This is a genomic window from Thioclava sp. UBA3469 (genome assembly GCF_002378135.1).
Lineage (GTDB): Bacteria > Pseudomonadota > Alphaproteobacteria > Rhodobacterales > Rhodobacteraceae > Thioclava > Thioclava sediminum.
Window position 1 is genome coordinate 1 of record NZ_DFRG01000065.1, and the last position, 51505, is coordinate 51505.

A 51505-nucleotide genomic window follows, 5' to 3' on the forward strand; every position below is an offset into this window, starting at 1 on the left:
GCCTATTACCTGAAGGCGCAGAAGGTGCGCACGCTCATCGCGCGCGATTTCGCCGAAGCCTTCTCGGAAGCCGACGTGCTGCTGACGCCGACGGCGCCCTCGGCGGCATTCGGCCTCGGGGAAAAGACGGACGATCCGCTTTCCATGTATCTGAACGACGTGTTCACGGTGACGGTGAATCTGGCAGGACTGCCCGGCATTTCGGTGCCTGCCGGTCTTTCCTCGGAGGGGCTGCCGCTCGGGCTGCAGCTCATCGGACGGACCTTCGACGAGGAGACGCTGCTTCGCGCGGCGTTCGCCATCGAAGAGGCAGCGGGTTTCACGGCGGAAGCCGAAGCGTGGTGGAGGGCGTGACCATGGCCGAGACGATGGTGAGCGATTTCGAGCGCACGATGAAGGTGCGTGAGGCACGTAAGGAAGACCTGATCCAGGGGCAGACCGGCGACTGGGAGATCATTCTCGGGCTCGAGGTTCATGCGCAGGTTTCCTCGAATGCCAAGCTTTTCTCTGCTTCCTCGACGAAGTTCGGCGCGGAACAGAACACGCAGGTGAGTTTCGTCGATGCTGCGATGCCGGGCATGCTGCCCGTCATCAACCGGTTTTGCGTGGAACAGGCGGTGCGCACCGGGCTTGGCCTGAAGGCGAAGATCAACCTTCGCTCCGTCTTCGACCGCAAGAACTACTTCTATCCGGATCTGCCGCAGGGCTATCAGATTTCGCAGTTCAAGCATCCGGTCGTCGGCGAGGGCGAAGTCATTCTCGACATGCCGGACGGACGGGTGGTGCATGTCGGCATCGAGCGGCTGCATCTCGAGCAGGATGCGGGCAAGAGCCTTCACGACCAGCATCCCGCCATGAGCTTCGTCGATCTCAACCGGTCGGGCGTTGCGCTGATGGAAATCGTGTCGAAGCCGGACATGCGCTCCGCCGACGAGGCCAAGGCCTATGTGACGAAGCTGCGCACCATCCTGCGCTATCTCGGCACTTGCGATGGGAACATGGAAGAGGGCAGCCTTCGCGCCGACGTTAATGTTTCGGTGCGGAAAGTCGGCGAAAAGCTCGGTACGCGCTGCGAAATCAAGAATGTGAACTCGATCCGCTTCATCGGGCAGGCGATCGAGCACGAAGCGCGCCGCCAGATCGAAATTCTGGAAGAAGGCGGAAAGATCGACCAGGAGACGCGCCTTTTCGATCCGAAGACGGGCGAAACGCGCTCCATGCGTTCCAAGGAAGAGGCGCATGACTATCGCTACTTCCCCGATCCCGACCTTCTGCCGCTCGAATTCACGCAGGACTGGGTGGACGAGATCGCCGCGTCGCTGCCGGAACTTCCGGACGACAAGAAGGCGCGGCTGATTTCCGAATATGGACTTTCACCCTATGACGCGACCGTCCTGATCGGCGAAGGCGCGCGCGCGGACTACTTCGAAGCGGTTGCGAAGGGGCGCGACGCAAAGCTCGCCGCGAACTGGGTGACGGGCGAATTGTTCGGTGCCCTGAACCGCGAAGGGCACTCGATCGAGGACACTCCGGTGTCCTCGAAACAGCTCGGAGAGCTCATCGACCTCATCTCGGACGGGACGATCTCGGGACGAATCGCGAAGCAGGTTTTTGATTCGATGTACAAAACGGGTCGTGACCCGGCCAAAATCGTCGAGGAAGAAGGTCTGCAGCAGGTAACGGATTTTGGGGCTATCGAAGCGGCAATCGACGCCGTGATCGCGGCCAACCCCGATAAAGTCGAGCAAACGAAAGTCAAGCCTCAACTTGCGGGCTGGTTTGTCGGCCAAGTCATGAAATCCACGTCTGGCAAGGCAAATCCGAGCGTCGTCAACGAAATTCTCGCGAAGAAACTCGGCCTTTCGTCCGACGACTGACGAAAAATTCCGGCCTCCCGGTGAACCGTTTGGTAACCACTTTCCCCGGAGAGTGGCGCGACCACGCGTGCACAAATCTGTTGCATTGTGTTGCCGAGCGCTTTTTACGCGCTCATATTGTTGATGCGCGCCTGAGGGGTACGAGGGCGCTAGCAGTGTGTGCGTTGCGAGTACATGGATTGTCGCCAAACGAAACGGCACATCAGGAGCTAGAGAAACATGGCTACCACCACGAAGACGAAAGCTAAGCCGAAGGCCGCTGCGGCCAAGAAGCCTGCGGCCAAGAAGCCTGCTGCGAAGAAGAAGCCGGCTGCGAAGAAGACGGTGAAGAAGCTTGCCGCGAAGACGACCGCGGCGAAGAAGGCTCCGGCGAAGCGCAAGCCCGCCGCGAAGAAGACCACGGCGAAGAAGCCGGCCGCCAAGAAGACGGCGGTGAAGAAGGCTACCGCGAAGAAGACCGTCGCGAAGAAGGCGCCCGCCAAGCGGAAGCCCGCGGCGAAGAAGCCCGCAGCCAAGAAGACGGCTGCGAAGAAGCCTGCGGCGAAGAAGGCCGCTGCCAAGAAGCCGGCAGCCAAGAAGACCGCCGCAAAGAAGGCGCCTGCCAAGCGGAAGCCTGCGGCCAAGAAGACGACCGCTCGCAAGACCACGGCTCGCAAGACGACTGCTCGCAAGACGGTCGCCCGCAAGCCCGCCGCGAAGAAGGCGCCCGCGAAGCGGAAGCCTGCTGCGAAGCGTAAGCCCGCAGCGCGCAAGAAGGCGGCATAAGCAGCCGACATGAGCGATACGCGCCGGTCAAAACCCGCTAAGGCGGCGGCGAAACGCTCCTCAGCTAGGCGACGTCCCGCTTCCGAGCGGGGCAACGCCAAGCCGATCGAACTCTATTACTGGCCAACGCCAAATGGCTGGAAGGTTTCGATCATGCTGGAGGAGTGTGGGCTGCCCTATACGGTGAAGCCGGTGAATATCGGTATTGGTGACCAGTTCAAGCGGTCCTTTCTGAAGATCGCGCCGAACAACCGGATGCCAGCCATCGTGGACCCGAAGGGTCCAGGGGGGAAACCGATCTCTATCTTCGAGTCGGGGGCTATCCTTCAATATCTCGGACGCAAGTCGGGCAAGTTCTATCCGGCAAGCGAGCGCTCGAGAGTTGAGGTCGACCAATGGCTGTTCTGGCAGATGGCTGGGCTTGGCCCGATGGCGGGTCAAGCCCATCACTTCCGCCAGTACGCTCAGGAAAAGATCCCTTATGCAATCAAGCGGTATACCGACGAGGTGAACCGGCTCTATGGCGTGATGAACAAGCGCCTGAAGGACCGGGACTATCTCGCCGGCCGGTACTCGATTGCCGATATTGCCTGCTGGGGCTGGATCGTACCCTACAAGAACCAGGGCCAGCGGCTAGACGATTTCCCATTCCTGAAAGACTGGTTTGAGCGGGTCGGCGCCCGTCCGGCCGTCCAGAGGGGATTTGCTCTCGGTCGCGAGTGGCGACGGGGCACCATCGGGGACAAATCCAAAGAGGCCGAACGCGCACGAAAAGTGCTGTTCGGGCAACGCGCACAAAAATAGGGGCGGGGCTGATCGTCCCGTTCCCTTATGTTAAGCTTGCAGCGCTTCCGGGAAACCGGGGGCGCTGTTTGCCTTTGGCGCCTCTCATGCGCCCAACCCGGGGGTAATCTGCATGCGTCCCGTTTCGATTTCCATCCTGGCTGCCGTGGCGGTTACGTTTCTTGCTGCAACTGCGAGCGCCGAAACGACGACAGCGACAGGCAGCCGCATCATGAAGGACGCTTACGGCACGCAAACGAAGTGGGGCCGCTCGCTCAAGCTGCCGGAAGACGGCAAGGTGGTTCGGGTCATGTACGGCACCTACGGCTTCTCGATCGTCGATCAGAGCGGCAATACGGTCGGCGATTTTCTTCTACCCGAAATGGCGGTCGGTACGGAGCTTGCGGCGGGTGAATACCAAATTGTCCCTTATGTCTGCGCGAAGCATCGGCACCATCATGTCGAAGTGACGGTCGAATACTGACATTACATGGCGCCAGACGTCCGCACAGGACTCGTTTGCGCCGCTTCTCCTCCCCATATGCGCTCGACCAATAATCGCGGGGCGCGGGATGGAAGTCCGCATTCCGCAAATGCGAAGGGCGGAATGCGATGATCGATCTCTATACATGGACGACGCCGAACGGCCGCAAGGTATCCATCATGCTGGAGGAGACGGGGCTGCCCTATGAGGTGCATCCGGTGAATCTCGGCAAGGAAGAGCAGTTTGCGCCGGACTTCCTGAAGCTCAGCCCGAACAATCGCATTCCGGCTATCGTGGACAGGGACGCTGATAGCGGTCCGGTTTCCATTTTCGAGAGCGGCGCGATCCTGATCTATCTCGCGGAGAAGACCGGAAAGTTCCTTGCGCCGAAGGGCGAGCAGAGGGCGAAGACGCTCGAATGGCTGATGTGGCAGATGGCCGGTGTGGGGCCGATGCTCGGGCAGGCGAACCACTTCATCAATACCGCGCCGGAGCAAATTCCCTATGCGATCGACCGCTATGTCGGTGAAGCGGCGCGGCTCATCAAGGTGCTCGACAAGCGGCTGGGCGAGTCGCAGTTCATGGGCGGCGATTATTCGATCGCCGACATGGCGACCTATCCCTGGCTGAAAGTTGCCTTCGATCTCATTGCCCAGGCGAAGCCCGACGTGGTGGGCGAGGGAGCGAATGTAAGACGCTGGCTCGAAGAGGTCGGTGCGCGGCCTGCCGTGCAAAGAGGCATGGACGTTCCGAAGGTGTGACCTTCGGGACATCGTTTCGGGTTTTTGTCACGACCGCTCACCGGGATCGGCATGGTGAGCGCGTCGTTAACCAATTTTTCAGCGCAGCTATGGAGAGTTGAGGTCAGGGACGGAGGGGGGCTCCGTCCAAGGGCAACAACAGGCTTGAAGCCTCGAAGACGAGGAGACAGCACATGGCTCGCATGCAACTCGATAATGTCGAGAAGAGCGAGCTTGCCGCGGAAGGCGGCAAGTGCGACGCGCTTTACAATCTGGGGCTGATGTATTCCACAGGACGCGGCGTGGACGTCGATCTGGTGACGGCGCACAAGTGGTTCAATCTTGCGGCCATGAAGGGCAGCGATGCGGCGCGAAGCTGCCGGGCCGAACTGGCGGCGGAGATGTCGCCGGCCGAGATCGCGGAAGCGCAGCGGCAGGCGCGCGAGTGGCTGGCACATCAGTAAGTCGCTGATTTCAAAAGAAAAATTATCGAGGGCTGAGCTCCGTTAAACGGAGATTCCGCTCTCTTCGCGGGTGCGAAAAGGCGGTGACACGCCACGCCACTCCGCTTATCTTCCGGCCACCCGGAAACCTGTCCTCATCCGCCGGTGCCCCGGCGTCAACGGGACATTTTCCTCCCGCTTTCCCCAGGAGTGGCCATGACCGACGCTTCGCAGCAAGCCGACAAGAATCCAGTCGAGGACCTGATCGACCTGCTCGATCTCGAGCAGATCGAGATGAACCTGTTTCGCGGTCACAGCCCGGATGTGAGCTGGCAGCGCGTGTTCGGCGGACAGGTGATCGGACAGGCCTTGGTCGCCGCCTATCGCACGGTGGAGGAGCGCGTGTGTCACTCCCTCCATGCCTATTTCATCCGGCCGGGCGACCCCAAGATCCCGATCGTTTACGAGGTGGACCGGGCGCGCGACGGCAAGAGCTTCACGACGCGGCGCGTCGTTGCGATCCAGCATGGAAAGCAGATATTCAACCTCGCGGCGTCTTTTCAGGTGCAGGAAGAAGGCTTCGAGCACCAGTCGACGATGCCGGATGTGCCGCAGCCCGAAGATCTGCCCAATGAACGGGAACTGCGCAAGGCCATCGAAGACAAGCTGCCGGAAGCCATCCGCGTGCATTTTTCGAGGCCGCGGCCCATCGAAATCCGTCCAGTCAATCCGCAGGATTATATCGATCCCGCGCCGATGGAGCCGGTGCAGCATGTCTGGTTTCGCGCGCGCAAGGGCGTTGGGGACAACATACCGCTCAACCAGTGCATTCTTGCCTATGCCTCGGACATGACGCTGCTCGATACCTGCATCCGGCCGCACGGCGTAAGCTGGGTGTCGGGCAAGCTGCAGTCGGCGAGCCTCGACCATGCGATGTGGTTCCATGCGCCCTTCCACACCGATGACTGGCTGCTCTATACCCAGGACAGCCCCAGCGCTTCGGGCGCGCGCGGCTTCAACCGGGGCAGCATATATACGCGTGACGGGAAGCTCGTCGCATCGGTGGCACAGGAAGGACTTATCCGCTACCGGGGCGGCCCGAAGGGCTGAGCCGGTAAGCAAATCCCCTTTTATCCAAAGACATTGGCCTTGATGCGGCCGGTAATCTTGGGCATACACGGGGAGCCGGAGAGGTGGCCGAGTGGCTGAAGGCGGCGGTTTGCTAAACCGTTGTACAGTGTAAAGCTGTACCGTGGGTTCGAATCCCATCCTCTCCGCCATTATCTTGTAGCAAACCTGAGATGAGGCCCCGCCCGCGGGCCTTTTTCTTTTTGTTTCAAAGGGGTTTGCGTACGCCATCCGAACCTCGGAGACTGACGCCGGGTCCAATTTCCGTCTCTGAACGGCCATCCGTCTCTAACCGAGCGAACCTCGTCCGGCCCGGTTCGGTTTCGCGCACACCAACGTTTTCAGCAAGTTCCGCGCTCTGCGTGGGCGCACATTTTGCAGCCGTTCTCGCGGTTGGCGTCGGCGTCCAGAGAACGCGAGGTAGGCGTTCTATGGCGAAGCGCGCCGCAGCCCCAAGTGATCGATGAGGTTGTCATGCGTCGTGAAGCATCGGGATCGGTCGGCGGTTCACAGAGCAGCAATTGCTTGGGTGATGATGCCGACGTCCTCCCCTCGTGCGCTTCCATTGCTCATTTCGGTGAGAACGCCCGAAAGAACGACGGCGCCCTTGAGCAGGGCCAAGCTGTCTACCATAGGGCCACCGGAAAGTCCTCTGGGGGTCGGCGATACCGCTGAAACGCCCGTAGACGTATTGACGTTTCGGCGCTTGGGGTGCCGCAATCCTATCATGCCTGGCGCGGCGGGAGCGGCCACGTTCGTGTACACGCGTGGAGCGGGGCGCAGCGTGTTCCCAGATCTCTTGAAATCTCGGCAGAGATAACCTCCCATCGTGATTATCGCGGAGCCAAGTGATACTGAAGTCGGGGCATCCAAACACCGGTCCAGCGAGAACTCATCCATGAACATAACGGATAGATCCCGGCCCATTGGTTCAACGAGTGTTCGAGCACCGTCACCCACGTAAACCCAACGGCCATTTATGTGCACGGCTTTCTCGGCCGGATCGTCGTTGAACGCATGACCTCGTAAAACGTGCTTTGCGGTGATCAAGACCGGCCTTGATTGATGCTTTATCAGAAACCCCGTACCGACCTGAACTGGCGTATCTGGCCTCGACCCATGGGACGCATAAATTGCGATGGTGCTGGGCTGAACGAGTCTTTGAAAATTTGCTGCAATCTCAGCAGTCAGTATACGCGCGACGCTACTCATTTGCGATCCGCTGGCCCCCAATTTCATCATGAAAGCCGAGCAGATGTCGGCGCTTAAACGAGTCTACGTTTCGGACAACTCGAACACCATATCCATCTGCTCCGCCCACGGCTGGTCGGCGACAGCGACAAGGTCGTTCAGCGACAGCGCCGGTGGCACGCGCCTGATGACGAGGTGTTCGAGCACCTCCGGCGACAGATAGGCGAGCCGCATCATTCGGCTCACGAACCGGTCGGAGACCTTCTCGGCCGCAGCGATATCCTGAATGGTGGAAGCGGCACCGGATTCCAGCTGCCGCCGCCAGTTCCAAGCGCGGGCGATGGCGCGCAGCACATGAGGGTCTTGCGACCGGCCGTCCCGGATCGTCACCTCGTCGGGCGGGAGGATCTTCGGCCGCCCATTGCGTTTGCGGATCGTCAGGGGGATGACGACCCGGATGGTCTTCGTCGAGGCGGTCATGCACAGGCCTCCGTCTGGTGGGCGGCCATCATGTCCCGCAGGACCGAGCCCAGCCCCTCATGGCGCAGATCGACGGCGATGCCGTCTTCGCCGACGGTCACCCGCTCGACCAGAAGCTGGACGATGCGGGTCTGCTCCGCCGGATAGAGCGCCGCCCAGATCTGGTCGAACTCGCCGAAGGCCTGGACAACCGCCTTCTCATCGACGGCCGAGCTCTCTTCGCGAAGGGCCTTTATTGTCCGCGCCGCGATCTCGGGCGCGCGGATCATGCGGCGGATTTCGCCGACCACGGCGTCCTCGACCATGCCTGCGGGCAAGCGCAGCGGGCCCGAGGCGTCGCCGGTCGGGCGGTTTCGGATCAGGTCCATCGACGCATAGTAGCGGTAGAGGCGCGTGCCCTTCTTCGTCGCCGTCGGCGTCATCGCCGTGCCCGTCTCGGTGAAGATGATCCCCTTCAGCAGGGCTGGCGTCTGGCGGCGGGTGTTCTTCGCCCGCAGGCGCGGGCTCTCCTGCAGGATGCTGTGAACCTTGTCCCAGAGGGCCTGATCGATGATGGCTTCGTGCTCGCCGGGATAGGCCGTGCCCTTGTGCACGGCTTCCCCGAGGTAGACCCGGTTGTTGATTAGTTTGTAGAGGAAGCCCTTGTCGATCGGCTTGCCGCGCTTGTTCAGAACGCCCTCGGCCGCGAGCGCTTTCGCCAGCGTCGTGGCGGAGCCGATGGCGACGAAGCGCTCGAAGATCATCCGGACCGTCGCGGCCTCGGCCTCGTTGACCACGAGCTTGCGGTCGCGTACGTCGTAGCCCAGCGGGACGTGACCGCCCATCCACATGCCGCGCTTGCGGGATGCCGCGACCTTGTCGCGGATGCGCTCGCCGATCACCTCCCGCTCGAACTGCGCGAAGCTGAGGAGGATGTTCAGGGTCAGGCGGCCCATCGAGGTCGTGGTGTTGAACGACTGCGTGACCGAAACGAAGGTCACCTGATTGCGGTCGAAGATCTCGACCAGCTTGGCGAAGTCCATCAGCGAGCGCGATAGCCGGTCGATCTTGTAGACCACGATCACATCGATCAGACCGGCTTCGACGTCCTGAATGAGACGCTTCAGGCCGGGCCGTTCCAGCGTGCCACCTGAGAAGCCGCCATCGTCGTAGCGTTCGCGAATGGTGGCCCAGCCTTCCGCCTTCTGGCTCGTCACGAAGGCCTCGCAAGCCTCGCGCTGGGCGTCGAGGCTGTTGAACTCCATGTCGAGCCCTTCCTCGCTCGACTTGCGGGTATAGATGGCGCAGCGCTGGCGGCGCGCAACGACCGCGACGGCTTCATGATGACGGCTCATCGGTCGTCCCCCCGTGCCTCGCGCAAGCCGAAGAAGCGATAGCCGTTCCACTGCGTGCCGGTGATCGCCCGCGCCACCGCCGACAGCGACTTGAACTTACGCCCCTGCCAGTCGAAGCCGTCCTTCATCACTGTGACGGTGTGCTCCACCCCGTCCCATTCACGCACGAGGCGGGTGCCGACCACCGGGTTGCGGGAATCCGCGATGATCGTCTTGCGCCCGACCCGGCCCTCGATCTCGTCGGCCAGCAGGTCCAGCGTCCGCCGCGTTTCGCGGGACAGGCCGCCGAGGGTCAGTTCCTGGACCCGGTAGCTGAGCCTCAGCTCGAGGTAACTGCGGCTGTTGTTCGGAGCGGGCGTGCCGAAGAGGCTTTCCCACTTCGCCTTCAGTTCGACCACCGTCATTCGCTTCAGCGCTGCAAGCTGTGTGACCACGCTCGCGTCCGCCGCGTCGCGTTCGCCCGCCCGCCATGGCGCGGCGTCAGTCTTTCTCTTTGTTCCTGGCATCATTGCCCTCCAACTCGGTTGCTCGGTTTGCGACGACCAACACGGCGTTTGAGGGCGAGAATGTCGAATGAACTGTCTTCGCCAGCTGCAGATAAAGAACTGGACTGTTCTGGCAGGATACGCCTCAGCCCCGCAGCAAGAATATGCGCGAGTTCATCGAGGCGTTCGTCCGCCAACAGACGGGCGGGCAAAAGAGGGTTTGGACCGGATCGGGCGTCTTGCATGAGACCGTTCGCAACAGAAGATGGCTGGCGAAACGGTAGTCACAACGCGACAAAAAACAAGTATATTCAATTGGTTATCGAGATTCTGCGCAATCATTCAAAAACAATCGTAAGTATCCGTTGCGCCAAACCCCTTCCCGCATGACATCATCCCCAAAGGTCGTGTGGTGACATCGAAAAAGCGCGCATGCGCTCGATGTCTTGGACAAATTCGCTCCAGATCGCGGCGTCCAGCCGACGAGAACAGAATACCCCCGCGGCGGCAACGAATGCTTCAAGAACTATTGAAAGGTCATCGATGTATCCAGACAGCCTGGACTCGATGGTAGTGCCATACCCTAGAAAAAGCGCCTCTCGATAATTTGCCTTGCCACGATACCTAGATGCTTGATGGAGAAATCCGACGCTACGTGTAGCAAGACGTTTGTCTCGAAGCTCGCGGGCCGCCTTCGAACGGAAATCGGAAACGCCAAGCGCGCGATAATCTCGCGACGTCCTGACGTCTTCCTCTACTTTCCAGCGCCACCAGCCTGCGCTACCAGACAGATATGCATGGGCAGCACCGCGAGCTTGGTCGACTGTTGTTGGGGCTGACCCGGCTAGATCGAAACGCGGGACCGTGAGCAAAGCTGATAGCTCATTGTCACAGTCCTTTTTGACGAGCGTCGACACGCGCAGGTCGAATGGCGGCATCATCAAGCCGCGCGCTGCAATCTGGCGATCCCAGACCCCTGCGGTCCCAGTATGGTCATCTTGAAATGATCCGTCTTGGGCTGCGACCATAGCCGATGCGGCAGCATAAACGCCGTAGTACCATGAAACGATGCCGACCCGGGCTACATCAGATTTTCGCGGGATAAGCCGCAGCGCCTGCAAGGCCGAACACTGATGGAGTGCAAAGAGCAGTTGCTCCAGAATTGTGTTTTCTTCGTGGGCGCTCGCCTTTCGGCGGCCCATGCCTGAGTAAAACGAAGCCACCACGCTCGGTTTGAAGTCCTGCTTTTCCACAAGTATGCGCAGGGCACGCATCCAGTTTATTGTAGACGGCAAAGCGTAGATCGGGTTCGGGACGCCGTTTGGCTCGGATAAGGTGCCGGTCTCAGTTATGCGCTTGTAAAGAGACATTCATAGCTCCGCTACCGTCCGAGCGGCTCCGTGCCGCGGCTGAGGATTGCCAGATAATCGCTATACACGAACATTCGCCCGCGCTGCTTTCCTGTGATCTCGCGGATGATCCCAAGCCTTTCTAGGTGCTGTATAGACTTGGCGATCGTCGGGGCTGAAATTCCTAGCTTCTGCGCGGCGTCGGGGATCCCGACAATCGGCTTCTGCTGGAGAAGCTGGTGGACACGCAGCGCTGACGCGGCTGGGCGGCCTAGGCTCTCGATCCGCTGCCGGTCAGCTTCGAACAAGCTCAAGATCTCGCGCGCAGCTTCGGCAGCCTGCAGTGACGTTTCGGTGATGCCATCCAGAAAGAACTCGAGCCAGGTTTCCCAATCGCCGCGCTCTCGCACGCCCTGAAGTAGATCGTAGTACTGCCGACGATGCGTTTTGAAATAGAGGCTGAGGTAAAGGATCGGCTCCTTGAGGATGCCCTGGGTGCAGAGAAGAAAAGTTATCAGGAGCCGCCCCAATCGCCCATTGCCATCGAGGAATGGGTGAATGGTTTCAAACTGGACGTGGACCAGTCCCGCTTTGATGAGGGACGGGATCTCGACCGTCTCGGCATGGATGAACGCCTCAAGATCGGACATCAGGTCCAAGACGTTTTCGGGGGGCGGCGGCACGAAGAGCGCATTTCCGGGGCGGGTCCCTCCGATCCAGTTCTGGGATCGCCGGAACTCGCCGGGCTGCTTGGTGCTGCCCCGGCCCTTCGACAACAGGATATCGTGGATTTCACGAATGAGCCGGAGCGAGATCGGAAAGCCCTCTCGGATCCGTGCGAGACCATGGTTCATCGCGGCGACGTAGTTCGACACCTCCTGCACGTCGTCGAGCGGCACGCCGGGCGCCTCCTCGCTCTCGAAGAGCAGGAGATCGGAGAGCGACGATTGCGTGCCCTCGATCTGCGACGAGAGTAGAGCCTCTTTTCGCACGTACATATAGAGGAACAGCGGGGTGTCGGGCAGGATCGATGTGACCCCGTCGAGCCGCCCGAGCGCGCGGTTCGCGCTCTCAAGTCGCCGGTAGAGCGCGTCCATTTGCACCGCCGGAGCCGGCGGCAAGCGCGGGGGCACAAACGCTTCCGCCTTCTCTCCGGCCGTCGAGATGGTCACCTTCTGCCCAAGCCTCGAGGGCTCCTGTTCTGCAGCCATGGTTGAGAAAGGATCCTTTCCTTGGCATTATCGGAAAGAAAGGATACCATGAAATCCTTTCTTTGTCCCGATCCTTACGAAAGGTTCTGCATGGTGTCGAGGATTCATGGGGCCCACGCCCGACCTAGGGCGCAACAGCCTGGCGGCCTATAGGCAAACGCTATGGGTCATCAGCGCCTCGGAAAATTGCCCGCGCACCGCCTGCTACCTGAGATCGTCAGGTACCTGGTGGCTGGCGGCACGCCTACCGAGGATCTGGTTGACCAAGTCACCGAGGTTGGCCGGGACGCGCTAAAGCGTGCCCTGAAAGATGCTGTATTCATTGAAGCCCTTTGGCTTCTTATCAGGACGCCCCAGGCGGCCGCTTCGAAAGATTTCCCGGCCAACCTCAATGATCTGGGCATGGCGGATATGGCGCCAGCTTCCCTATCAGATGTGCTCGTCAGCTATGATCGCGCTATTGAGAAGGTTCAGAGGCGATTGCACGCCGGGGCGACAGACCTTGGCGAGATAGCGCGCCGTGCCGGCATCTCGGCTTTGGGCGAAGCAGTTCGAGGCGCGTTGCCGACCCTATGGGCTCCAACAGCAACCGATGTGCAGGCGTCGGTCGCAGCTCTCAAGGGAACGGAGCAATTTGCGGCTCTTGCTCATCGTTTTTATGCAAACTTCGTCGAACGCGTGATCCACTACTATGTGGATCGAAACATCCACAACATGGTGGGTTCCGGCAGGGTCGCGCGATCTGTTCACGATCTCCGTGCATTCAATGATTCCATCCGACGCCACTGTGACGAGTCGGCCCTCATCATGCGCGCTTTCGCCAAAGATTGGTTGGGCAAGAACCACTACAGAGATGGCAAACAGATATCGCGAGACGACGTTCGTCGATTCTCCGCCCATGCAGCTGAGAAAATGCGGATCGAACTCGACATCAGAAAGGGGGCACCGTGAAACGGTACTTGATCGAATGCGGTGCTTCTCAACCCTCGGCGGCAGACGCGATCGCTATGGATGTCCAAGGCGCAGCCAAGAACGTCAATCTGCGCATCGACTATATCAGCCGGACGATGCTTGGAAACGTCCCAGACTTGTTGATCGACCTGCTCGAAGTGGCAGCTTACGTCTACTGCGCAGATCAGCGGCTTGTTCGGGGCTCTGACAAACTGACGAACTTCGGCGAGAGTTGGCGGCGCAGCCTTCGCCTCTCTATCCCCGTGCGCCAGTTAGAAGCATGGCAGGATCCTGACGTACAGGAAATTTTGGCTGACACTCTCGGCTTCTTGTCGGACGACAGCTACGAGTTTGATTTTCGAATAGCCGAGGCTCCAGTCCAGCCACGGGAGCTGTACTTTCCAGAGCTCCTTGATGCGTCAGCGGAGCATGACGAGGTCGCCTTGTTCTCCGGGGGCGTGGATTCGTTCGCAGGGGCGGTCAACGACATTGTTACCCTCGGGAAATCGGTCACGCTTGTCGGGCATTACTCTTCCACCAAGGTCCGCGCGGTCCAGGAGAACCTGATTCAAGGTCTGAGGCAGCGGGGTTTAGATCGACGGGTTTCCTACATTCCGGTTTGGGTCAGTAATGAAAATGAGCGGGCTCGGGAATTCACACAGCGAACGCGGTCCTTCCTTTTTGCCTGCCTTGGGCTCGTGGTCGCGAGGATGTCCGGAAAGGACAAGTTCAGCTTCTATGAGAACGGCGTCGTCAGCATCAATCCACCATTGGCGGGCGATGTCGTCGGCGGCCGTGCTACGCGCACTACGCACCCGAAGGTGCTGCGCGGATTGGAGGCATTGTTCTCACTGCTCTTGGACCGCCAGATCGAGATCCAAACACCGCTGCAGTGGCTGACCAAGAAGGAGGTGACTCAGAAAATCAAAGAAGCGGGCATGGCCGACATGCTCGGCGAGACTGTCAGTTGCACCCGTCCACGAAAATGGACCGAAAAGCAGAAACATTGTGGCGTCTGTTCGCAGTGCATAGACCGGCGCTTCGCCGTGCTCGCTGCAGGCATGGGAGACCACGAGCCGGCCGAGAACTACATGCGTGACCTTCTCCTCGCCGATCGCAGTGCCGATGACGATCTGCGCATGGCCCTGAGCTACGTTTCGTTCTTCCAAAGGGTTGCGGCAACCCCCAAGGAGCGGTTTCTCGTGGACTTCCCCGAGGTGGTATCGGCGCTCGACCGTTTCGCCGGCCTGTCCACCCAAGACGCGGGCGACCACGTCTACGACCTCTTTCAGCGTCATGCGAAATCGGTCGAGGAGGTCATCACCACAGCGGTTTCCGAGCATATAGGTCCGTTGTACCGGAGCGAGTTGCCGTCCGGCTCGTTGCTGGCAACCTGTTTCAGCCGGGGCCACATCGAAGCGCCGCCGCCTTCCGATTACGACGTACAGGCCAAGGCATTCATGGATCGCCTTGGCGCCCCTGTCCTCGAATTCGCTTTCGACCAGGACGCCAAGCGCGTTCTGTTTCAGGGAAGCCATTACCTTGAAGGTGCGAATTTCCGCGTGATCGAAGCGCTGATCGAGAACTTTCGGGAAGCCAAGAGGCAAAGAGCAGACGTCCCCTTCTTACCCGCCACCGACTTGGCGGACCGACTTGGCGTCAGCGACCAGTCGATGCGTCAGCAACTTGGGCGATTGCGAAAGGCCATCGAACCGCTGACCGTGACGCTCGGCATCCCACTGGACCAAGATTCGTTTGTCCAAACGAAGGAGCGCGCTGGCTATCGCCTGAACCCCGAATGGCGGGAGGTCTCGGTCGGGGACATCCGGGTCGATACCGCAGTCACATCACAAGCTTGAGCCGATTACGTCACGGCCCGATCTACCCGACGTCACAACTCGCCCGCTGAAAGCCCCGGATTCCGGGGCTTTTTCGTGCGCCGACGTCACAAGAAAGACGAGGCCTGATTATATATCATCGCCCGTAACACGTTGAAAATGCTCGCATATCCAGGCGCTCCAAAGCGGCTGGATGAAGCGGAAGGCACATCAACGGAGTTACACCCATGTCACTCAGGCATTTGAACCAGATCGAGCTCGCCGCTCGCTGGAACATCAGCCACCGAACGCTTGAGCGGTGGCGCTGGACGGGCGAAGGCCCGCGCTTCGTCAAGCTCGGCGGTCGCGTCGTGTATCGCCTCGAAGACGTCGAGGAGTACGAGCGCGACCAGATCCGGGCGAGCACCGCCGACCACCCCAGCAAGCCTGCAGCATGAGGGGGTGGTGATGACGATCTCCAACCGCATCTCCCTCGATGAGCTCCGGCGCATGGCCGTCGGCGACATCGCCGCTCTGCCCGCCGAGCAGCTCGCCCTCCTGCAGGACGAGGCCGCCGACGCCCTGCGCCGCGCCAAGACCGTCTGCGACTGGCTCGATGGGGCCGTCGCGCTCAAGTACGGCGATCGTGCCCACGCAACGCGCCAAGCGGCCGGCAAGGACACCGGGACCATCCGCTTCGATGACGGTGCGGTCACCGTGATCGCCGACCTGCCGAAGCGCGTCGACTGGGACCAGGACAAGCTCGCCGCTCTCGTCGAACGCATCCGGGCCGAGGGCGACGACCCCACCGAATACGTCGATGTCGCGATCAAGGTGCCCGAGCGCAAATTCGCGGCCTGGCCGAGCCACATCCGCTCCGCCTTCGAGGACGCGCGCACCGTCCGCACCGGCAAGCCCAGCTTCCGTCTGTCCCTGAACACCGAGGTGACGTCATGAGCATCACAAAGAAGCTCGCGATGCTCCGCGAGCAACATTTCGGGCTGGACAAGCTGCCCGAGACCATCCGGGTGCCGGCCCTTGGCGAGCGTCGCGACGAGACCGTCAAGCCGGTCGGGGCGGCCTCGATCGACGACCTGGCCTTCGCCCTCATCGGGCTGAACGAGCAGGCATCGGCTCTCTACCGCGAGATCGACGCGGTGCGCACCCTCCACGACGAGGCCCGCAAGGCCGGCGCGCTGGGAGCGGACATCGCGGTCGACGCCTTGATCGCGGCGAAGGGAGGCAAGTGATGGCCCTTCCGATCATCTCCGCCGATCAGCGGCTCGCCGAGCCGCGCGGCATCAAGGGCACGATCTTCGGCAAGTCCGGGATCGGCAAGACCTCGCTTCTCTGGACGCTCGACTCCGCCACCACGCTGTTCATCGATCTGGAGGCGGGCGACCTCGCCATCGAGGGATGGTCCGGCGACAGCGTCCGCCCGCGCACATGGGCCGAATGCCGCGACTTCGCGGTCTTCATCGGCGGCCCCAATCCGGCGCTGCGGGACGACCAGGTCTACAGCGAGGCCCACTTCGCGGCGGTGTGCGAGCGCTTCGGCGATCCGGCTTCGCTCGACCGCTACCACACGGTCTTCATCGACTCGATCACCGTCGCCGGCCGGCTCTGCTTCCAATGGTGCAAGGGGCAGCCCGAGGCGTTCTCGGAGAAGACCGGCAAGCCCGATGTGCGCGGCGCCTACGGCCTGCACGGCCGCGAGATGATCGCGTGGCTCACGCATCTCCAGCACACGCGGGCGAAGAACGTCTGGTTCGTCGGGATCCTCGACGAGAAGCTCGACGACTTCAATCGGCGCATCTTCCAGCCGCAGATCGACGGCTCGAAGACCGGCCTCGAGCTGCCGGGCATCGTCGATGAAGTCCTGACGATGGCGGAGATCAAGGACGAGTCCGGCGCGCCGTACCGTGCCTTCGTCTGCCAGACGATCAACCCCTGGAACTTCCCGGCGAAGGATCGATCCGGCCGTCTCGACCTGATCGAGGAGCCGCATCTCGGCCGCCTGATGGCCAAGATCCGCGGCCCCTTGAAGCCCGCCTCCGAGCGGCTGGCCTATCGCAGCCCGCCCCCGGCCGCGACGGCGCCGACCTCCGACGCCCCCACCCATTCCGAAAACGCCTGAACGAGGAGACCCCAGCCATGACTGGATCCTGGAACGATTTCAACGACGCCAAGCAGAACAGCAACATCATCCCCAAGGGCACGCTGGCCAAGGTGCGCCTGACGATCCGTCCGGGCGGTTTCGACGATCCGGCGCAGGGCTGGACCGGCGGATACGCTACGCGGGGGACCACCGGCTCGGTCTATCTCTCGGGCGAGTTCACGGTTCTCGAAGGGCCCTACGCACGGCGCAAGATCTTCACCCTGATCGGGCTGTACAGCCCCAAGGGGCCGGACTGGGCGAACATGGGCCGCAGCCTGATCCGCGGCATGCTCAACTCCGCGCGCGGCATTGCGGACAAGGACACGTCCGCCCAGGCCCAGGCCGCGCGTCGCATCAGCGGCTTTGCCGATCTCGACGGGCTCGAGTTCGTGGCGCGGATCGACATCGGCACCGACACCAACGGCGAGGAGAAGAACGAGATCCGCGCGGCGGTGACGCCGGATCACAAGGATTATGCCGCCCTCATGGGCGTGCCCGGTGCGGCACCGCAGCCGCAGGCTCAGCCTTCCCAGCCCTCCATGCCGCAGCCGGGCACGCGCCCGTCCTGGGCGCAGTGAGGCGGCCATGCTGCTGCGTCCCCGCCAGAAGCAGTTCGTCGAGCGCAGCGTCCGCGCGCTCGACGAACACGGAAACACCCTCGGCGTCGCCCCGACCGGAGCCGGCAAGACGATCATGCTCTCGGGAGTCGTCGGTCGCATGGTCGGCGAAACCCCGAAGAGCACGGGCGCAAAGGCCTGCGTGCTCGCCCACCGCGACGAGCTGACCGCTCAGAACCGCAGCAAGTTCGGCCGGGTGAATCCCCGGATCGCGACCTCGGTCGTCGACGCGAAGGACAAGTCCTGGGCTGGCCAGGTCACCTTCGCCATGGTGCCGACACTGGCGCGCGCCTGTAATCTCGGCCAGCTGCCCGCGCTCGACCTCCTGGTGATCGACGAGGCGCACCACGCGGCGGCCGACAGCTATCGCCGCATCATCGACGCTGCGCTGCAGCGCAATCCCGAGTGCCGGGTCTACGGCGTCACGGCGACGCCCAATCGGGGCGACAAGCGCGGTCTGCGCCCGGTGTTCTCCAACGTCGCCGATCAGATCCGGATCGGTGAGCTGATCGCGTCCGGCCATCTCGTGCCGCCGCGCACCTTCGTGATCGATGTCGGCGTCCAGGACCAGCTCACCAAGGTGCGCCGCACGGCCGACGATTTCGACATGGCCGAGGTCGACGCGATCATGAACCGGTCGCCGGTCACGGACGCCGTCATCCGCCACTGGCGGGAAAAGGCAGGCGAGCGCCAGACGGTGGTGTTCTGCTCGACCGTGGACCACGCGCGCAACGTGACCACCGCCTTCAACGCGGCCGGTGTCGCCGCCGGGCTAATCCACGGCGACATGGCGGATACCGACCGCAAGACGACGCTCGCCGCCTATGCCGCAGGTGATCTGCGGGTCGTCGTCAATGTCGCGGTGCTGACCGAGGGGTGGGATCACCCGCCGACGAGCTGCGTCCTGCTGCTGCGGCCGAGTTCCTACAAGTCGACCATGATCCAGATGGTCGGTCGCGGCCTGCGCACGGTCTCGCCCGAGGAGCATCCCGGCATCATCAAGACCGACTGCATCGTGCTCGATTTCGGCACCTCGACCCTGCTGCACGGTTCGCTGGAGCAGGACGTCGACCTGGACGGTCGTGAGCCCTCCGGCGAAGCGCCCACTAAGGATTGCCCGGACTGCGGCGCCATCGTGCCGCTCGCCACTATCGAATGCCCGCTGTGCGGTCATGTCTGGGAGCGTCCCGAAGGCGGCGAAGCAGCGCCGCTCGGCGACTTCGTGATGTCCGAGATCGACCTGCTGAAGCGGTCGAGTTTCCGTTGGTGCGATCTCTTCGGCGACGATGCCGCGCTCATCGCCAACGGCTTCAATGCCTGGGGCGGTGTCTTCTTCCTGAACGGCCGGTGGTACGGCATCGGAGGCCTCCAGAAGCAGCGCCCTCATCTGTTGGCCGTGGGCGAACGCACCGTTTGCCTCGCGGCGGCCGACGATTGGCTCAACGAGCATGAGAGCGACGAGAGCGCCCACAAGACGCGCCGCTGGTTGAACCAGCCGCCCACCGACCGGCAGCTTGCTTTCCTGCCGCCGGAGTACCGGCAGGATTTCGGGCTCACCCGCTATCAGGCATCAGCGCTGCTGGCCTTTCGCTTCAACCGCGACGCCATCCGCTCCCTCGTCTTCAGCGCGGCCGATGCCGCGCCCGAAGCAGCCATCGGGAGGGCGGCATGAGCCATGGCCTGTCCTCCCCCCACCACGGCCGAGGACCGGCGGCGGCTCTGGCATCCGCGTGGAACGCTCTGTGCTGTCTGCCGGCGACCCACCCGTGGCTTTGGCTGGTTCGACCCGGTGCGGTCGAAGCAACCGCGCCCCTCGGTCTGGTTCTGCTCGATGGCCTGCCAAGGCTTCTGGACGCGCTTGGCGCGGGAGCGCTGGGCCATGGTTGATCTCACCGAACAGGAGAAGGCGGCGATCCGCACCGCCATGAAGCCGGTCGCCGAGATCATGGAGGAGATCGGCTGGCAGGCGCGCTTCTCCGACCTCACGGAGGCGCAGGTGCTCACGCTCATCAAGGTCGCCGTCGGCGGCTTCCAGGACGCCATGCACGCCATGGCTGCCGACGCCGACGCGGAGGTGCCGTTCTGATGCTCGACTACAACCACCGCCCCACCTGCGCCGAACGCATCAATGCGGTGATCGACGAGGCGATCGCCGCTGAACGCGCGGCGGTTGCGCCCAGGACCTACCTAGGCGGCTCCCGCCTTGGACACGGCTGTGAGCGCGCTCTGCAATTCGAGTTCGCGGGTGCGCCGAAGGATGAGGGCCAGGAGTTCTCCGGCCAGACGCTGCGGATCTTCGAGATCGGACACGCGCTCGAAGATCTTGCCATCCGCTGGCTGCGCGGTGCCGGGTTCGATCTCTATACCCGCAAGGGCAACCGTCCGGACGGCGAGCAATTCGGCTTCTCGGTCGCTGGTGGCCGCATCCGTGGTCATGTCGACGGGATCATCGCCGCCGCACCCCAGCTGCTGGGCATCGGCGTTCCCGCGCTCTGGGAATGCAAGACGATGAACGCCAGGAACTGGCGCGAGACCGTGGCCAAGGGCGTGGTCGTGGCGAAGCCCGTCTACGCGTCCCAGATCGCCCTCTACCAAGCCTATATGGAAGCGCAGGTCCCCGGCATCTCCGACAATCCCGCGCTCTTCACCGCCATCAACAAGGACACCGCCGAACTGCACCACGAACTCGTGCCGTTCGATGCGGGGCTCGCCCAACGCATGAGCGATCGCGCCGTGCGGATCCTTCAGGCGACGGATGCAGGGGATCTGCTGCCGCGCATCGCCACGACGCGTGACTTCCACGAGTGCCGGATGTGCCCGTGGGCGGAACGCTGCTGGGGGCTGCCGGCATGAGCGAGAACAATGTCGTCTCCCTCGATGCCTGGCGCGACTTCAACGACGCCGCGCCGCAGGCCGATCCGTTCGACATAGAGCCGGATCACGAGCAGATCGCCGTCTTTCTCGATGTGGTCTTCGGTTACTGCGAGGGCTGGGTGCCGCTGCGCGGGTTCGTGGACAAGGGTCAAGGCATCGACGGCCGACCCCACAACGCCTGGATCGAGATCGACGACAGTATGCTGGAGAAGGCGGTTTCCTTCGCCGGGTGGGCAGCACGCGAAGGGGCGGCCTTCTATGTGGTGCCAGGGACGGTCGCCGAGACCGGCAAGGCCAAGGCCGCCGACGTCCTGCAGATGCAGACGGTTCTCGTTGATCTAGATGCGGGCGACATCGCCGCCAAGCTCGACCACCTTATCCGGCATCTCGGCGAACCGACACTGCTCGTCGAAAGTGGCGGCCGGACGCCGGACGGTCTCGACAAGCTGCATGTCTGGTGGCGCTTGAGCGAACCGGCCGAGGGCGAGGATATCGCGCTTCTCTGTCGGCTGCGCGGCGACATCGCGGTCAAGGTCGGCGGCGACACGCATTTCCGATCGGCCCACCAGCCGATCCGCCTGGCTGGTTCGGTCTATCACAAGGGCGGGTTCAAGCGCCTGGTCAACATCCGCCGCCACAGCCCGCGGGTCGAGGTCCATCTGCGCGACTTCGCCGAGCTAGTCGCCGACATGCCGCCGCTTGCCGGGGTCGGATCCGAGCCAGGCCCCTCTACGGACAAACCGTCGATCACCGATGTCCTGACGACGCCGGTCCGCGAAGGCGGATCAGACGATTGGACCCGCTTCCAGGGGGCGAGCGCCGCCATCGGCCACTACGTCCGCATGGCGCATGAGGGCCGCATGAGCCGCGACGACGCTTGGGAGGCGATCTGCCAGTACAACGCCGCCCAGCTCCGTCCCAGCTGGCCGCTCGAACGTCTCGCCTCGGAAGCACAGCGCCTCTGGCGGCTGCATGAAGAGCGCCATGGGCCGGCCCTCGAACGGATCGCCGTGCCGCCGATGTCCGCGCTGCCGCTCTTCACGCTCGGCGCGCTGCTCGACGACGTGAGCCCGATGCCCGACGACATCATCGCGCCGCGATTGCTGACGCCCGGCGGGATGCTGGTGCTCGGCGGCGCGCCCAAGGTCGGCAAGAGCGACTTCCTGATCAGTCTGCTTGTCCACATGGCGGCGGGCGTGCCCTTCCTCGGCTTTGCGCCGAGTCGGCCCTTGCGGATCTTCTATCTGCAGGCGGAGATCCAGTACCATTACCTCCGGGAGCGCCTCCAGGCCATCCGGATCGAGCCGGCGCTCCTGGCCGCGGCGCGCGATAATCTCGTCGCTACGCCGAAGGTCCGCATGCTGCTCGACGCCGGCGGCGCGGGCCTGACCATCGCCGCCGTTCGCGCCCACTACGGCCATGGCGCGCCCGACATCCTCTGCATCGACCCGATCCGCAATCTCTTCGATGGCGGCCCGGACGGCGGCGGGGAGAACGACAACACCGCAATGCTCTTCTTCCTGCAGGAGCGGGTCGAAGCGCTGCGGGACGCCGTAGCCCCGGATGCCGGCCTGATCCTCTGCCACCACACCCGCAAGATCACCAAGAAGCAGCTCGTCGAGGACCCGTTCATGGCGCTCTCGGGCGCAGGCAGCCTCCGCAGCTTCTACACCTCCGGCGTTATCATGCACCGGCCCGACGAGGACCGACCGGAGCGGATGCTGCATTTCGAACTCCGCAACGGCCCCGGCATCGAGCCGATGATCGTCGACAAGGCGGGCGGACGCTGGGTCGCGGTCGACCGCTCGGAGACAAGGCTCGTGCGTCGCGAGTTCGGCGAGAAGCTCGACGCCGAGCGCGCACGCAAACACGACGTGATCCTTCAATTGCTCTTCGATGAGGCCGAGGCTGGCCGGCTCTACACCGCGCTGCAATTCGCCGAGAGCTTCGAGAACCAGGCCGGGCTCGGCGGCAAGGACACGATCCGTGAACGGATCAGCGTGCTGGCCACAAAGGGTTTCATCAAGTTCGTTCGCGATGGCGCGCCGTTCGGTCTGCCAACCTCGCGCTCCAAGTTCGGCTATCTCTGCGTCGAGGGCATGACGTTCCCGACCGGTGAAGAGACCGCAGACCCCGACACCGGCGAGGTCGTGCCCGTCCGGATCCCGGTCCTTCCCAGCACCTACAAATGCCCGCAGAGCGGCGCGGCGCTGCCGGTCGAGAACCCCCTGGTCTGGGTCTATCAGCCGGAGGAGACCTCGTGATGCGCCAGCTCAACACGACTACGCGGACTTACGCAGGATCAAGTTGTGGCAAGTTGCGGCGAGCTGGGCGGCCAGCTTCCCAACTACTTTCGTTGCTTTTCGCGCCGCCGCGCTCCGCCCAGCCATCCCGCGCAGATTCAAGTTGGGAAATCTCGTCCCAACTACCTTGGCTCCCGCGCGCTCCGCTGCGCGGCCTTTCGCAGATTCAAGTTGGGAACGCGACCCACGCCATGGGCCGTCCCAACTTCGATTTCTCCAAAAGATTCAATGCGTTGATGCGCTCTCGAAGTTGTGGGGGTGAAAGCCACCCCCTTCGGGGGTGGGGGAGAACCGCGCCGAGCGGGTTCTCCCACTCCCACCCCCAGGGGCTTCGCGCGCGCGGTCGCCGTGCCGTCCATCCCCTCACCGACATCAGACGAGAAGGACCCACCACCATGAGCCAGTGCCCGTCACCCCTCCCAAAGAGCGCGCCCCATCCGGCCCCGGTCATCTCGACATCCGCGGGCGGCGCCATTCTCGCCCTGGATCTCGGCACCACCACGGGCTGGGCGAGCCTGGCGGGCGGGATCGTGCACAGCGGAACCGCCAGCTTCCGCTCCGGCCGCTACGATGGCGGCGGCATGCGCTACCTGCGCTTCCAGCACTGGCTCGAACAACTGGCCGACGACAGCGGTGGATTGGCCGCGATCTATTTCGAGGAGGTCCGGCGCCATATCGGCACTGACGCCGCCCACCTCTACGGCGGTTTCCTGGCGACGTTGACCGCTTGGTGCGAGCGTGAGGGCGTCGCCTATCAGGGCGTTCCTGTCGGCACCATCAAACGCTTCGCCACGGGCAAGGGCAACGCCGGCAAGGATGCCGTGCTCGCCGCGATGCGCCAGCGCGGGTTCCAACCCGCCGACGACAACGAGGCCGACGCGATCGCGATCCTGCTCTGGGCGATGGAGACCCGGGGAGGTGTGCTGTGAGGTGGACGCCACGCGGATATGGCGGCCAGCGCCGCACCCCCGATGAAGTCAAGCGCGATGGCTGGCGCGAGCAGCGCGTCCTCGCGGTCTCTCTCGATGACGACCGGCTGACCTGGCCCGAGCGTGAGCTCGTCCGGCAACTCGGCGAGACGCTCTATGGCGACCGCGATCAGGCGAAGGAGGCGCGTCGATGACCCAGTGGACACCGAGCCTCGTCGAGGAACGTCTCGCGGAAGCGGCCTACGTGCTCAAGCGCCTGCCCGAACCCCGGCGGCAGGGATATTTCAGCGTCTGGCCGGAGGTCATCCATAGCTTCGCCGACAAGGTCGGACAGGAGCCGAAGCCGATGCGCGTCATCCCGTCACCCGCCGCGATCAGCCGGATGGAGGAGACGCTCAGCTGGACGGTGGGGCTCGATCCGATCGACGGCAAGATCGTCTGGCTGCGCGCCTACGGCGAGCGCTGGAAAACCATTTGCTGGACCGTGGGATTGCAGCGGTCGGCGGCGCACGAGCACTGGCTCTATGCGCTCTGCGTGATCGCATTCCGGCTTAACGGTCGGCGGCTCAACCGCAGCTATTCGAAGCGCAAAGTAATCGAGCTGGCTGGGGTGGCGCAGCGCTGAGCGATGGCGAGGAAGGTGTCCGCCGGACAGTTTTCGAACGGACATAAACTGCGGATCGGGCTAGGTTTTTGACTATCCTCGGGAGAGGCGCGCGCGTCGCGGCCTTGGTTCCGCTTCCAGACGAGTTCACGGGTCCTTCCTGGCGGAAATCGTATGCTGGCGGGCGAGGCGCGATGGATCGCCAGCGACAGGGCCGGATTTTTGGGAAGCCACCCGGCATCCGGATCCATGCAGATCCCGAGAAACCACCAACGAACACGCGCCTGATGGCCGGACGCCCGTCGCGCCCGCTGGACCCCGCACGGAGTCCAGCGCGGCCTCCGGAGTCCAGGATCACAGGTGTCCACTCCGATCCACGGACCCATCCGACCCATGACGCTGAGCTTTGCCCCCGAGCGGATCGAGACCTGGCCGCTTTCGCGCCTCCAGCCCTACGCCAACAATGCGAAGGCGCACGGTGCGGACCAGGTCGCCAAGATCGCCGCCAGCATGGCCGAGTTCGGCTGGACCGTGCCCTGCCTCGTGGCCGAGGACGGGGAGCTGATCGCGGGCCACGGCCGCGTTCTGGCTGCCACGCAGCTCGGGCTGAAGGAGGCACCGGTGATCGTGCTCGGTCATCTGACCGAGGCGCAGCGCCGGGCCTACCGCATCGCGGACAACAAGCTGACAGAACTCGGAAGCTGGGACGAGGCGTTGCTGTCCGCCGAGCTGCAGGGACTGCTGGCCGAGGACTTCGATCTGTCGCTGGTCGGATTCTCCGACGGCGAACTCGACAAGCTCCTCGCGCTCGATCCGGACGGAGACGATGAAGACGGCGGGGCTGGCGGCTCGGTTCCGCCCGTGACCATCCCCGAGCCGCCGCGCAATCCGGCCTCGCGCAAGGGCGATCTATGGATCCTCGGCGATCACCGGCTGCTCTGCGGCGACAGCACGAACCATCAGGATGTACGCCGTCTGATGAACGGCGAGCGCGCGGTCCTGTTCGCCACCGACCCGCCCTATCTGGTCGACTACGACGGCTCCAACCACCCGACGCGGAACAAGGACTGGAGCCAATCCTACGGCGTCACCTGGGACGACAGCTCGCAGGGCGCGGAGCTTTACGACGGCTTCATCGCCGCGGCCGTGGCCGAAGCGATCACCGAGGACGCCGCCTGGTACTGCTGGCATGCCTCCCGCCGCCAGGCGATGCTTGAAGCATGCTGGGAGAAGGCCGGGGCCTTCGTCCATCAGCAGATCATCTGGGTGAAGGACCGCGGGGTTCTGACCCGGTCCCACTACCTCTGGAAGCACGAGCCCTGTTTCATGGGCTGGCGCCGTCCGAACCGCCCGCCGAAGGTCTCGGATGAGACACTGCCCTCGACCTGGGAGATGCCCAGCTTCGCGAAAGATGAGCGCCCCGACCACCCGACGCCGAAACCGCTCGACGCGTTCGGGATCCCGATGCGCCAACACGTGGCGCGTGGCGGCCTCTGCTACGAGCCGTTCTCCGGCTCCGGCTCGCAGATCATGGCGGGCGAAGCCAACGGGCGCCGCGTCTTCGCGATGGAAATCAGCCCGGCCTATGTCGATGTCGCCGTGGAGCGCTGGCAGGCGGAGACTGGGCGCAATGCGATCTTCGACGGCGACGGTCGAACCTTCGCCGAGGTGAAGGCCGAGCGGCTCAGCCCTGCTCCAGCCGAAACGGATGCAGCATGAAGCAGAGCCGTGCAATGTCACTCGTGGAGTCCCTTGCCAACGTCGCCGTTGGCTACGGCGTGGCGGTGGTGACCCAGATCCTGATCTTCCCGATCTTCGGGCTGCACACCACACTGGCGCAGAATCTCATGATGGGTGCGATTTTCACGGTGGTCAGCATTGGACGTTCCTACGCGCTGCGGCGGCTGTTCGAGGAGATCCGGTTGCGCCATGCCAAATGAAAACCGCCGCCCGGATCGGGCGGCGGCATCGAGATTGGAAAACGCTTCGTCTTCAGATTGGGGGCAGACTGTACACCCGCCCGCGGCCATCGATCTTCTCGGAGGTCACTTCAAGACCGAGCTTTTTCTTGAGAGCGCCCGCCATCGCGCCGCGCACCGTGTGCGGCTGCCAGTCAGTTGCCGCGACGATCTCGGCGATGGTCGCACCTCCCGGCGCGCGAAGCATGGCGATCAGCGTGGCCTGCTTGGTGCCTTCGCGCGGTGTTCGCGTCGTGGGCGCGGCCTGCTGCTCGGCGGGGGTGTCTGGCGCGCTCGCAGGCGCGGTGCTAGTGCCCTCGGGCTCGATGCCGATGGCGGCGAGGCCTGCGTCGGTCGCCACCAGCGTGGTACCGTGACCGTCCCCGGTCTCGCGCCAGACAAGCTCGCCCTTGCGGAGGTCGGCATCGACTTCTTCGATGAAACCTTTGGCGATCATCGTCTCCACCACCTTGGTGGCGGCGCCTCCGCGCAGGGAACAGGGAAGCGGCAGGACATTGTGGCTGTCGCGTTGAGCGGCGGCGCTGAGAATTACGGCTTGCGTGTCGGTGAGCTTGGTCATGGGGTCGTCTCCTTGGATTGAACCGCGACCGTCGCGGTCCTTCTACGACCCCAAGCCGCGCGGCGCGGCGCGGCCGGAGTTCAGTTCAGGGCAGGATTTCACCCGGCGTGCTCGCCCTCGCGGAACGCCATGTCGGTAATCTCGCGCAGCTTGTCGCGGTAGTGGCTCAGGGTGCCGACATGGCCCCAGTTGATCTCGTCGGGATCGGTTTCGAAATGGTCGTCGCTGAGCGCCTTGAGGCGTTCCAGCATGGTGTCGATCTCCAGCTTGGCGGCGATGAAGGCGTCGAGTGCCTTCGAGTTGTCGGTGGCGCGGCGGGTCATCTCTGTAGCTCCTAATGCCGAGTTGCAGCGTGCTCTTGAAAGCCACGTTCGCTCCGGCCGAACCGCTTATCAACTCGATAAGCACATGAATCTGAACAATAATCGGAGAACGCCATGCAGGGGCTGAGCGAGCGCCAGTACGCCGCGCGCGTCGGTCTCTCGCGGGGCGCGATCCAGAAGGCGAAGGCGGCGGGACGGCTGGTCCTCCATGAAGACGGCAGCATCGACGCAGAGGCGAGTGATGCACACCGGGCGGCGATGACGGACCCGTCTAAGTCCCGGCGCACCACGGCGCCCAAGCTCAAGCCGGTACCCGACGCGGCCGTGTCCGCCGTTGGCGACACTCTGCGGGAACAAGGGCTTGCCGCGCCGCCCGTCGGCAGCGGCACGACCTTCCTGCAAGCCAAGACCGCGAATGAGGTGCTGAAGGCCCAGGAGCGGCGCATCCGGCTTCAGAAGCTCAAGGGAGAACTCGTCGACCGCGCCCGGGCGGTTGCGGTCGTGTTCCGGCTGGCACGCGAGGAGCGCGATGCCTGGGTGAACTGGCCGGCGCGCGCGGCGGCGCTGATGGCGGCCGAACTCGGCGTGGAGGCGGCCACCATGCAGAAGGCCTTGGAGAAACATGTACGCGCCCACCTCGACGAACTCGCCGAGGTCCGGCCCGAATTCCGGTGACGAAGATGGCCTGAGGGACTTCGAAGGCGCGGCAGACATCCTGCGCGCCTGGGGCAACGGGATCCGACCGGATCCCGACCTCACCGTCTCGGAATGGGCGGACCGGCACCGGATGTTGGCGTCCCGCGCTTCGGCCGAACCGGGGCGCTACCGCACGATGCGAACGCCCTACATGCGGGAGATCATGGACCGGCTGTCACCCGGCGACGCGGCGCAACGGGTCGTGTTCATGAAGGCTGCGCAGGTCGGCGCGACGGAAGCCGGCAACAACTGGATCGGCTTCGCCATCCATCAGGCCCCGGGCCCGATGCTGGCGGTCCAGCCGACCGTGGAACTTGCCAAGCGCAACTCGCGCCAGCGGATCGACCCGCTTATAGACGAGAGCCCCGAGCTCCGGGAGCGGGTCAAACCGGCCAGATCCCGCGACGCCGGGAACACGATGCTGTCCAAGGAATTCGCGGGCGGCATCCTGATCATGACGGGCGCGAACTCGGCGGTCGGGCTGCGCTCGACCCCGGCGCGCTACATCTTCCTCGACGAGGTCGATGCCTATCCGGCTTCGGCCGACGAGGAAGGCGACCCGGTCACGCTGGCCGAGGCGCGGTCTTTGACCTTCGCCCATCGGCGCAAGGTGTTCCTGGTCTCGACGCCGACGATCCGGGGGCTCAGCCGCATCGAGCGCGAGTTCGAGGCGTCCGACCAGCGGCGCTACTTCGTCCCGTGCCCGCATTGCGGGGCGATGCAGTGGATGAAGTTCGACCGGTTGCGCTGGCAGAAAGGCTGCCCCGAGACGGCGGAGTATCACTGCGAGGGCTGTGATCAGCCCATCGCGGAACACCACAAGACGGCGATGCTGGAGGGCGGCGAATGGCGGGCGACCGCCGTCGCTGCTGATCCCACCACGGTCGGCTACCACCTCTCGGCGCTCTATTCGCCTGTCGGCTGGCTCAGCTGGTCACGGATCGCGCGCAGCTGGGAGGCGGCTCAAGGCTCCGACGAGGCGATCAAGGCGTTCCGCAACACCATCCTCGGCGAGACATGGGTCGAAACTGGAGAGGCGCCGGACTGGCAGCGGCTCTACGACCGACGAGAAGCGTGGCGGCCAGGCACGGTCCCAGCGGGCGGGCTGTTCATGACGGCGGGTGCGGATGTCCAGAAGGACCGCATCGAGGTCGATGTCTGGGCCTGGGGCCGAGGGCTTGAGAGTTGGCTCGTCGATCACGTCGTGATCGAGGGCGGGCCGGACCGGCATGACGCTTGGGACCAATTGACGGCACTCCTCGACCGGTCGTGGCCGCATGAAAACGGAGCGCACCTTCGGATCGCGCGGCTCGCCATCGACACGGGCTACGAAGCCCCGGCCGTCTACGCCTGGTCGCGCAAAGTCGGCTTTGCGCAGGTCGCACCAGTCAAGGGTCTCGAAGGCTTCAATCGCTCCAGTCCGGTCTCCGGCCCCACCTTCGTCGATGCGACCGAGGGCGGCAAACGCCTGCGCCGCGGCGCCCGGCTCTGGACCGTGGCCGTCTCGACCTTCAAGGCCGAAACCTACCGCTTCTTGCGACAGGAGCGCCCGACGGCCGAGGAACGTGCTGAGGGCGCGGCGTTCCCGCCCGGCACGATCCACCTGCCGACATGGGTCGAGAGCGAATGGCTGAAACAGGTTGTGGCCGAGCAGCTGGTCACGGTGCGCACGAAGCGCGGCTTCGCGAAGCTCGAATGGCAGAAGCTGCGCGAGCGCAACGAGGCGCTCGATTGCCGGGTCTACGCCCGCGCGGCCGCCTGGATCGCAGGCGCCGACCGCTGGCCCGAAGAGAAATGGCGCGACCTCGAAGACCAGCTCGGGGCGGCCCCTACCGACAGCGATCCCGCCGGGCAGATCCACTGGCCGGGACAGGTACCCCAAGGCAAGCGCCGTTCCGACTGGATCGGGCGGCGGGAAGGATGGTTCTGAGATGACCGACTGGACCGAAGCCGAGCTCTCGGCACTGCGCCGGGCCTATGCCAGTGGCACGACCCGCGTCAGCTATGACGGCAAGTCCGTGGACTACGGCTCGGCGGAGGATCTGCTCGCCCGCATCCGCACCATCGAGCGCGCGATTGCCAGTGTGGGGCGGCCGCTTCCGGTCGCCGGGCTCGCGGGCTTCTCGCGCGGGGATCGCTGATGGCGGCGAATTGGTTCGACCGCGCCATCGCTTCGGTCGCCCCTCGGGCCGCCGCGCGGCGTGTCCTGGCGCGACAGGCGTTCGAGACGCTCGCGCGCGGCTACGAAGGCGCCGCGCGAGGACGCCGCACGGAGGGCTGGCGTGCACCGGGATCCTCGGCTGATACCGAGATCGGCGTGGCCGGGGCGCTCTTGCGCGACAGGATGCGCGATCTCGTCCGCAACAACCCGCACGCAGCCAAGGCCGTGGCGGTGCTGGTGAACAACATCATTGGCGCGGGCATCATGCCGCGTGCCGCCAGTGGGGACGAGGCGCTGGACCGCCGCGTCGACGCGCTGTTCGAGCGCTGGACGGCGGAGTGCGACGCCGACGGCCAACTCGACTTCTACGGGCTTCAGACGCTGATCTGCCGTGAGATGGTCGAGGCCGGCGAAGTGCTGGTGCGCCGTCGCCTGCGCCGCGCCGCAGACAGCCTTGCCGTCCCGCTGCAGTTGCAGGTGCTGGAGGCCGACTTCCTCGACGCCACCAAATCCGGTGCGCTTGGCGCCGGACGGCTGGTGCAGGGGGTCGAGTTCGATCCGCTCGGCAAGCGTAGAGCCTACTGGCTCCATGCCGAGCATCCGGGCGACGCCTATGGCGCCCTGCAAAACGGCCTGCAGAGCCGGCCGGTCCCGGCGAGCGAAATCGCCCATGTCTACGAGAAGCAGCGCACGCAGGCGCGCGGCGTTCCCTGGGGCGCGCCGGTCATCCGCGCCCTTCGTGATCTCGACGATTACGAGGTGGCCGAGATAGTCCGCAAGAAGACCGAGGCTTGCGTCACCGCCATAGTCTTCGGCGACGACGAGGCGCAGCAGGGCATCGCTCCGGCGGTGGTCGACGCCGACGGCAACCGGGTCGAGCAGTTCGAACCAGGACTGATCGCCTATGCCCGCGGCGGCAAGGACATCCGCTTCAACCAGCCGGCCGCAACCGGCGGCTACGGCGAGTACAAGCGCGCCAGCCTGCATACGATTTCGGCCGGGTTCCGGGTGCCCTACGAGCTACTCACCGGCGATCTCAGCCAAGTAAACTACTCCTCCATCCGGGCGGGGCTCGTCGAGTTCCGCCGGATGATCGACGCTGTCCAGTGGCAGCTCTTCATTCCGATGCTCTGCACCCCGGTCTGGCGCTGGTTCACCGAGGCCGCATGGGCCGCGGGGCAGATCCCGAAGCCGGACGTGCCGGTCGAATGGTCACCGCCCAAGTTCGAGGCAGTCGATCCGCAGAAGGACGCGATGGCGAACCTTCTGGCGATCCGTTCGGGAACGATGACACTGGCCGAGGTGATTGCTCGGCAGGGCCGCAATCCCGACGCCGTGCTGGCGGAGATCGCCGCGACCAACGCCAAGATCGACGCCCTCGGGCTTGTGCTCGACAGCGACCCCCGCCGCGTCACGAAGACCGGCAGCGCGCAATCGAGCGACCCGGCAACCGATCCGGAACCCGACCCGGGGCAGCCGGACACCGCCCAACAGGACTGACTTCATGGACACGATGATTGAACTGCCGGCGCTTCGCCGGTCGGCGGAGCTTGCGCCGAACACCGTCGATGCCGACGCACGCACCGTCGAGGTGATCTGGTCGGCGGGCGCGCGCGTCCGGCGGGCGAGCTTCTTCGGCGAGCCCTACGACGAGGAACTCAGCCTCGACCCTGCCCATGTGCGCCTCGACCGGCTGAACGCGGGTGCGCCGTTCCTGAAGGTGCATGAGATCGACACACTCGACGCTGTCATCGGCTCGGTGGTGCCCGGCTCGGCGCGGATCGACAACGGCCGCGGCATCGCGCAGGTCCGCATCAGCGAGCGCGCCGATGTCGAGCCGATCTGGCGCGACATCCAGGCCGGGCACATCCGCGCGGTCTCCATCGGCTACCAGGTCCATCGCTTCGACATCTCCAAGCCCGACGGCGGGCGGGAGCTCTGGCGGGCGGTGGACTGGACCCCCTTCGAGATTTCAGCGGTCCCGGTCGGGGCCGACCCCGCCGCGGGCTTCCGCAGCCAGAGCCCTCTTGAAACCTGCGTCCTTCACCGCCGGGACGCGCCCCCTAACCCGCAAGGAGCATCCCCGATGACGGAGAAGACCCAGACCCCGGCCCCGACTGAAGAGGTCGTGGCCGACCCGACGAGCGAAACGGCAGCGACCGAGGAGACCACCATGACCGACACGCCCCCGAGCGCGGCCGACACGCAGACCCGCGCGCGTCCGAAGACTGCCAACCCCGATACCCCGGATCCCGATGCCGCAGCGAACCGCGCCCGCGAAGCCGAACGTGAGCGTGTCTCGACCATCTACGATCTGGCTAGTCGCCTGAACCTCGAGCGCGGCTTCGCCGAGGATCTGGTCAAGCGCGGCACCGGTCTCGACGAGGCGCGTCGCCTGATCCTCGATCGAGTCGCAGCGAAGTCGGAGGAGACGCGGACCTTCGGCCAAGTCTCCGTCCCGCTCGGTGGCCGGGATGAGCGCATCACCCGCCGCGATGCCGTGGCCAATGCGCTGCTGCACCGGTACAGCCCGACGCTGTTCCCGCTTGAGGACGCTGCCCGTCAGTATCGCGGCATGACGCTGCTGGAACTCGCACGCGAAAGCCTCGGCAATGCCGGGGTGAACACGCGGGGGCTCTCGCGTGACGAGGTGGCGACGCGCGCCCTGCATTCGACCTCGGACTTCCCCGAGATCCTGTCGGCGGTCACCAACAAGACCCTGCGGCAGGCCTACGAGGCCTATCCGCGGACCTTCGCACTCTTCTGCCGTCAGGTGCTGGCGACCGACTTCAAGGCGATGCACCGGGTGCAGCTCGGCGAGGCGCCGCAGCTCCTGGAAGTGGGCGAGAGCGGCGAATTCAAGCGCGGAACGCTCGGCGAGAGCAAGGAAAGCTACCGCGTAAAGACCTACGGCCGGGTCGTCGCCATCACCCGGCAGGTGTTGATCAACGACGATCTGGACGCCTTCACCCGGATCCCGGCGATGTACGGCAACTCCATCGCCCAGCTGGAGTCGGACGTGGTCTGGGGCATCATCACCTCGAACCCGGCCATGGCCGATGGCAATGCGCTGTTCCACACCACCCACAAGAACCTCGCGGGCACCGGCGCGGCGCTCGACGTCACCAGCGTGGGTGCAGCCCGCGCCGCCATGGCCAAGCAGACGGGTCTCGACAAGAAGACGGTGCTCAACATCCGCCCCGCCTTTCTGATCGTGCCGGCATCTCTGGAGCTGAAGGCCGAGCAGCTGGTCGCGCAGAACCTCGTGCCTGCGTCGAGCGGCAATGTGGTGCCACAGTCGATCCGCACGCTCGCGCCGATCAGCGAGCCCCGGCTCGATGCCGCCAGCGAAACCGCCTGGTATCTGGCCGCCAGCCCGAACCAGATCGACACCATTGAGTACGCCTATCTCGAAGGCCAGCAGGGCGCTTACATCGAGACGCGCAACGGCTTCGACGTCGACGGGGTCGAGATCAAGTGCCGCCTCGACTTCGGCGCCAAGGCCATCGACTGGCGCGGCCTCTACAAGAACCCGGGCGCCTGATCCGGCCCCGTCCCTGATACCTGACACCTGAACCCTAACGAGATGGACGGTCCTGACGGGCCGCCCTTCGTCTTTCCAAGAGGATCAAGCCCATGAAGAACTACGTCCAGCCCGGCAACACCATCACCCTGACCGCGCCCTATGCCGTCGTTTCCGGCGACGGCCTGCTCGTCGGCTCCATCTTTGGCGTGGCCGCGGGCAGCGCGGCCCTCGGCGAGACCGTCGAGGCGTCGCTCGTCGGCGTCTTCGACCTGAAGAAGGTGGCCTCCCAGGCATGGGCCGCGGGCGACAAGGTCTACTGGGACAACACCAACAAGGAGGCGACGAAGACCGCCACCGCCAACACGCTCATCGGCGTTGCGACCGAAGCCGTCGCCGGTGGCGCCGGTGACGTCATCGGGCGGGTTCGCCTGAATGGCAGCTTCTGATGTCGGCCATCGCCGCTGCGTTCCAGTCACTGTTCGCCGACCCGAACATGGCGCGGGACGCGAGCTACACGCCAAAGGGCGGCAGTGCCGTCTCCGTCCGGGTCGTCTTGCGCCGGCCCGACCGTGTCTTCGAATTCGGCGAGACACGGTTGCATGCCGCTACGACGCTGCTCGACATTCGCGTCGCCGATGCGCCCAGTCTCGCCGAAGGCGACGGGTTCCAGTTCGACGGTGTCTCCTATGTCGTCCAGGGGGAACCGCACCGGGACGCGGAGCGACTGATCTGGACGGCGGAGCTGCGCGAGGCATGAGGTTCTCGGTCAGCACGATCGGCGACCTCGGCAAGCTGATGAGCGACGAGATCAAGGCCGCCGAGAAGGCCGTCACGGCCGGGATCTTACAGGCCACCGAAGGCCTGAAGACGGAGCTCCGGACGCAGGTCACCTCGGCGGGGCTGGGTCCGAGACTGGCGCGCACCTGGCGCGGACAAGTCTACCCCAAGGGCGAAGACAGCATCCGGGCGGCGGGTCTCGTCTGGTCCAAGGCGCCGGGCATCATCCGCATCTACGAGGACGGCGCGACCATTCGCTCGAAGAACGGCTTCTTCCTCGCGATCCCGACGGCGGCCGCTGGCCGGTACGGGGATGGCGGCCGGAAGATCACGCCGGGTGGATGGGAGCGACGGACCGGGCAACGGCTGCGCTTCGTCTACCGACGCCGCGGTCCCTCTCTCCTCGTGGCCGACGGGATGCGTGCCCGGACAGGCAAGCGTGGTGGCTTCTCTCGCGCGAGCGCTTCCGCACTCCGGACGGGCCGAGGACTGGTGACCGTGCCCATGTTCATCCTGGTTCCGCAGGTCACCCTCGCCAAGCGCCTCGAGGTGGCCGGCGCCGCCGAGCGCTGGGTGAGCCGGCTACCCAGCCTGGTCGTGCGCAACTGGATTTCTGATGGGGACGGGAGCCGCTGATGTCTCGACGTGAACAGATCCTCGCCGCGCTTTCGGTTGTTCTCGCGGGGCAGTTGGCGGCGCCGGTGCGGCGCAACGAGGTGCTGCCCGAGAAGGTGCCCGCCGTCGGTCTCGTCATCCTGCGCGATGGCGAGCCCGGCGAACCCGACATCACCCTCAATCCCCGCACCGAATTCTATGCGCACCGGGTCGAGCTCGAAGTCTATGTGCCGCGAGACCCAAGCGGCGGCGGCGAAGCGGCGCTCGATCAGCTGCTGGGTGCAATCGGGGCCGCCCTGCGTGTCGATGAGACGCTCGGCGGCTTTGCGGAGAACCTGACGCCGTCAGCCCCGGAGACAGGCGCGCTCGCTCTCGAAGGAGCGCCGCCGATGCTGACCGCGCGGATCATCGTCACGATCGAATACCTGGTGAGCGATCCACTCACCGCCTGACCCAACCACGACCCAATCACGGACAAGACGGGAGTCATCCATGCCCAAGGCGCGCGCATATGGCGCGGACGCCACCCTCAAGGCGTGCCGGGAGGCAAGCTACGGGGTCGCGCCGCTCACCGGCTATCAGAGCCTCGATTTCAAATCGACCGATCTCTCCTCGGCCCAGCCGCTCGGGGACGACCCGCTGCTGGGACGCGGGCGCAATGCGCAGGATCCTTATCGCGGCCTCATCACCGACGAGGGCCAGTTGGACATCCCGCTCGACCTGCGTGGAACGGGCTTCTGGCTGACGGGCCTGTTCGGAGACCCGGTGACTACGCCCACGAACGCCAGCGGCTCGATCGTCTTCGCCGTCAATCCCACGGCGGGCGACACGATCACCTTGAACGATACGGTCTGGACGTTCGTCTCCGGTACTGCCGGCGCAGAGGAGACGCAGATCCAGGGAACGGTCACGCAGACCGTCGATCAGCTGGTCAGCGACCTCAACGCATCGGGCGATCCCGAAATCGCCAAATGCACGTATTCCCGGCCGACGAGCACGCAGACCCTCGTCATCGCATTCGATGTCGTCGGGCCGACCGGGAACGCCTTCACGATCTCTGCCTCTGCCGCGGCAGCTTCGGCGGGGACACTGACCGGCGGCGGCTACGCCCATGTCTGGGAGAGCGGCGCCGACGACATCCCGAGCTACACGATCGAGGTCGGCCATCCGAAGCTCACGACGCCGGTGTTCTTCCGTCACCTCGGCACGGTGATGGAGAGCCTGAACTTCGAGATGGGTCAGGAGGGACCGGCAAATGCCCGTCTCCAGCTCGTGGCCCAAGGCGAGGAACGGTTCTCGGCGACGGTCGACGCCAATCCGACGGCCTACGCGCTCCGCCGCTTCAGCCAGGGGCGCGGCTTCATCCGACGCGGCGGTGCGGCGCTCGCGGGCGTCACGGGCGGCAGTCTGACCTTCTCCAACAATCTCGAACGCGTCCGAGTCATCCGCGAGGACGGCAAGATCGAGGCGGCCGATCCCACGTTCGCCTCAGCGGAAGGATCGATGTCGGTACGCTTCGATGGTGCAACGCTCGTGGCCGAGGCCGCCAATGGCGATCCCGTGGCGCTCGAATACGGGTTCACCTTCCCGGAAGGCTACGCGCTGCGCTTCGAGCTGCCGCGCGTCTTCCTGCCCAAGCCCAAATACGCCGTCTCCGGCCCCGGCGGGGTCGAGGCGAGCTTCGACTGGCGCGCCGCTTACGATGACAGCGAAGGCACGATGCTGCGCGCTCACCTCCTGAACGACGTCACAAGCTACACCTGAGGCCATTCCCATGATCCGCCTGAACCTGTCGCGCGAGCCGATCTGGCTCGACCTCGGACATGACGTGCGCGTGCGCGTCGCTCCCCTGACCACCTCGCTCATGGCCGCCGCCCGCAGTGATCCGGCGGTAGCTGCCTTGCCCGAAGGCGCGTCGAACGAGACCATCGCGGTCACCATGGCCAAGGCCCTGGCACGGCTGGTCGTGCTGGAATGGGAGGGGGTGGGCGACGCAGAAGGCAATCCTGTGCCCGTCACACCGGAAGGCATCGACGCGCTGCTGGACATCCTGCCGATCTTCGAGGCCTTCCAGCTCCGCTACGTGTCGAAGGGCCTGTTGCTGGAAGCGGAAAAAAACGGCTCCGCGCCCTCGCCGAATGGCACTTCAGCGGGGGCGACCAGTATTGCCGGTCCTGCCGCGGCATTTGCGGCGAATGTCCTGCCGTCCTGAACCGTCCGCAGACGGTCGAAGGCTGGCAGGTCTGGGATCTCGCCAAAAAGCTCACAGGGCAGCTGCGCGCCGTCCCCGGTGCGATCCTCGGCCTCGACATGACGGCCGCTCTCGCCTGTGCGCAGGCGCTTGGAGTGGACACCCTCGTCTGCGCAGAACTGCTTCCCGAGGTGGAGGGCATGATGGTGCGCGGACTGAACGCGCAAATCAGGACTGATCAAGATGGCTGAGAAACGCGTCTCCGTTCGCCTCGCCGTGGTCGGGGGGCGTGAAGTCAGGGCCGAGCTGCAGGGCATCGGCGATGCGGGCGAGCAAGGCTTCCGTCGGCTATCGCGGGAGATGGACGCCGCGAACAGCCGTGTCGCGGCCTTTTATCGGCGCGCGCAGATCGCAGCCGCCGCCGCGGCGACCGCCTTCGCCGCGGGCGCTGCGGCAATGATCCGCTCCGGCCTTCAGGTCGTGGACGCACAGGCCAAGCTCGCCCAGTCGCTCGGGACCACAGTCGAGAGCATTCAGGTTCTGGAACGCGCCGGCGAACTGGCCGGCGTCTCGATGTCCGGCATCGAACAGGCGACCAAGGACCTCACCCGCCGCCTCAGCCAGGCGGCCGCCGGGACCGGTCCTGCCGTCGCGGCGCTCGAACGGCTCGGGCTCTCGGCCTCGGCCTTGCTTGCCCTGCCGCTAGATGAGCGTGTCGGTCGTATCAATCAGGCGATCGAAGACTTCGTGCCTGCAGCTGAGCGCGCGGCGGTGGCCGGTCAGCTGTTCGGCGAGGAAGGCAGCATCGCCATCTCCCGGATCGACACGACGACCCTCCGGCAGGCGACGCAGGACGTTCGCGATTTCGGCGTGGTCGTGTCCGAGCAGGACGCCGATCAGATCGAGCGGACGAACGATGCGATCTCTCGCCTTGGTCTGATCTGGCGCGGGCTGTCGAACCAACTCGCCGTTGCTGCCGCCCCGGCCCTCGAAGCCGTCGCCGACGCCCTGGCGGCAATCTCGCGCTCGACTGGTCCGCTTGGTCAGGGCATTAGGCTCCTGTTCGACAACATCGGTCGGCTCGCCTCGATCGCTGCTGCCTTCGCCGCCTTCATCGCCGGACGATGGGTCGCCGGCATGGTTGTGGCCGCCGCCTCGGTTCGCGGTCTTGCCACCGCGCTGGTCTTCCTGCGCGGCGCATTGATCCGAACCGGCATCGGCGCGCTCATCGTGGCGGCGGGTGAGCTGATCTACCAGTTCGGTCGGCTGGTGCAGGCGACCGGCGGCTTCGGCGCCGCGCTCGGCCTTCTTGGCGACGTGGCAGCCGAGGTCTGGGACAGGATCGGATTGCTGGCCGGCGTCCTGAAAGCGCGCATCGACGCCGCCTGGAGCGGCATTCAAGCGAGCATCGCCGACGCGCTGCAGGCGTCGCTCGAGGCCGTCGTCACCTTCGGCAATCGCACCATCGGAACGTTTCAGGGCACTTTCGATGCGATGGTCGTCATCTGGAGCAACCTGCCTCGGGCCATCGGCGATCTGACGATCCAGGCGGCGAACGCGCTGATCGCCGGGCTGGAGTCGATGCTGAACGGCGCGGTCGACGGCATCAATTCGCTCCTCGAGGGTGTCAATGCGGGTCTGGCGGCGATCGGCATCAAGCGGGCGATCGAGCTGGTGCCGGACGTCGATCTCGGCCGGATCGAGAATGAGTTTGCCGGCGCGGCAAGCCGGGCTGGCAATGCAGCGCGCGATGCCTTCGCCGCTGCGTTCGAGACCGATACCTTCGCGAGGCCGGATTTCGGGCTCTCGGCTTTCGCCGAGGATGCTCGCGCTGCCGCTGACAGTGCGCGAGAGACGGCGACGGCGCTGGGAGAGCTGGCAGGCGCGCCCCTCGCGTCCATCGCGGCGCTCCGGGAGGCCATGGCTGGCGCGAACACCGAGATCGACAATGCAGCCGGCGCGACGGAGCGTCTCGATGAAGCCTTCGCAGCCATCGGCGGCGCCGGAGGCAATGCCGCAGGAGATGGCGAAGGCTCGGCCGGTTCCGCCGCACGCGCCGCAGAAGCAAGCCGGGCCGCCGGGGAGGCAGCGGCTTCGGCGGCCACACAGGCGGCGACTGGCTGGGCCGCGGTTCGCGAGGAGCTGTCGCGCTATGCCAGCGAGGCGATGGACTGGGGCAAGGGGCTCGGAAGTGCTCTCTCCAGCGCCTTTCGCAGCGCCGAGGACGCCATCGCCAGCTTCGTGACCGGCGGCAAGATCGACTTCAAGGCGCTCGCTGACAGCATCCTCGCCGATATCACCCGCATCGCGGTTCGTTCCGCGATCCTCGGACCTCTAGCCAATGCACTCGGCGGAGGCGGCGGCGGACTGCTCGGCGGCTTGTTCGGGGGCAGTGGCGGGCTGTTCGCCGGCATCTTCCATCAAGGCGGCATCGCCGGGGGTCCCGCCCAGCAGCGGCTCGTCCCGGCACTTGCCTTTGCGGGCGCGCCGCGCTTCCACGACGGCGGCGTCGCGGGGCTTCGTGCGGACGAGGTGCCCGCGATCCTGCAGCGCGGCGAGATGGTGTTGTCACGGGCTCAGCTCGCCGCCATCGGCGCCGCACGCGAAACCCGTCCACCGGTCAATGTGGTGATGAACATCTCCACCCCTGACGCTGGCAGCTTTCGCTACGCCCAAGGGCAGATCGCCGCCGACGCCGCGCGCGCCATGGAGCGGGCGCGGCGTAATCTCTGACGGATCGACAGATGAGCGGCTTTCACGAAGTTCAGTTCCCGCCGGACATCTCCTACGGGGCGTCTGGCGGTCCCGGCTACTCGACCACCGTGGTGACGACGGTTTCGGGACACGAGCGGCGCAACGCGAACTGGGCCGCCGCACGGGGCAAATGGAACGTGGCGCACGGCCTGAAGAAACGCGATCAGGTGGCCGCCCTCATCGCCTTCTTTCGCGCGCGACGCGGGCGAGCCTACGGCTTCCGCTTCAAGGACTGGACCGACTACCAGGCGCTGGCCCAGCTGATCGGGCAAGGCGACGGCGCGAGCAAGACGTTTCAGCTCGTGAAGACCTACGCAAGCGGCGGCGAGGTCGAGACCCGGGTCATCACCAAGCCCGTTCCCGGAACGGTGAAGATCTACCGCAACGGCGCCGAGGCGGTCTCTGGCTGGAGCGTCAACACGGCGACCGGGCTCGTGACCTTCACCGTCGCCCCCGCATCCGGCGTCCAAGTGACGGCGGACTTCGAGTTCGACGTGCCCGTCCGCTTCGACAGCGATCAGATGGACCTCACGATCGAAACCTATCAGCTCGGCAGTTGGGGCCAGATCCCGGTACTGGAGATCAGACCATGAAATCGACCTCGGCGGCCCTCGCGGCGCACCTCGCCGGACCGGTGACGACGCTCGCCACCTGCTGGCGCATCTCGCGCATCGACGGCAAGGAGTTCTTCTTCACCGATCACGACCGGGATCTGCCGTTCGAGGGCAACGTCTACAAGGCGAGTTCCGGCTATTCGCGCACGGCCATCGCCAACGATGCGAGCCTGAGCGTCGACAATCTCGACGTCGAGGGCGTCTTCGACAGCGCGTCGATCACCGAAGAAGAGCTGCGCGCGGGTCTCTTCGATCAGGCCGAGGTGCGGATCTTCCTGGTCAACTGGGCGAACCCCGCCATGGGCGCTCTCCGGATGCGCCGCGGCTGGTTCGGCGAGGTTGTGCTGACCGAGCAAGGCATTTTCCGGACCGAACTGCGCGGCATGACCCAAGCGCTGCAGCAACGCATCGGCGAACTCTACAGCCCGGAATGCCGCGCCGATCTCGGAGATCATCGCTGCAAGGTGCCGGTCAATCCGCCAGAAATCGCCCGATCGACGGCGTACATCCTCGGTGACGTGGTGCGCGTGCGCACGACCGGCACGCCGGTCAGTTTCCCGCTGCCGGTCGTCAACGGCAGCTTCGAGGCGGATGGCGCCGGCGACGGCTCCAGCTTCACACCCACCGGATGGACGAAGGTGTCCGGCGCTTGGGACGTGCATGACGCCGGCAATGGCAGCCTGACGCCCGCGGCTGGCAGCTTCTACCTGGAAGGCGGAAGCTCGGCATCGGGGGAGCTGACCCAATCCATCGACCTAGTCGCATCGGGTCTGGATCCACTGCAGATCGACGGAGACGCCTACCGGCTGGACGCAGCAGTGAGCCGGGCGAATTCGTTCCCGGACGACTTGGGGCGAGTCGTCGTCGAAGCTCTGGACGGCTCGTCGAACCTGCTCTCAACCCTTCTCGACACGGGCTTCGAGGTGATCCTGCCCGAAGACAGCTGGGTTCAGCGGGGCATCTCGATGGCCCAGCTGCCGGTGGGAACCAGATTTCTCCGCTTCCGGCTCCTCCACCAGCTCGCGGCCGGCAGCCAGTCGAACGCGGCCTTCGACGCCGTCGTGGCGACGATCACGGACACGACGGCATCAGTACCGACTTCCGCGGATTTCGAGAACCGCGTCTATCGGTGCGTGACCGCCGGAACGACCGCGTCCGAGCCACCGAGTTTCGACACCAATGTCGGCGCGCAAACCGCCGATGGTGGCGCGGTTTTCGAGGCCGAGGACGCCTGGAGCCGGTCGGGCATCGTGACGGCAGTCACTGACCGGGCGGTCTTCAATGCCACGCTCGATGAACCACGAGCGGTTGATGGCTGGTTTGCTGGCGGTGTGCTGACCTGGGAGACCGGCGCCAATGCCGGTCGTTCCACCGAGGTCAAGGGCTGGACCCAAGGCAGCGGGCGGATCGAGCTGTTCCTGCCGATGGGATACGCGATCTCATCCGGCGACGCCTTCCGGGTTCATCCCGGCTGCGACAAGCGGCTCGACACCTGCATCGACCGCTTCGCCAACGTCCTGAACTTTCGCGGCGAACCCTACGTGCCGGGCCAGGATGCCATGATGAGCTATCCCGATGCACGCTGACCGCCCACCATCAGCGACCGCCACCGCGATCGGGGATCTGGCCGATGCGATTGTCGCCGAAGCGCGAACATGGCTGGGTGTTCCCTGGCGACACCAGGGGCGAAGCCGCGCCGGTGTTGATTGCGCGGGGCTCGTGGTCCTTGTCGCGCGGGCGCTCGAACTCGCCGACCACGACAGCACGGCCTATGGGCGCCGCGCGCAGGGACAGGGCTTCGTCGAGCACTTTCGCGGGCACATGGACGGCATTGCCGTCACACAAGCGAAGCCCGGTGACGTCCTCGTCTTCGCTGATCAGGCTTATCCCTGCCATTGCGGCTTTCTGACGGAACGGCTCGGACGGCCGCATCTCCTGCACGCGCACGCCACGCGCAGGCAGGTGATCGAGGAATCCTATGCCGGCGAATGGCCGGCCAAGATCAAGTTCGCATTTCGCTTTCGCTCTCCCGGATCCTGACCTCCCATGGCCATTCTCGTTGCAGTGGGCGGGGCCGCGCTCGGCTCCGCGGTCGGCGTCGGCTGGCAGGCCGGCTGGCTCGTCGGCTCGGTGGTCGGCAGCCTCTTGTTCCCGGCCAAGGGGCAGAACGTCACTACCGAGGGACCGCGCCTTGGCGACCTGACCGTTTCCTCGTCCGCCTATGGCGCAGCGATCGCCATCGGCTACGGCACCCTACGCATGGCCGGAAACATGATCTGGTCGTCCGGGATCCGCGAGCAGCAGAACGTCACCCGGACCCGCTCGGGCGGCAAGGGCGGCGGCGGAGCCACCCAGACCTCGGTCACGTATTCCTACTTCGCGTCCTTCGCCCTCAGCTTCGGCGAAGGGCCGGCCGAGGACGTGCTTCGGATCTGGGCGGACGGCAAACTCATCTACGACAAGACCGGCGCGAGCCCAGACGTCGCCAAACCCGACCTCAAGTTCCGGTTCCATTCGGGGACGGAGGATCAGCTGGCCGATCCGCTGATCGAAACGCACGTCGGCGCGGGCCGCGCGCCCGCCCATCGGGGTCTTGCCACCATCGTCTTCGAAGATCTGGCGCTCGCGGATTTCGGCAATCGCATCCCCAACATCACGGCTGAGATCACCTACCAGCGGGCGGCGCAGCAGCCCTACCAGCTGCTCGATTTCATCACGACGGGCGAAGGCGGATATTTCGGCACCTACCAGATCGACGACCTGGCCGTCGATTGGCGGCGCGGATACGGCTACTTCCTGGACAGCGACGTCAACGCCGCCGAGGCCGGGATCCGCCGCTTCAGCCTGCGGACCATGAAAGAAGACCGCCAGGCGCGGATGACGGACATAACGGGCGTCGCGCCGAACAACTTCCCGAGCACGCTGTTCTCCGGCGAGGATGGTCACCTCTATGTCGTGACCGGATCGAGCAACTCACGCCCGATCCTGCGCATCGAACCGAATGCCATCAAGGAAGTCGGCCGCTTCGGCTCCACCAGCAACGGCCTGACCAATTCAACCCTGCGGTTCGTCGCCACCACGTGGATGGGGATGGTCTCCGCCTACGGCCCCTCTGGCCGCGTCGACTTCGTTCTCACCGGATCGCTCTTCGACGACGTCGGACTCATCCGCGCCGACACCATGGGCTATGTCTGGGGCGCCGGGCAGAGCGTCACGGAGCCTCGCGTTCGGGGCGTCATTGGTGGTGCGGTCGGAGAAGGCTTCGGGGATGGCTGGATCCTCGGCAGCGGGACGAGCACGAACCATGGAAGCCTCGGCCTCTATCGCCTGCGGGTCTCGGCACTGGCAGGGTACGACAGCCTCATCGGTCAATCCCTCGGCGTCACCTTCGAGAAGGTTGCCACCTTCGCAGCCTCGGATCTAGAGAGCGGCGCCACTGGCTTCTACGGCAGCGCGGGCGGGCTCACCTACGATACGACCGACGACAGCGTCATCTTTCAGGCGCGCATCTCGAACGGGGGATCACCCGGCGCGATCTATACGCTGAAATGGCGCAGCGACACCGGCATCGTCTGGAAGACGGTCGTTCCGATCCAGATCAACTACGAAGGGCCTTACTACGGTCAGAGCCGGTTGCGCGGGCAGCGCTGGACGCTGATGCGGGGCACGCGCGTCATCCAGCTGGACACCGCCACGGGCGCTCTCGTTCTCAATGAGATCTGGCCGGGTGCGGTGAGCGAAGGCGGCGCTCAGGTCTACGATGCCGTCACCGACACGCATCTGGTCCGCGGCAGCCAGGGCTGGGCGAAGCTCTTCCTCAATCGCGGCGGCGGTGGTGGAGAGACGCTCTCCGGCATCGTCTCCGACCTTTGCGCCCGTGCCGGCCTTGGTCTGTCCGACATAGACGTCGCCGATCTCGGGGCGACGGTTCCCGGCTATGTCATCGGCCGGCAGACCACCGTGCGAGGCGCCGTCGAGCCGCTGGCGCAGGCCTATTTCTTCGACGCGGCAGAGAGCGACGACGCCCTGCGGTTCCGGACGCGGGGACGACCGCCCGCCGCGACCATCGATGCGGATCTTCTGCTGCCGCTAGACGAGCGCACGGGCGAGAGCTGGCGTGAGCGCCGCACGCAAGAGGTCGAACTGCCAGAACGGGTCAGCGTCGTCTACATGGACGCGCAAGCCGACTACCAGCAGGGCACTCAGAGCGAAAAGCGCACCTCCCTGCCGCTACCGACCATGCATTCGCGCAACCAGTCCAGCGTGGAGCTGGCCCTTGCGCTTGATGCGACGACGGCCAAGCAGATCGCAGCCAAGACGCTCTACAGCGCCTGGATCGAACGCAGCGCTTACGAAGCAGAGCTGCCAGCCGACTGGCTGCGCCTCGACCCGACCGATGTCGTGGACGTGGTCTTTGCCTCGGGCTCGACCTTCCGGACCCGCATCACCCGTCTCGACGTCGGGGCCGATTTCTCGCTCGCCGTGAAAGGGGTTTCGGAGGCTGCCGCCACCTACGTCTCCAACGTGGCTGCCGATGGCGGCTCCGGCAAACCGGTCCAAATCGTCGGCAGTCAGGCCGCCACGCGGCTGATCCTGCCGGATCTTCCGCTGCTGCGCGACACCGATGACACCGGCGGGTCGGGGTCGAGGATCTATTACCTCATGGGCGGCTTCGGTGGCCCGGGCTGGCCCGGCGCATCTCTCTACCGCAGCGCCGACGGAACGGCTTGGGCACAGGTCGGGCGATCCCTGAGCGAGGTGGCTTGGGGCGCCACGGCGAACCCGCTCGGCAGTCCGACGTCTCCGTTCGCGACCGATGAGACGAACAGCCTGACGGTGTTCATGACCACCGGCGGCGAACGGCTTGAGAGCGTCACACAGGACTCGATGCTCAGCGGCGCCAACGCGGCCCTTGTCCTCAAAGCCAACGGCGAGCCCGAGATCATCCAGTTCCGCGACGTGGCGCTGAACCCGGACGGCTCCTACACCCTGTCCGGGCTTTTGCGTGGCCGCCGTGGCACCGATGTCTTCGTGGACGGGCACGAGGCCGGCGAATTGTTTGTCCTCCTCGACCCCGACGATGTCGAGACCATGGTCACCTCGCTCGGCGATCTCGATCTCCCCCGGTCTTGGAGGGCGGTCGGCTTCGGCACGATCTTCGAGGATGCGGAAACATTGGTCACCAGCCATACCGGCCGAGATCTCAAGCCCTACGCGCCCTGGAACGTGCAGGCGGCTCTGACCGGCAGTCCGGCCAACATCAGCCTCTCTTGGGCCCGGCGGACCCGGATCGGTGGCGAGTTGAAGGACGGCACCGGCCTCGTGCCGCTCGGCGAGACCTCCGAGGCCTACGAGGTCGACATCCTCTCCGCCCCGGGCGGCGCGGCGAAGCGGACGCTCGCCGCGACGAGCCCAAACGTCGTTTACGCCAATGCCGACATCCTCGCCGACTTCGGTGTGGTTCCGTCGTCCCTGACCGTCGCCGTCTTCCAGATCAGCGCCGTCGCGGGCCGCGGCTTCCCGCGCACCGTCACTTTGGAGATCAACTGATGCCCAGCCCCAATCTGGCCGTGACCCATGTCGCGGCCGCCCAGAACCAGAAAGAGGTCACGATCAACGACGCGGTCGATGCCCTCGACAACGCCATGAACCAAGCACTGTCATTGGCGATGGCCGACGCCAACCTGACGCTGACTGGCACCCAGGCCAACCGGAACGGCCTGATCATCCTCACCGGTACGCTGACGGCATCCCGGACCCTGACGCTGCCCGCCAATCACCGGCGGCTGGCGATCCGAAACGCGACGAGTGGCGGCCAGGACGTCCGCGCCAAATATGCAGGTTCCGGCGCAGAGGTCGTCATCGTTCCGGGCGCGACGGTGCTGGTTCAGGGCAATGGCAGCGATCTCTACGGGGTCGGCGGTGGCGCTGGTGCATTGGGCGATCTCATCGACGTCTCCATCGCCGGCGCCGCCAACGGCGACGTCCTCCAGTTCGATGGTGCTGCGTGGGGCGCCACCGGTGTCGGCATCTTCAACCGCGCTCTGCTGCCCTTCCGGGGCGCGCTGCTGCGACGCTCGACCAATTTCAGCGTCGCAACGACGGGCGTCTACGTCGGCGTGCCATGGCAAAGCGCCGAGTACGACAGCGACGCATTCTGGGATGCCGGCCAGCCCACACGTCTGACCATTCCGGCCGGTGCCACCAAGGTCCGGATCGTCGGCAACATCGAGTGGCAGACCTCACCGACCAGCCAGCTGGTCGAGGTACGCAAGAACGGCAACAGCGTGCTGGGCGGTGGGTCCTTCATCGTGCGCGGCGACAGCGGCTACTCCAACCAGATGCGCAACCTGTCGAGCGCGGTTCTTCCGGTATCGGCGGGCGACTGGTTCGAGCTGGCGGTCTATGTCGGCACGGCCGGGGAGCTGCGCGGCCTTGAGCGCACGTGGCTGGCCATCGAGGTCGTCGAGACCGCGGATGCGGCCGATCCCCCGGCCGACATCAGCGGCTACAAGGCCGGGCAACCGGCAGCGGACGAGGTGATAGCGCGGGTGCCGTTGGCGCGACGCACCCGGCTGAAGATCGATCTTGCCGGAAGCCATGCCAGCGCCGAAGCCGCCGCAACCGCGAGTGCGGATTTCGACATCCGGGTCGACGGCGTGAGCAGCGCCACCATGCGCTTCGCCGCCGCCGCCACGAGCGCCACCTTCATCGCCGCCAGCGAAACCGTGCTGGAGCCCGGTCAGGTGCTCAGCGTGGTCGCGCCATCGACGCCCGACGCCACGCTCGCCGGGATCGGGTTCACGCTGGCCGGCACGCTGGTCCTCTGATCAATCCCGGATTGCGTCATGGACAAGGAACCAGAAAGCGGGGCGCTGATCGCGCTTCCGGCCGCTGAGTTTGAAGCCCTGCTGGAGCGCGCGGCCGAGACGGGCGCGCGGCGCGCCCTGCATGAGGTCGGTCTCGATGGCCACGATGCGGCCGAGGACATCCGCGATCTTCGCTCGTTGCTCGCGGGTTTCCGCCTCGCGAAACAGACGGCCGTCCAGACCGCCGTGCGGCTGATCACCACCGGCGTCCTGCTCGCCCTGATGGCCGGCATCGCCATCAAGCTGAAGCTCTTCGGACCGACGCCTTAGCCCATCTGCCCGACCCATCAGACCACCGCCCGCCCTCGTCGAGGAGCGGGCTTTTTTGTGCCTGGAGACCTGCCATGACGACAATGACCTACAAACACTGGCGCGACGTGCCCGAGCGCTCGTGGCGCTGGAAGAATTTCTCCCCCGCCGAGATCGCCTGCCGAGGCAGCGGCTCCCTGCGGATCAACGAAGATGCGCTCGACAAGCTCCAGGCGCTGCGCGATCGGCTTGGCAAGCCCCTCATCGTCCGTTCGGCCTACCGCAGTCCGGCGCATAACCGGGCCGTCGGCGGCGCGCCACGCTCGACGCACATGGACGGCACGGCCTTCGACATCGCCATGGCGAACCACGACCCGGTCGCCTTTGAGGCGGCGGCGCGAGAGGTCGGCTTCCTCGGGTTCGGTTTCTACCCGCGCTCCGACTTCATGCACATTGATCTCGGTCCTGCGCGGCAGTGGGGCGAACGCTTCCCGGTTCGGGCGACGGCGTTTGCCGCGGAAACGCTGCCGGCGCGCGAGGTGCTGGCCGACAGCCGCACGATGAAGGGTGGCGGCGCGGCCGGTGTGGCGACGCTCGGCGCCGCGGGTGTCGAGGTTGCGCAGAGCGTCCTGACGGACACCCAGTCCGCGATCCTGCCGCTCGTGCCCTACCTCGATACGCTGCGCTGGGTGTTCATCGCCTTAGCGCTCGCGGGCGTTGCCGTCACGATCTACGCGCGGCTTGATGACTGGAAGCGGGGGCGTCGATGATCGCCGCTCTGTTCACCGGGATCGCGGCCGCCCCGTGGATCCGGGCGGCCCTGCATTACGCGGCCATCGCACTCGCCGTCCTTCTGTTCTTGCTGGCCCTTCGGCGCTCCGGCGAGCGTGCGGGACGGCTGGCGGAACGCCTTGAAACCATGGAGAAGGCCAATGACGTCCAACGTCGGATGCTGGAAGCGGCGGCTCGCCGTCCTCGCGATCGCAGCGATCTCGCTGACCGGCTGCGGGACGGTTCGTTCTGAGGACGGCAGGCTCGCGACGTGCCCGCCCGTGGTCGAGTATGGCCGGGAGTTCAAGGTGCAGGCGGCGGAGGAGCTGGCCCTCCTGCCGGGAGGTTCGGTCATCGCTGAGATGCTGAGCGACTACGCGGTGATGCGGGAGCAAGCGCGAGTGTGCGATGGGTCGAGGGCATGGCGTTGACCGGCAGACGTCGCTACTCGACGACTGGATAAAATGGCTGCCCCCAGTCCTCCAAAAGGTTGTCCATCATTAGGGTCAGGACCCATTGATCATTGGCTTGCGGCATGATTCAGCCTCAGCAAGGAGACTGACCAATGAGCAACCTTTTCTGGCTGACGGAGGCGCAGATGGCGCGGCTCCAGCCCTTCTTTCCCAAGAGCCATGGCAAGCCGCGGGTCGATGACCGGCGCGTGCTGAGCGGGATAATCTTCATCAATCGCAACGGGTTGCGGTGGCGGGATGCGCCGAGGGAGTACGGCCCTCCCAAGACCCTCTACAACCGCTGGAAGCGGTGGAGTGACAAAGGGGTCTTCGCCCGGATGATGGATGGCCTGGCCGCCGAGGCCGCTGTTCCGAAGACGGTGATGATCGACGCGACTTACTTGAAGGCGCACCGCACGGCGACCAGCCTGCGGTCGAAAAAGGGGGCCCCGGCGACCTGCGCGGCCGTCTGATCGGCCGAACGAAGGGCGGCATGAACACCAAGCTGCATGCCGTCACCGACGCCGAGGGGCGCCCTCTCCGCTTCTCCATGACCGCCGGCCAGGTAAGCGATTACACCGGCGCCGCGGCCCTGCTGGGCAGCCTGCCAAATGCGGAGTGGTTGCTGGCCGACCGCGGTTATGATGCCGACTGGTTCCGAGAGGCGTTGAAAGACAAGGGGATAAAGCCCTGCATCCCGGGCCGGAAGTCACGCGGCAAGCCAATCAAGCATGACAAGCGCCGCTACAAACGCCGCAACCGGATCGAGATCATGTTCGGGCGACTGAAGGACTGGCGACGGATTGCTACCCGCTACGACAGGTGCCCGACGGTCTTCCTCTCCGCCGTCGCCCTCGCAGCAACAGTCATGTTCTGGCTATGACGCGAGAACGAGTCCTGACCCTAACGTGGGCAGGACCATCACGTTACGTTTTTGCATGATCGATTGCATTGAGTTTCCTTTCGCATTTTCTTTCTGCCTCGCCAAAACGGGGCAATCCGCTGTCAGTCCTACCAAAAAACAGGACATGAAGACCAACCGATTTTTCACTTGAAGCTCTAGTTGCTGTAGGTGCTATGTCGATCTGAACTGTCCGAATCCCGAGGTCCGTTCATGCCGTCTGATATCCACCGCCATGATGATACCGACGCTCCGCAGGCATCCGGCGACGGCTGCTGCGAAGGCAGTCGAAGCTGTGGCGACGTCGCTCCAGTGACGCCCGCGCCGTATGCCGGGCGCAGCTTTCAGGTTTCAGGCCTCGATTGCGCCGAGGAGGTCGCGATCCTGAACAAGGTGGTCGGCCCGAAGATCGGCGGGGCGGAGCATCTCGCGTTCGACGTGATCAATGGACGGATGACCATCCTCGACAGCGCAATGCAGGTATCGGACGGCGAAGTTGCAGAACTGGTGGCAAGCACCGGCATGACCGCCAAGCCCTGGGATGCCGAAAACGCGTCGGTCGACCAGGCGGCCCATCTTGCACGACAGCGGCTGTTTACGGCGCTCAGCGGCGGCTTCTGGGCCGCGGGATTCCTGTGGCACATCATCGAGACCGGCATGGGCGGGGCGCTCGGCCTTTTCGCGGGGCACGGCGAAGCGCCGATGCCGCTGGTCGAGGCAGGGCTGTTCGCGGTTGCGATCCTGTTCGGTGTCTGGCTCGTGGCACCCAAGGCATGGTCGTCCGCTCGGCGGCTGTCGCCGGACATGAACCTGCTCATGGTTGTCGCCGTGGCCGGTGCCATCGGGCTTGGCGAATTCTTCGAGGCGGCGACGGTCGCGTTCTTCTTCTCGCTCTCGCTCTACCTCGAAAGCTGGAGCGTCGGGCGTGCAAGGAATGCGGTCTCGGCGCTCTTGGATCTTGCACCACCGACGGCGCGCGTGATCCGCGAAGACGGAAGCGAGGCCGACGTTCCGGCGGCTCAAGTCGCCGTAGGCGCAAGCTTCATAGTACGCGGTGGCGACCGTATCCCGCTGGATGGTGAGGTGACGGACGGCGCGGGCGCGGTCGATCAGGCGCCAATCACCGGAGAGAGTGCGCTGGTCACAAAGGAACGAGGCGACGAAGTCTATGCCGGCACGATCAACGGCGAAGGCACATTGACGGTGCGCGCCACGAAGGCCGCCTCGGACACCGTCTTGGCCAAGATCATCCGCATGGTCGGCGACGCCCATGCCCGCCGCGCGCCGGTGGAGCAATGGGTGGCGAAGTTCGCCCGCATCTACACGCCTATCGTCATGGCTCTCGCCATTGCAATTGCCCTGCTGCCGCCGCTCATTTTGGGTGGGGCCTGGGATTATTGGTTCTACAATGCACTCGTGCTGCTGGTGATCGCCTGCCCGTGTGCTCTGGTCATCTCGACACCGGTCTCCATCGTCGCTGCACTCACCGCCTCTGCGCGGGCCGGGGTGCTGATCAAGGGTGGTGCATATGTTGAGGCACCGGGC

54 protein-coding genes and 1 tRNA gene are annotated in these 51505 nt (G+C 65.1%); 48 read left to right on the top strand and 7 right to left on the bottom strand.

What is annotated here, in order from left to right:
- The 9 genes from B3D39_RS05530 to B3D39_RS05570 all read left to right on the top strand — a co-directional run.
- Nucleotides 1-354, top strand: a 354-nt coding sequence (locus tag B3D39_RS05530) for an amidase family protein (protein ID WP_286789452.1), incomplete at its 5' end; no start/stop codon positions are given.
- 38 nt (nt 355-392) lie between these two features.
- Nucleotides 393-1877 (top strand): Asp-tRNA(Asn)/Glu-tRNA(Gln) amidotransferase subunit GatB, encoded by a 1485-nt coding sequence (gene gatB / locus B3D39_RS05535; protein ID WP_286789499.1) that lies wholly within the window; start codon nt 393-395, stop codon nt 1875-1877.
- Between the two features lie 219 nt (nt 1878-2096).
- Entirely contained in the window at nt 2097-2642 is a 546-nt protein-coding gene (locus B3D39_RS05540; protein ID WP_286789453.1) for a histone H1-like repetitive region-containing protein, read from the top strand.
- A gap of 9 nt (nt 2643-2651) precedes the next feature.
- Complete coding sequence (locus B3D39_RS05545; RefSeq protein WP_286789454.1) at nt 2652-3446, top strand: glutathione S-transferase N-terminal domain-containing protein; 795 nt, start codon at nt 2652-2654, stop codon at nt 3444-3446.
- 112 nt (nt 3447-3558) lie between these two features.
- A complete protein-coding gene (locus tag B3D39_RS05550; RefSeq protein ID WP_286789455.1) occupies nt 3559-3909 on the top strand; it encodes a hypothetical protein in 351 nt (116 codons plus the stop codon).
- Nucleotides 3910-4037: 128 nt separating this feature from the next.
- Nucleotides 4038-4670, top strand: a complete 633-nt coding sequence (locus tag B3D39_RS05555; protein WP_286789456.1) for a glutathione S-transferase N-terminal domain-containing protein — start codon at nt 4038-4040, stop codon at nt 4668-4670.
- 173 nt (nt 4671-4843) lie between these two features.
- Nucleotides 4844-5113, top strand: coding sequence for an SEL1-like repeat protein (locus tag B3D39_RS05560; protein ID WP_286789457.1), 270 nt, complete (start codon nt 4844-4846; stop codon nt 5111-5113).
- Between the two features lie 195 nt (nt 5114-5308).
- Complete coding sequence (gene tesB / locus B3D39_RS05565) at nt 5309-6202, top strand: acyl-CoA thioesterase II (protein ID WP_286789458.1); 894 nt, start codon at nt 5309-5311, stop codon at nt 6200-6202.
- Between the two features lie 77 nt (nt 6203-6279).
- Nucleotides 6280-6372: transfer RNA gene (locus tag B3D39_RS05570), tRNA-Ser, on the top strand.
- 1123 nt (nt 6373-7495) lie between these two features.
- Here B3D39_RS05570 and B3D39_RS05575 read toward each other — a convergent pair.
- The 5 genes from B3D39_RS05575 to B3D39_RS05595 all read right to left on the bottom strand — a co-directional run bounded on the left by B3D39_RS05575 (nt 7496) and on the right by B3D39_RS05595 (nt 12270).
- Entirely contained in the window at nt 7496-7891 is a 396-nt protein-coding gene (locus B3D39_RS05575; RefSeq protein ID WP_286789459.1) for a hypothetical protein, read from the bottom strand.
- Nucleotides 7888-9225: a recombinase family protein gene (locus B3D39_RS05580; RefSeq protein WP_286789460.1), complete on the bottom strand. Its 1338-nt coding sequence runs from the start codon at nt 9223-9225 to the stop codon at nt 7888-7890. The genes B3D39_RS05575 and B3D39_RS05580 overlap by 4 nt, the downstream gene beginning before the upstream one ends.
- Entirely contained in the window at nt 9222-9731 is a 510-nt protein-coding gene (locus B3D39_RS05585; protein WP_286789461.1) for a DUF2924 domain-containing protein, read from the bottom strand. The genes B3D39_RS05580 and B3D39_RS05585 overlap by 4 nt, the downstream gene beginning before the upstream one ends.
- Before the next feature lie 371 nt (nt 9732-10102).
- On the bottom strand, nt 10103-11080 hold the full coding sequence (locus B3D39_RS05590) for a hypothetical protein (RefSeq protein WP_286789462.1): 978 nt from the start codon (nt 11078-11080) through the stop codon (nt 10103-10105).
- Between the two features lie 11 nt (nt 11081-11091).
- Entirely contained in the window at nt 11092-12270 is a 1179-nt protein-coding gene (locus tag B3D39_RS05595; RefSeq protein WP_286789463.1) for a Fic family protein, read from the bottom strand.
- Nucleotides 12271-12432: 162 nt separating this feature from the next.
- Between B3D39_RS05595 and B3D39_RS05600 the strand changes: the two genes are divergently transcribed.
- From B3D39_RS05600 to B3D39_RS05675, 16 genes are all read left to right on the top strand, one after another.
- Nucleotides 12433-13221, top strand: coding sequence for a hypothetical protein (locus B3D39_RS05600; protein ID WP_286789464.1), 789 nt, complete (start codon nt 12433-12435; stop codon nt 13219-13221).
- Entirely contained in the window at nt 13218-15080 is a 1863-nt protein-coding gene (locus tag B3D39_RS05605; protein WP_286789465.1) for a 7-cyano-7-deazaguanine synthase, read from the top strand. The genes B3D39_RS05600 and B3D39_RS05605 overlap by 4 nt, the downstream gene beginning before the upstream one ends.
- 206 nt (nt 15081-15286) lie before the next feature.
- Entirely contained in the window at nt 15287-15496 is a 210-nt protein-coding gene (locus B3D39_RS05610) for a helix-turn-helix transcriptional regulator (RefSeq protein WP_286789466.1), read from the top strand.
- A gap of 10 nt (nt 15497-15506) precedes the next feature.
- Nucleotides 15507-15995: a hypothetical protein gene (locus tag B3D39_RS05615; RefSeq protein WP_286789467.1), complete on the top strand. Its 489-nt coding sequence runs from the start codon at nt 15507-15509 to the stop codon at nt 15993-15995.
- On the top strand, nt 15992-16288 hold the full coding sequence (locus tag B3D39_RS05620) for a hypothetical protein (protein ID WP_286789468.1): 297 nt from the start codon (nt 15992-15994) through the stop codon (nt 16286-16288). The genes B3D39_RS05615 and B3D39_RS05620 overlap by 4 nt, the downstream gene beginning before the upstream one ends.
- Nucleotides 16288-17175: an ATP-binding protein gene (locus B3D39_RS05625; protein ID WP_286789469.1), complete on the top strand. Its 888-nt coding sequence runs from the start codon at nt 16288-16290 to the stop codon at nt 17173-17175. The genes B3D39_RS05620 and B3D39_RS05625 overlap by 1 nt, the downstream gene beginning before the upstream one ends.
- Nucleotides 17176-17192: 17 nt before the next feature.
- Nucleotides 17193-17774: a hypothetical protein gene (locus B3D39_RS05630; protein ID WP_286789470.1), complete on the top strand. Its 582-nt coding sequence runs from the start codon at nt 17193-17195 to the stop codon at nt 17772-17774.
- A 7-nt stretch (nt 17775-17781) separates the two neighbouring features.
- Entirely contained in the window at nt 17782-19485 is a 1704-nt protein-coding gene (locus B3D39_RS05635) for a DEAD/DEAH box helicase (RefSeq protein WP_286789471.1), read from the top strand.
- 207 nt (nt 19486-19692) lie between these two features.
- Entirely contained in the window at nt 19693-19899 is a 207-nt protein-coding gene (locus B3D39_RS05640) for a DUF6511 domain-containing protein (RefSeq protein ID WP_286789472.1), read from the top strand.
- Nucleotides 19899-20666 carry a hypothetical protein gene (locus tag B3D39_RS05645; RefSeq protein ID WP_286789473.1) on the top strand — a complete coding sequence of 256 codons (768 nt, stop codon included), beginning with the start codon at nt 19899-19901 and terminating at the stop codon, nt 20664-20666. Before B3D39_RS05640 ends, B3D39_RS05645 begins: the two co-directional genes overlap by 1 nt.
- A complete protein-coding gene (locus B3D39_RS05650) occupies nt 20663-22951 on the top strand; it encodes an AAA family ATPase (RefSeq protein ID WP_286789474.1) in 2289 nt (762 codons plus the stop codon). Before B3D39_RS05645 ends, B3D39_RS05650 begins: the two co-directional genes overlap by 4 nt.
- 434 nt (nt 22952-23385) lie before the next feature.
- On the top strand, nt 23386-23919 hold the full coding sequence (locus tag B3D39_RS05655; protein ID WP_286789475.1) for a crossover junction endodeoxyribonuclease RuvC: 534 nt from the start codon (nt 23386-23388) through the stop codon (nt 23917-23919).
- The gene (locus B3D39_RS05660) at nt 23916-24113 is read left to right on the top strand and encodes a hypothetical protein (RefSeq protein ID WP_286789476.1); all 198 of its coding nucleotides are present in this window, start codon (nt 23916-23918) and stop codon (nt 24111-24113) included. Before B3D39_RS05655 ends, B3D39_RS05660 begins: the two co-directional genes overlap by 4 nt.
- Nucleotides 24110-24544: a DUF6362 family protein gene (locus tag B3D39_RS05665; protein ID WP_286789477.1), complete on the top strand. Its 435-nt coding sequence runs from the start codon at nt 24110-24112 to the stop codon at nt 24542-24544. Before B3D39_RS05660 ends, B3D39_RS05665 begins: the two co-directional genes overlap by 4 nt.
- Before the next feature lie 372 nt (nt 24545-24916).
- A complete protein-coding gene (locus tag B3D39_RS05670) occupies nt 24917-26242 on the top strand; it encodes a site-specific DNA-methyltransferase (protein WP_286789478.1) in 1326 nt (441 codons plus the stop codon).
- Nucleotides 26239-26463 (top strand): DUF7220 family protein, encoded by a 225-nt coding sequence (locus B3D39_RS05675; RefSeq protein WP_094462832.1) that lies wholly within the window; start codon nt 26239-26241, stop codon nt 26461-26463. The genes B3D39_RS05670 and B3D39_RS05675 overlap by 4 nt, the downstream gene beginning before the upstream one ends.
- A 52-nt stretch (nt 26464-26515) precedes the next feature.
- On the opposite strand, the gene B3D39_RS05680 is transcribed toward B3D39_RS05675, so the two are convergent.
- Nucleotides 26516-27061: a DUF3489 domain-containing protein gene (locus B3D39_RS05680; RefSeq protein ID WP_286789479.1), complete on the bottom strand. Its 546-nt coding sequence runs from the start codon at nt 27059-27061 to the stop codon at nt 26516-26518.
- A gap of 98 nt (nt 27062-27159) precedes the next feature.
- Nucleotides 27160-27384, bottom strand: coding sequence for a hypothetical protein (locus B3D39_RS05685; protein WP_286789480.1), 225 nt, complete (start codon nt 27382-27384; stop codon nt 27160-27162).
- A 114-nt stretch (nt 27385-27498) separates the two neighbouring features.
- On the opposite strand from B3D39_RS05685, the gene B3D39_RS05690 reads away from it, so the two are divergent.
- From B3D39_RS05690 to B3D39_RS05795, 23 genes are all read left to right on the top strand, one after another.
- Nucleotides 27499-28059, top strand: a complete 561-nt coding sequence (locus tag B3D39_RS05690; RefSeq protein ID WP_286789481.1) for a hypothetical protein — start codon at nt 27499-27501, stop codon at nt 28057-28059.
- Nucleotides 28007-30010: a phage terminase large subunit family protein gene (locus B3D39_RS05695; protein ID WP_286789482.1), complete on the top strand. Its 2004-nt coding sequence runs from the start codon at nt 28007-28009 to the stop codon at nt 30008-30010. The genes B3D39_RS05690 and B3D39_RS05695 overlap by 53 nt, the downstream gene beginning before the upstream one ends.
- 1 nt (nt 30011) lies before the next feature.
- A complete protein-coding gene (locus B3D39_RS05700) occupies nt 30012-30221 on the top strand; it encodes a phage head-tail joining protein (protein ID WP_050474461.1) in 210 nt (69 codons plus the stop codon).
- A complete protein-coding gene (locus B3D39_RS05705; protein WP_286789483.1) occupies nt 30221-31741 on the top strand; it encodes a phage portal protein in 1521 nt (506 codons plus the stop codon). Before B3D39_RS05700 ends, B3D39_RS05705 begins: the two co-directional genes overlap by 1 nt.
- Nucleotides 31742-31745: 4 nt before the next feature.
- On the top strand, nt 31746-33785 hold the full coding sequence (locus B3D39_RS05710; RefSeq protein WP_286789484.1) for a prohead protease/major capsid protein fusion protein: 2040 nt from the start codon (nt 31746-31748) through the stop codon (nt 33783-33785).
- A gap of 92 nt (nt 33786-33877) precedes the next feature.
- Nucleotides 33878-34213, top strand: coding sequence for a DUF2190 family protein (locus tag B3D39_RS05715; protein WP_045449931.1), 336 nt, complete (start codon nt 33878-33880; stop codon nt 34211-34213).
- A complete protein-coding gene (locus B3D39_RS05720) occupies nt 34213-34524 on the top strand; it encodes a head-tail joining protein (protein ID WP_286789485.1) in 312 nt (103 codons plus the stop codon). The genes B3D39_RS05715 and B3D39_RS05720 overlap by 1 nt, the downstream gene beginning before the upstream one ends.
- The gene (locus tag B3D39_RS05725) at nt 34521-35180 is read left to right on the top strand and encodes a DUF6441 family protein (RefSeq protein ID WP_286789486.1); all 660 of its coding nucleotides are present in this window, start codon (nt 34521-34523) and stop codon (nt 35178-35180) included. Before B3D39_RS05720 ends, B3D39_RS05725 begins: the two co-directional genes overlap by 4 nt.
- The gene (locus B3D39_RS05730) at nt 35180-35611 is read left to right on the top strand and encodes an acyl-CoA transferase (protein WP_286789487.1); all 432 of its coding nucleotides are present in this window, start codon (nt 35180-35182) and stop codon (nt 35609-35611) included. The genes B3D39_RS05725 and B3D39_RS05730 overlap by 1 nt, the downstream gene beginning before the upstream one ends.
- Before the next feature lie 40 nt (nt 35612-35651).
- Nucleotides 35652-36923: a phage tail tube protein gene (locus B3D39_RS05735; protein WP_286789488.1), complete on the top strand. Its 1272-nt coding sequence runs from the start codon at nt 35652-35654 to the stop codon at nt 36921-36923.
- A gap of 10 nt (nt 36924-36933) precedes the next feature.
- A complete protein-coding gene (locus B3D39_RS05740) occupies nt 36934-37371 on the top strand; it encodes a hypothetical protein (protein WP_286789489.1) in 438 nt (145 codons plus the stop codon).
- 83 nt (nt 37372-37454) lie between these two features.
- Nucleotides 37455-37601: a DUF7697 family protein gene (locus B3D39_RS20705; protein ID WP_422664300.1), complete on the top strand. Its 147-nt coding sequence runs from the start codon at nt 37455-37457 to the stop codon at nt 37599-37601.
- The gene (locus B3D39_RS05745) at nt 37594-40083 is read left to right on the top strand and encodes a phage tail tape measure C-terminal domain-containing protein (RefSeq protein ID WP_286789490.1); all 2490 of its coding nucleotides are present in this window, start codon (nt 37594-37596) and stop codon (nt 40081-40083) included. Before B3D39_RS20705 ends, B3D39_RS05745 begins: the two co-directional genes overlap by 8 nt.
- Nucleotides 40084-40094: 11 nt before the next feature.
- Nucleotides 40095-40697: a DUF2460 domain-containing protein gene (locus B3D39_RS05750; RefSeq protein WP_286789491.1), complete on the top strand. Its 603-nt coding sequence runs from the start codon at nt 40095-40097 to the stop codon at nt 40695-40697.
- Nucleotides 40694-42304 carry a DUF2163 domain-containing protein gene (locus tag B3D39_RS05755; protein ID WP_286789492.1) on the top strand — a complete coding sequence of 537 codons (1611 nt, stop codon included), beginning with the start codon at nt 40694-40696 and terminating at the stop codon, nt 42302-42304. The genes B3D39_RS05750 and B3D39_RS05755 overlap by 4 nt, the downstream gene beginning before the upstream one ends.
- Nucleotides 42294-42758 (top strand): C40 family peptidase, encoded by a 465-nt coding sequence (locus B3D39_RS05760; RefSeq protein WP_286789493.1) that lies wholly within the window; start codon nt 42294-42296, stop codon nt 42756-42758. Before B3D39_RS05755 ends, B3D39_RS05760 begins: the two co-directional genes overlap by 11 nt.
- Nucleotides 42759-42764: 6 nt before the next feature.
- A complete protein-coding gene (locus B3D39_RS05765; RefSeq protein ID WP_286789494.1) occupies nt 42765-46268 on the top strand; it encodes a phage tail protein in 3504 nt (1167 codons plus the stop codon).
- Nucleotides 46268-47548, top strand: coding sequence for a hypothetical protein (locus B3D39_RS05770; RefSeq protein ID WP_286789495.1), 1281 nt, complete (start codon nt 46268-46270; stop codon nt 47546-47548). Before B3D39_RS05765 ends, B3D39_RS05770 begins: the two co-directional genes overlap by 1 nt.
- Nucleotides 47549-47566: 18 nt before the next feature.
- A complete protein-coding gene (locus B3D39_RS05775; RefSeq protein WP_286789496.1) occupies nt 47567-47857 on the top strand; it encodes a DUF6127 family protein in 291 nt (96 codons plus the stop codon).
- Nucleotides 47858-47931: 74 nt separating this feature from the next.
- Entirely contained in the window at nt 47932-48606 is a 675-nt protein-coding gene (locus tag B3D39_RS05780) for a YcbK family protein (RefSeq protein ID WP_286789497.1), read from the top strand.
- Entirely contained in the window at nt 48603-48860 is a 258-nt protein-coding gene (locus B3D39_RS05785; RefSeq protein WP_008889357.1) for a hypothetical protein, read from the top strand. Before B3D39_RS05780 ends, B3D39_RS05785 begins: the two co-directional genes overlap by 4 nt.
- Nucleotides 48861-49172: 312 nt before the next feature.
- Nucleotides 49173-49942 (top strand): IS5 family transposase gene (locus B3D39_RS05790; protein ID WP_414717972.1). Its coding sequence is split into 2 segments (ribosomal slippage): nt 49173-49491 and nt 49491-49942, totalling 771 coding nucleotides; the frame shifts between segments, so codons are not numbered across the junction.
- A 231-nt stretch (nt 49943-50173) separates the two neighbouring features.
- Nucleotides 50174-51505: heavy metal translocating P-type ATPase (locus B3D39_RS05795; RefSeq protein WP_286789498.1), on the top strand; the 1332-nt coding region annotated here is incomplete at its 3' end.

What these genes read in the sequence shown, in the direction of transcription:
- gatB (WP_286789499.1), top strand. Translation starts at nt 393, where the DNA reads ATGAAGGTGCGTGAGGCACGTAAGGAAGACCTGATCCAGGGGCAGACC.
- B3D39_RS05540 (WP_286789453.1), top strand. Translation starts at nt 2,097, where the DNA reads ATGGCTACCACCACGAAGACGAAAGCTAAGCCGAAGGCCGCTGCGGCC.
- B3D39_RS05545 (WP_286789454.1), top strand. Translation starts at nt 2,652, where the DNA reads ATGAGCGATACGCGCCGGTCAAAACCCGCTAAGGCGGCGGCGAAACGC.
- B3D39_RS05550 (WP_286789455.1), top strand. Translation starts at nt 3,559, where the DNA reads ATGCGTCCCGTTTCGATTTCCATCCTGGCTGCCGTGGCGGTTACGTTT.
- B3D39_RS05555 (WP_286789456.1), top strand. Translation starts at nt 4,038, where the DNA reads ATGATCGATCTCTATACATGGACGACGCCGAACGGCCGCAAGGTATCC.
- B3D39_RS05560 (WP_286789457.1), top strand. Translation starts at nt 4,844, where the DNA reads ATGGCTCGCATGCAACTCGATAATGTCGAGAAGAGCGAGCTTGCCGCG.
- tesB (WP_286789458.1), top strand. Translation starts at nt 5,309, where the DNA reads ATGACCGACGCTTCGCAGCAAGCCGACAAGAATCCAGTCGAGGACCTG.
- B3D39_RS05575 (WP_286789459.1), bottom strand. Translation starts at nt 7,891, where the DNA reads ATGACCGCCTCGACGAAGACCATCCGGGTCGTCATCCCCCTGACGATC.
- B3D39_RS05580 (WP_286789460.1), bottom strand. Translation starts at nt 9,225, where the DNA reads ATGAGCCGTCATCATGAAGCCGTCGCGGTCGTTGCGCGCCGCCAGCGC.
- B3D39_RS05585 (WP_286789461.1), bottom strand. Translation starts at nt 9,731, where the DNA reads ATGCCAGGAACAAAGAGAAAGACTGACGCCGCGCCATGGCGGGCGGGC.
- B3D39_RS05590 (WP_286789462.1), bottom strand. Translation starts at nt 11,080, where the DNA reads ATGTCTCTTTACAAGCGCATAACTGAGACCGGCACCTTATCCGAGCCA.
- B3D39_RS05595 (WP_286789463.1), bottom strand. Translation starts at nt 12,270, where the DNA reads ATGGCTGCAGAACAGGAGCCCTCGAGGCTTGGGCAGAAGGTGACCATC.
- B3D39_RS05600 (WP_286789464.1), top strand. Translation starts at nt 12,433, where the DNA reads ATGGGTCATCAGCGCCTCGGAAAATTGCCCGCGCACCGCCTGCTACCT.
- B3D39_RS05610 (WP_286789466.1), top strand. Translation starts at nt 15,287, where the DNA reads ATGTCACTCAGGCATTTGAACCAGATCGAGCTCGCCGCTCGCTGGAAC.
- B3D39_RS05615 (WP_286789467.1), top strand. Translation starts at nt 15,507, where the DNA reads ATGACGATCTCCAACCGCATCTCCCTCGATGAGCTCCGGCGCATGGCC.
- B3D39_RS05620 (WP_286789468.1), top strand. Translation starts at nt 15,992, where the DNA reads ATGAGCATCACAAAGAAGCTCGCGATGCTCCGCGAGCAACATTTCGGG.
- B3D39_RS05625 (WP_286789469.1), top strand. Translation starts at nt 16,288, where the DNA reads ATGGCCCTTCCGATCATCTCCGCCGATCAGCGGCTCGCCGAGCCGCGC.
- B3D39_RS05630 (WP_286789470.1), top strand. Translation starts at nt 17,193, where the DNA reads ATGACTGGATCCTGGAACGATTTCAACGACGCCAAGCAGAACAGCAAC.
- B3D39_RS05635 (WP_286789471.1), top strand. Translation starts at nt 17,782, where the DNA reads ATGCTGCTGCGTCCCCGCCAGAAGCAGTTCGTCGAGCGCAGCGTCCGC.
- B3D39_RS05640 (WP_286789472.1), top strand. Translation starts at nt 19,693, where the DNA reads ATGGTTGATCTCACCGAACAGGAGAAGGCGGCGATCCGCACCGCCATG.
- B3D39_RS05645 (WP_286789473.1), top strand. Translation starts at nt 19,899, where the DNA reads ATGCTCGACTACAACCACCGCCCCACCTGCGCCGAACGCATCAATGCG.
- B3D39_RS05650 (WP_286789474.1), top strand. Translation starts at nt 20,663, where the DNA reads ATGAGCGAGAACAATGTCGTCTCCCTCGATGCCTGGCGCGACTTCAAC.
- B3D39_RS05655 (WP_286789475.1), top strand. Translation starts at nt 23,386, where the DNA reads ATGAGCCAGTGCCCGTCACCCCTCCCAAAGAGCGCGCCCCATCCGGCC.
- B3D39_RS05665 (WP_286789477.1), top strand. Translation starts at nt 24,110, where the DNA reads ATGACCCAGTGGACACCGAGCCTCGTCGAGGAACGTCTCGCGGAAGCG.
- B3D39_RS05670 (WP_286789478.1), top strand. Translation starts at nt 24,917, where the DNA reads ATGACGCTGAGCTTTGCCCCCGAGCGGATCGAGACCTGGCCGCTTTCG.
- B3D39_RS05675 (WP_094462832.1), top strand. Translation starts at nt 26,239, where the DNA reads ATGAAGCAGAGCCGTGCAATGTCACTCGTGGAGTCCCTTGCCAACGTC.
- B3D39_RS05680 (WP_286789479.1), bottom strand. Translation starts at nt 27,061, where the DNA reads ATGACCAAGCTCACCGACACGCAAGCCGTAATTCTCAGCGCCGCCGCT.
- B3D39_RS05685 (WP_286789480.1), bottom strand. Translation starts at nt 27,384, where the DNA reads ATGACCCGCCGCGCCACCGACAACTCGAAGGCACTCGACGCCTTCATC.
- B3D39_RS05690 (WP_286789481.1), top strand. Translation starts at nt 27,499, where the DNA reads ATGCAGGGGCTGAGCGAGCGCCAGTACGCCGCGCGCGTCGGTCTCTCG.
- B3D39_RS05695 (WP_286789482.1), top strand. Translation starts at nt 28,007, where the DNA reads ATGTACGCGCCCACCTCGACGAACTCGCCGAGGTCCGGCCCGAATTCC.
- B3D39_RS05700 (WP_050474461.1), top strand. Translation starts at nt 30,012, where the DNA reads ATGACCGACTGGACCGAAGCCGAGCTCTCGGCACTGCGCCGGGCCTAT.
- B3D39_RS05705 (WP_286789483.1), top strand. Translation starts at nt 30,221, where the DNA reads ATGGCGGCGAATTGGTTCGACCGCGCCATCGCTTCGGTCGCCCCTCGG.
- B3D39_RS05710 (WP_286789484.1), top strand. Translation starts at nt 31,746, where the DNA reads ATGGACACGATGATTGAACTGCCGGCGCTTCGCCGGTCGGCGGAGCTT.
- B3D39_RS05715 (WP_045449931.1), top strand. Translation starts at nt 33,878, where the DNA reads ATGAAGAACTACGTCCAGCCCGGCAACACCATCACCCTGACCGCGCCC.
- B3D39_RS05720 (WP_286789485.1), top strand. Translation starts at nt 34,213, where the DNA reads ATGTCGGCCATCGCCGCTGCGTTCCAGTCACTGTTCGCCGACCCGAAC.
- B3D39_RS05725 (WP_286789486.1), top strand. Translation starts at nt 34,521, where the DNA reads ATGAGGTTCTCGGTCAGCACGATCGGCGACCTCGGCAAGCTGATGAGC.
- B3D39_RS05730 (WP_286789487.1), top strand. Translation starts at nt 35,180, where the DNA reads ATGTCTCGACGTGAACAGATCCTCGCCGCGCTTTCGGTTGTTCTCGCG.
- B3D39_RS05735 (WP_286789488.1), top strand. Translation starts at nt 35,652, where the DNA reads ATGCCCAAGGCGCGCGCATATGGCGCGGACGCCACCCTCAAGGCGTGC.
- B3D39_RS05740 (WP_286789489.1), top strand. Translation starts at nt 36,934, where the DNA reads ATGATCCGCCTGAACCTGTCGCGCGAGCCGATCTGGCTCGACCTCGGA.
- B3D39_RS05745 (WP_286789490.1), top strand. Translation starts at nt 37,594, where the DNA reads ATGGCTGAGAAACGCGTCTCCGTTCGCCTCGCCGTGGTCGGGGGGCGT.
- B3D39_RS05750 (WP_286789491.1), top strand. Translation starts at nt 40,095, where the DNA reads ATGAGCGGCTTTCACGAAGTTCAGTTCCCGCCGGACATCTCCTACGGG.
- B3D39_RS05755 (WP_286789492.1), top strand. Translation starts at nt 40,694, where the DNA reads ATGAAATCGACCTCGGCGGCCCTCGCGGCGCACCTCGCCGGACCGGTG.
- B3D39_RS05760 (WP_286789493.1), top strand. Translation starts at nt 42,294, where the DNA reads ATGCACGCTGACCGCCCACCATCAGCGACCGCCACCGCGATCGGGGAT.
- B3D39_RS05765 (WP_286789494.1), top strand. Translation starts at nt 42,765, where the DNA reads ATGGCCATTCTCGTTGCAGTGGGCGGGGCCGCGCTCGGCTCCGCGGTC.
- B3D39_RS05770 (WP_286789495.1), top strand. Translation starts at nt 46,268, where the DNA reads ATGCCCAGCCCCAATCTGGCCGTGACCCATGTCGCGGCCGCCCAGAAC.
- B3D39_RS05775 (WP_286789496.1), top strand. Translation starts at nt 47,567, where the DNA reads ATGGACAAGGAACCAGAAAGCGGGGCGCTGATCGCGCTTCCGGCCGCT.
- B3D39_RS05780 (WP_286789497.1), top strand. Translation starts at nt 47,932, where the DNA reads ATGACGACAATGACCTACAAACACTGGCGCGACGTGCCCGAGCGCTCG.
- B3D39_RS05785 (WP_008889357.1), top strand. Translation starts at nt 48,603, where the DNA reads ATGATCGCCGCTCTGTTCACCGGGATCGCGGCCGCCCCGTGGATCCGG.